At 43.6% G+C, this 57,671-nt stretch carries 53 protein-coding genes, 2 tRNA genes and 2 pseudogenes (1 of these 57 running past the window's edge); 28 read left to right on the forward strand and 29 right to left on the reverse strand.

Translation table 11 applies throughout. From position 1 onward, the window contains the following. Positions 1 to 35 precede the first annotated feature (35 nt). From TY03_RS17410 to TY03_RS17425, 4 genes are all read right to left on the reverse strand, one after another. Positions 36 to 290, reverse strand: coding sequence for a hypothetical protein (locus TY03_RS17410; protein ID WP_042372249.1), 255 nt, complete (start codon positions 288 to 290; stop codon positions 36 to 38). 3 nt (positions 291 to 293) lie between these two features. Then, the gene (locus TY03_RS17415; RefSeq protein WP_042372251.1) at positions 294 to 656 is read right to left on the reverse strand and encodes a phage holin family protein; all 363 of its coding nucleotides are present in this window, start codon (positions 654 to 656) and stop codon (positions 294 to 296) included. Between the two features lie 29 nt (positions 657 to 685). After that, positions 686 to 895, reverse strand: a complete 210-nt coding sequence (locus TY03_RS17420; protein ID WP_042372327.1) for a YtxH domain-containing protein — start codon at positions 893 to 895, stop codon at positions 686 to 688. A gap of 98 nt (positions 896 to 993) precedes the next feature. Next, positions 994 to 2,268, reverse strand: a complete 1,275-nt coding sequence (locus tag TY03_RS17425) for a DEAD/DEAH box helicase (protein ID WP_042372329.1) — start codon at positions 2,266 to 2,268, stop codon at positions 994 to 996. A 180-nt stretch (positions 2,269 to 2,448) separates the two neighbouring features. On the opposite strand from TY03_RS17425, the gene TY03_RS17430 reads away from it, so the two are divergent. The 13 genes from TY03_RS17430 to def all read left to right on the forward strand — a co-directional run bounded on the left by TY03_RS17430 (position 2,449) and on the right by def (position 15,655). Further along, positions 2,449 to 3,213 carry an SDR family NAD(P)-dependent oxidoreductase gene (locus TY03_RS17430; RefSeq protein ID WP_042372330.1) on the forward strand — a complete coding sequence of 255 codons (765 nt, stop codon included), beginning with the start codon at positions 2,449 to 2,451 and terminating at the stop codon, positions 3,211 to 3,213. 176 nt (positions 3,214 to 3,389) lie between these two features. Beyond that, the gene (locus TY03_RS17435; protein ID WP_042372332.1) at positions 3,390 to 3,887 is read left to right on the forward strand and encodes an SPOR domain-containing protein; all 498 of its coding nucleotides are present in this window, start codon (positions 3,390 to 3,392) and stop codon (positions 3,885 to 3,887) included. A gap of 1,139 nt (positions 3,888 to 5,026) precedes the next feature. Next, entirely contained in the window at positions 5,027 to 5,851 is an 825-nt protein-coding gene (cysQ, locus tag TY03_RS17440) for a 3'(2'),5'-bisphosphate nucleotidase CysQ (RefSeq protein WP_042372333.1), read from the forward strand. Positions 5,852 to 5,864: 13 nt separating this feature from the next. Then, on the forward strand, positions 5,865 to 7,418 hold the full coding sequence (locus TY03_RS17445; RefSeq protein WP_042372335.1) for an SLC13 family permease: 1,554 nt from the start codon (positions 5,865 to 5,867) through the stop codon (positions 7,416 to 7,418). Between the two features lie 23 nt (positions 7,419 to 7,441). Next, positions 7,442 to 8,044 (forward strand): adenylyl-sulfate kinase, encoded by a 603-nt coding sequence (gene cysC, locus TY03_RS17450; protein ID WP_042372337.1) that lies wholly within the window; start codon positions 7,442 to 7,444, stop codon positions 8,042 to 8,044. Between the two features lie 13 nt (positions 8,045 to 8,057). Continuing rightward, positions 8,058 to 8,969 carry a sulfate adenylyltransferase subunit CysD gene (gene cysD, locus TY03_RS17455; RefSeq protein ID WP_042372687.1) on the forward strand — a complete coding sequence of 304 codons (912 nt, stop codon included), beginning with the start codon at positions 8,058 to 8,060 and terminating at the stop codon, positions 8,967 to 8,969. Positions 8,970 to 8,998: 29 nt separating this feature from the next. Beyond that, on the forward strand, positions 8,999 to 10,456 hold the full coding sequence (gene cysN / locus TY03_RS17460; protein WP_042372339.1) for a sulfate adenylyltransferase subunit CysN: 1,458 nt from the start codon (positions 8,999 to 9,001) through the stop codon (positions 10,454 to 10,456). Positions 10,457 to 10,468: 12 nt separating this feature from the next. Further along, a complete protein-coding gene (locus TY03_RS17465; protein ID WP_042372341.1) occupies positions 10,469 to 11,575 on the forward strand; it encodes a sulfotransferase family protein in 1,107 nt (368 codons plus the stop codon). Positions 11,576 to 11,624: 49 nt separating this feature from the next. Then, the gene (locus TY03_RS17470; protein WP_394330899.1) at positions 11,625 to 12,560 is read left to right on the forward strand and encodes a PCMD domain-containing protein; all 936 of its coding nucleotides are present in this window, start codon (positions 11,625 to 11,627) and stop codon (positions 12,558 to 12,560) included. 236 nt (positions 12,561 to 12,796) lie between these two features. Further along, entirely contained in the window at positions 12,797 to 13,258 is a 462-nt protein-coding gene (locus tag TY03_RS17475) for a hypothetical protein (RefSeq protein ID WP_042372345.1), read from the forward strand. A gap of 206 nt (positions 13,259 to 13,464) precedes the next feature. Further along, positions 13,465 to 14,616 (forward strand): acyltransferase family protein, encoded by a 1,152-nt coding sequence (locus tag TY03_RS17480; RefSeq protein ID WP_042372347.1) that lies wholly within the window; start codon positions 13,465 to 13,467, stop codon positions 14,614 to 14,616. Between the two features lie 38 nt (positions 14,617 to 14,654). Next, the gene (ruvX, locus tag TY03_RS17485; RefSeq protein WP_042372348.1) at positions 14,655 to 15,071 is read left to right on the forward strand and encodes a Holliday junction resolvase RuvX; all 417 of its coding nucleotides are present in this window, start codon (positions 14,655 to 14,657) and stop codon (positions 15,069 to 15,071) included. A 29-nt stretch (positions 15,072 to 15,100) separates the two neighbouring features. Then, on the forward strand, positions 15,101 to 15,655 hold the full coding sequence (gene def, locus TY03_RS17490) for a peptide deformylase (RefSeq protein WP_042372349.1): 555 nt from the start codon (positions 15,101 to 15,103) through the stop codon (positions 15,653 to 15,655). Positions 15,656 to 15,737: 82 nt separating this feature from the next. Here the strand turns inward: def and bioD are convergent, their stop codons facing one another. The 20 genes and pseudogenes from bioD to TY03_RS17590 form a co-directional block, all read right to left on the reverse strand. Further along, positions 15,738 to 16,394: a dethiobiotin synthase gene (bioD, locus tag TY03_RS17495; RefSeq protein ID WP_042372350.1), complete on the reverse strand. Its 657-nt coding sequence runs from the start codon at positions 16,392 to 16,394 to the stop codon at positions 15,738 to 15,740. A gap of 4 nt (positions 16,395 to 16,398) precedes the next feature. Continuing rightward, positions 16,399 to 17,148 carry a malonyl-ACP O-methyltransferase BioC gene (gene bioC / locus TY03_RS17500; protein WP_042372352.1) on the reverse strand — a complete coding sequence of 250 codons (750 nt, stop codon included), beginning with the start codon at positions 17,146 to 17,148 and terminating at the stop codon, positions 16,399 to 16,401. Beyond that, positions 17,145 to 17,822, reverse strand: coding sequence for a DUF452 family protein (locus TY03_RS17505; RefSeq protein ID WP_042372354.1), 678 nt, complete (start codon positions 17,820 to 17,822; stop codon positions 17,145 to 17,147). The genes bioC and TY03_RS17505 overlap by 4 nt, the downstream gene beginning before the upstream one ends. After that, positions 17,819 to 18,973, reverse strand: a complete 1,155-nt coding sequence (locus tag TY03_RS17510; RefSeq protein WP_042372356.1) for an 8-amino-7-oxononanoate synthase — start codon at positions 18,971 to 18,973, stop codon at positions 17,819 to 17,821. The genes TY03_RS17505 and TY03_RS17510 overlap by 4 nt, the downstream gene beginning before the upstream one ends. Then, on the reverse strand, positions 18,970 to 21,195 hold the full coding sequence (bioA, locus tag TY03_RS17515; RefSeq protein WP_042372357.1) for an adenosylmethionine--8-amino-7-oxononanoate transaminase: 2,226 nt from the start codon (positions 21,193 to 21,195) through the stop codon (positions 18,970 to 18,972). The genes TY03_RS17510 and bioA overlap by 4 nt, the downstream gene beginning before the upstream one ends. Then, complete coding sequence (locus tag TY03_RS17520) at positions 21,192 to 21,623, reverse strand: hypothetical protein (RefSeq protein WP_042372359.1); 432 nt, start codon at positions 21,621 to 21,623, stop codon at positions 21,192 to 21,194. The genes bioA and TY03_RS17520 overlap by 4 nt, the downstream gene beginning before the upstream one ends. A 140-nt stretch (positions 21,624 to 21,763) precedes the next feature. Further along, entirely contained in the window at positions 21,764 to 22,687 is a 924-nt protein-coding gene (locus tag TY03_RS17525; protein ID WP_052332545.1) for a hypothetical protein, read from the reverse strand. Next, on the reverse strand, positions 22,684 to 23,715 hold the full coding sequence (locus TY03_RS17530; protein WP_230202001.1) for a carbohydrate binding domain-containing protein: 1,032 nt from the start codon (positions 23,713 to 23,715) through the stop codon (positions 22,684 to 22,686). The genes TY03_RS17525 and TY03_RS17530 overlap by 4 nt, the downstream gene beginning before the upstream one ends. A gap of 95 nt (positions 23,716 to 23,810) precedes the next feature. After that, positions 23,811 to 24,995, reverse strand: coding sequence for a DUF4856 domain-containing protein (locus tag TY03_RS17535; protein ID WP_042372363.1), 1,185 nt, complete (start codon positions 24,993 to 24,995; stop codon positions 23,811 to 23,813). A gap of 49 nt (positions 24,996 to 25,044) precedes the next feature. Then, a complete protein-coding gene (locus tag TY03_RS17540; RefSeq protein WP_042372366.1) occupies positions 25,045 to 25,674 on the reverse strand; it encodes a hypothetical protein in 630 nt (209 codons plus the stop codon). 73 nt (positions 25,675 to 25,747) lie between these two features. After that, the gene (locus TY03_RS17545) at positions 25,748 to 26,731 is read right to left on the reverse strand and encodes a DUF4302 domain-containing protein (RefSeq protein ID WP_042372367.1); all 984 of its coding nucleotides are present in this window, start codon (positions 26,729 to 26,731) and stop codon (positions 25,748 to 25,750) included. 6 nt (positions 26,732 to 26,737) lie between these two features. Then, positions 26,738 to 27,739: a putative zinc-binding metallopeptidase gene (locus TY03_RS17550; protein ID WP_042372370.1), complete on the reverse strand. Its 1,002-nt coding sequence runs from the start codon at positions 27,737 to 27,739 to the stop codon at positions 26,738 to 26,740. 36 nt (positions 27,740 to 27,775) lie between these two features. Beyond that, on the reverse strand, positions 27,776 to 29,281 hold the full coding sequence (locus TY03_RS17555; protein ID WP_042372691.1) for a RagB/SusD family nutrient uptake outer membrane protein: 1,506 nt from the start codon (positions 29,279 to 29,281) through the stop codon (positions 27,776 to 27,778). Between the two features lie 10 nt (positions 29,282 to 29,291). Continuing rightward, entirely contained in the window at positions 29,292 to 32,669 is a 3,378-nt protein-coding gene (locus TY03_RS17560; RefSeq protein WP_042372372.1) for a SusC/RagA family TonB-linked outer membrane protein, read from the reverse strand. 52 nt (positions 32,670 to 32,721) lie between these two features. Beyond that, positions 32,722 to 34,953: a TonB-dependent receptor family protein gene (locus TY03_RS17565; RefSeq protein ID WP_042372374.1), complete on the reverse strand. Its 2,232-nt coding sequence runs from the start codon at positions 34,951 to 34,953 to the stop codon at positions 32,722 to 32,724. A gap of 768 nt (positions 34,954 to 35,721) precedes the next feature. Beyond that, a pseudogene (locus TY03_RS22950) lies at positions 35,722 to 36,155 on the reverse strand (GNAT family N-acetyltransferase). A gap of 24 nt (positions 36,156 to 36,179) precedes the next feature. After that, entirely contained in the window at positions 36,180 to 36,788 is a 609-nt protein-coding gene (locus TY03_RS22955) for an NUDIX hydrolase N-terminal domain-containing protein (RefSeq protein WP_230202004.1), read from the reverse strand. Between the two features lie 126 nt (positions 36,789 to 36,914). Beyond that, positions 36,915 to 37,433 (reverse strand): annotated as a pseudogene (locus TY03_RS22960) (HAD family hydrolase); the annotation flags it as partial. Positions 37,434 to 37,516: 83 nt separating this feature from the next. Continuing rightward, positions 37,517 to 38,536: a 6-bladed beta-propeller gene (locus tag TY03_RS17585; protein ID WP_042372378.1), complete on the reverse strand. Its 1,020-nt coding sequence runs from the start codon at positions 38,534 to 38,536 to the stop codon at positions 37,517 to 37,519. A 28-nt stretch (positions 38,537 to 38,564) separates the two neighbouring features. Continuing rightward, positions 38,565 to 39,554, reverse strand: coding sequence for a 6-bladed beta-propeller (locus TY03_RS17590; protein WP_042372380.1), 990 nt, complete (start codon positions 39,552 to 39,554; stop codon positions 38,565 to 38,567). Positions 39,555 to 39,917: 363 nt separating this feature from the next. Here TY03_RS17590 and msrB point away from each other — a divergent pair, with 363 nt between their 5' ends. The 6 genes from msrB (at position 39,918) to TY03_RS17620 (ending at position 46,733) form a co-directional block, all read left to right on the forward strand. Beyond that, entirely contained in the window at positions 39,918 to 41,000 is a 1,083-nt protein-coding gene (msrB, locus tag TY03_RS17595; RefSeq protein WP_042372382.1) for a peptide-methionine (R)-S-oxide reductase MsrB, read from the forward strand. 229 nt (positions 41,001 to 41,229) lie between these two features. After that, positions 41,230 to 42,348: a lipid II:glycine glycyltransferase FemX gene (locus tag TY03_RS17600; protein WP_042372384.1), complete on the forward strand. Its 1,119-nt coding sequence runs from the start codon at positions 41,230 to 41,232 to the stop codon at positions 42,346 to 42,348. A 498-nt stretch (positions 42,349 to 42,846) separates the two neighbouring features. Then, complete coding sequence (locus tag TY03_RS17605; RefSeq protein WP_230202002.1) at positions 42,847 to 43,767, forward strand: hypothetical protein; 921 nt, start codon at positions 42,847 to 42,849, stop codon at positions 43,765 to 43,767. A 28-nt stretch (positions 43,768 to 43,795) separates the two neighbouring features. Further along, a complete protein-coding gene (locus TY03_RS17610) occupies positions 43,796 to 45,022 on the forward strand; it encodes a quaternary amine ABC transporter ATP-binding protein (RefSeq protein ID WP_042372388.1) in 1,227 nt (408 codons plus the stop codon). Beyond that, complete coding sequence (locus TY03_RS17615) at positions 45,019 to 45,834, forward strand: ABC transporter permease (RefSeq protein WP_042372390.1); 816 nt, start codon at positions 45,019 to 45,021, stop codon at positions 45,832 to 45,834. The genes TY03_RS17610 and TY03_RS17615 overlap by 4 nt, the downstream gene beginning before the upstream one ends. Before the next feature lie 38 nt (positions 45,835 to 45,872). Beyond that, a complete protein-coding gene (locus TY03_RS17620; protein ID WP_148335719.1) occupies positions 45,873 to 46,733 on the forward strand; it encodes a glycine betaine ABC transporter substrate-binding protein in 861 nt (286 codons plus the stop codon). 7 nt (positions 46,734 to 46,740) lie between these two features. On the opposite strand, the gene nuoE is transcribed toward TY03_RS17620, so the two are convergent. The 5 genes from nuoE to TY03_RS17645 all read right to left on the reverse strand — a co-directional run bounded on the left by nuoE (position 46,741) and on the right by TY03_RS17645 (position 51,324). After that, positions 46,741 to 47,217, reverse strand: a complete 477-nt coding sequence (gene nuoE, locus TY03_RS17625; protein WP_042372392.1) for an NADH-quinone oxidoreductase subunit NuoE — start codon at positions 47,215 to 47,217, stop codon at positions 46,741 to 46,743. 17 nt (positions 47,218 to 47,234) lie between these two features. Then, positions 47,235 to 49,001: an NADH-dependent [FeFe] hydrogenase, group A6 gene (locus TY03_RS17630; protein ID WP_042372394.1), complete on the reverse strand. Its 1,767-nt coding sequence runs from the start codon at positions 48,999 to 49,001 to the stop codon at positions 47,235 to 47,237. Between the two features lie 14 nt (positions 49,002 to 49,015). Next, entirely contained in the window at positions 49,016 to 50,923 is a 1,908-nt protein-coding gene (locus TY03_RS17635) for an NADH-ubiquinone oxidoreductase-F iron-sulfur binding region domain-containing protein (RefSeq protein ID WP_042372395.1), read from the reverse strand. A gap of 190 nt (positions 50,924 to 51,113) precedes the next feature. Further along, positions 51,114 to 51,187 (reverse strand) — tRNA-Asp (locus tag TY03_RS17640). A 63-nt stretch (positions 51,188 to 51,250) separates the two neighbouring features. Further along, positions 51,251 to 51,324, reverse strand: a tRNA-Asp gene (locus tag TY03_RS17645). A 194-nt stretch (positions 51,325 to 51,518) separates the two neighbouring features. Here TY03_RS17645 and TY03_RS23065 point away from each other — a divergent pair. The 9 genes from TY03_RS23065 to TY03_RS17690 form a co-directional block, all read left to right on the forward strand. Further along, complete coding sequence (locus tag TY03_RS23065; protein ID WP_262482532.1) at positions 51,519 to 51,644, forward strand: hypothetical protein; 126 nt, start codon at positions 51,519 to 51,521, stop codon at positions 51,642 to 51,644. A gap of 153 nt (positions 51,645 to 51,797) precedes the next feature. Further along, complete coding sequence (locus TY03_RS17655; protein ID WP_042372398.1) at positions 51,798 to 52,883, forward strand: NAD(P)H-dependent flavin oxidoreductase; 1,086 nt, start codon at positions 51,798 to 51,800, stop codon at positions 52,881 to 52,883. A gap of 152 nt (positions 52,884 to 53,035) precedes the next feature. Further along, positions 53,036 to 53,893: a formyltetrahydrofolate deformylase gene (purU, locus tag TY03_RS17660; protein WP_042372399.1), complete on the forward strand. Its 858-nt coding sequence runs from the start codon at positions 53,036 to 53,038 to the stop codon at positions 53,891 to 53,893. Positions 53,894 to 53,901: 8 nt separating this feature from the next. Then, positions 53,902 to 54,495 (forward strand): imidazole glycerol phosphate synthase subunit HisH, encoded by a 594-nt coding sequence (hisH, locus tag TY03_RS17665; RefSeq protein WP_042372401.1) that lies wholly within the window; start codon positions 53,902 to 53,904, stop codon positions 54,493 to 54,495. Then, the gene (hisA, locus tag TY03_RS17670) at positions 54,492 to 55,211 is read left to right on the forward strand and encodes a 1-(5-phosphoribosyl)-5-[(5-phosphoribosylamino)methylideneamino]imidazole-4-carboxamide isomerase (protein ID WP_042372402.1); all 720 of its coding nucleotides are present in this window, start codon (positions 54,492 to 54,494) and stop codon (positions 55,209 to 55,211) included. The genes hisH and hisA overlap by 4 nt, the downstream gene beginning before the upstream one ends. Before the next feature lie 40 nt (positions 55,212 to 55,251). Beyond that, complete coding sequence (gene hisF / locus TY03_RS17675; protein ID WP_042372404.1) at positions 55,252 to 56,007, forward strand: imidazole glycerol phosphate synthase subunit HisF; 756 nt, start codon at positions 55,252 to 55,254, stop codon at positions 56,005 to 56,007. A gap of 55 nt (positions 56,008 to 56,062) precedes the next feature. After that, complete coding sequence (gene hisIE / locus TY03_RS17680) at positions 56,063 to 56,674, forward strand: bifunctional phosphoribosyl-AMP cyclohydrolase/phosphoribosyl-ATP diphosphatase HisIE (RefSeq protein ID WP_042372405.1); 612 nt, start codon at positions 56,063 to 56,065, stop codon at positions 56,672 to 56,674. After that, positions 56,659 to 57,354, forward strand: a complete 696-nt coding sequence (locus tag TY03_RS17685; RefSeq protein WP_042372406.1) for a cell division ATP-binding protein FtsE — start codon at positions 56,659 to 56,661, stop codon at positions 57,352 to 57,354. Before hisIE ends, TY03_RS17685 begins: the two co-directional genes overlap by 16 nt. A gap of 32 nt (positions 57,355 to 57,386) precedes the next feature. Further along, a protein-coding gene (locus TY03_RS17690; protein WP_042372408.1) for an aspartate kinase crosses the window boundary here: on the forward strand, positions 57,387 to 57,671 show its beginning. 1,035 nt of this gene lie beyond the right edge of the window; only the first 285 of its 1,320 coding nucleotides appear in the window; the start codon lies at positions 57,387 to 57,389; its stop codon lies off the right edge, out of view.

A 57,671-nucleotide genomic window follows, 5' to 3' on the forward strand; every position in this document is an offset into this window, starting at 1 on the left:
ATGTAATCCATACATAGCCCCGCTTTTTTAGGTCTTTATCGCTTAATGAGCTTACGGAATTTTCTTATTATTTTTAGGCCTAGCATTACCCCGTCGAATATAGCCATTCCGGTACTGAAGGTTCTCATGATGGCATTGCCACCCGAAGCAACGGGCGCAAGCGGAGCAAGCAAGTCTCGGGCAGTATTTGTCATTTGCTGCTTCTGCTTTCGGATGTCACGCAGTACCTCCTCTTTGCGTAGAGCAATTTCTTCGAGCGTTATTTTAGATGATGTAGGTTGAGAATTCATGGCTTATTTCTTTTTGCTGTTTAGAAAAAGACCCGCAAGGAAGTTTACAATGGGGTTGATAATAAGCTGTCTGCGGAATAGATAAACAATTGCGATCAATACGATATTAATAGCTGCAATGATAGCAAAACTTACCATTAACCCTCCTACGATGGGTTCGAGAACGTAGGCGAAGGCAAGCAGTAAATAAAACAAAGTCATCATGGTTAGCGAGATCAGTATTAAAACCATGAGTAGTGTAGAGATCAGTATCGTTAGCTTCTCCGTTAGCTCCAGCTTGGTGTATTCTTTTTGAAGCTCAAGATACTTCTTGAATTCCAGAAAAAGTTGCTGCAAGTTATTTATGCTTTTATCGTCTGCAAACATGGTGACCTTGTTTTATTTTGTCTCTCAATTTATCCCTGAGTTTCTCCTTTTATTTCGGCAGCAATGTCATCGACCAAGCTTTCCATCTCGTTACGATTCAATTTGATACCTTTCTTGCGAAGAATTTCAGCAATTTTATGACGGGTGTCTTCTCCTTTTTCGGGAGCAAACAAAAGTCCAAGTGCTGCGCCTACGGCTGCACCACCTAGAAATGCGGCTAGTACATTAACTCCTTTCATAATTTTATTTTTATCTGTTAATAAAAAGATATATTACAAATATAACGTATTTAGCTCAGAACTTGTTCTTTAATTATCATTTTTTATCATAAAGAGTTTTATCCTCTCTTCTTGCTTTCTCCTGTTTGAGGTGCCTGTTTCTTGCGCCGCCAGAAGTCTCCATTGGCACGACTACCGCGGTATGCTTTGTTTTCTTTGGCTTTGACTTTGATCTCTTCCGTTTTCGCCTCGTGTGCCTTGATGCCTTCGGCGGTGATAAACGGATGCTCTTTGATTACCGGAATGTTCTTTCCGATCAGCTTCTGAATATCTTTCAGGTAAGGACGTTCCTCAGATTCGCAAAAAGAGATGGCAATGCCTTCATTTCCGGCACGACCGGTACGGCCAATGCGGTGTACGTATGTTTCGGGCACGTTGGGCAGCTCGTAGTTGACCACATGCGACAGGAGATCGACGTCAATACCACGTGCGGCAATATCGGTTGCGATCAGTACGCGCAGCGTGTGGTTCTTGAACTCGGTCAGTGCACGTTGGCGCGCATTCTGCGATTTGTTTCCGTGAATGGCTTCGGCACGTGTACCCGCTTTGGTAAGGATGCGGGCCAGTTTGTCTGCTCCATGTTTGGTTCGGGTAAAGACCAGCATCGATTCAATCGATTTGTCTTTCAATAAATGAATCAGCAGATCTTTCTTCTCCTGCTTCTCTACAAAATAGACCGATTGCTCGATCACGTCGACTGTCGATGAAACAGGGGTTACCTCTACCTTCGCGGGGTTGGTTAGCATCGAGTTGGCCAATTTCTCTATCTCGGGAGGCATGGTAGCCGAAAAGAATAAAGTCTGGCGTTTCTCGGGGATGAGCTTCAATATACGCTTGATGTCATGAATGAAACCCATGTCGAGCATGCGGTCGGCTTCGTCGAGAACGAAGAACTCCAGCGTTTTCAACGTTACGAATCCTTGTGTGATTAAGTCGAGCAAGCGTCCCGGTGTGGCGATCAATATCTGCACTCCGTTGCGCAGCGCATCGGTTTGCGGTTTTTGTCCTACACCACCGAAGATAACCGTATGCTTGAGTCCGGTATGTTTACCATACGCTTCGAAGCTTTCGCCTATTTGGATAGCCAACTCACGTGTAGGAGTCAAAATCAATGCTTTGATACCTTTGCGGTGATCTGTCTTATACAGCTTTTGCAGGATGGGGATAGAGAAAGCTGCCGTTTTTCCGGTACCGGTTTGTGCGCAACCTAATAAATCTTTTCCTTGAAGTAAAATGGGGATTGACTGTTCTTGTATGGGAGTGGGAGAGGTGTAACCCTCTTGTTGCAAAGCCTTTACTATAGGCTCTATTACGTTTAATTTTTCAAATGTCATGTAAAAAAGTTGAATGAACCTCGCGGCTCGTTATGTTATACAGCACAAAGATACGCTAACTAACGGGGTAAATACTTTTTTATCGAGCGGTTTAATCTTATTTAACTTAGGGTGAGGGCGAATGATCGAAGGTTAAAGCGTACTTTTGTTCCTTATTAAAGTCGAATTTAATTGAAAGACATGAAAGGTAAAATTGTTTTTATTACCGGAGCAAGTAGCGGTATCGGCGAAGGCTGTGCGCGTAAGTTTGCTTCACAAGGTTCGGACTTGATTCTTAACGCCCGAAATGAGACAAAACTGTTAGCACTGAAAGATGAGTTCGAATCGACATACGGTATTCGAGTGTGCGTGTTGCCCTTCGATGTGCGCGATAGACAAGCTGCTGTTGGAGCATTGGCTTCGCTGCCCGATGATTGGAAAAAGATAGATGTGCTGATTAATAATGCCGGATTGGTGATTGGGGTGGATAAGGAGCATGAAGGCAACCTCGATGAGTGGGACGTCATGATCGATACCAACATAAGAGCCTTGCTGGCTATGACCCGTCTGGTAGTTCCCGGTATGGTAGAGAGAGGATGCGGACACGTAATCAATATCGGCTCTATTGCCGGAGACGGAGCTTATCCGGGCGGAAGTGTATATTGTGCCACCAAAGCAGCCGTTAAAGCCCTTTCGGATGGTTTGCGCATCGATCTTGTCGATACGCCCCTTCGCGTAACGAATATTAAACCGGGGATGGTCGAGACGAATTTTAGTGTGGTGCGCTATCGGGGCGACCAACAGGCAGCGGACAACTTCTACAAAGGCATTCGTCCGCTCAGTGGAGACGATGTGGCCGAAACCGTCTATTTTGCTGCCTCGGCTCCTGCTCACATCCAGATAGCCGAAGTGCTGTTGATGCCGACTTACCAGGCTACCGCCACGATTGCCTGCAAAAAGCAGTAAAAGGTAGATCAAGTAGGCAAAAAACAACTGTCATGTCCGCTTCTTTGCGGCAAGATGACAGTCGAGGATCGTTTTTCCCGAATTATTCTTTGCAGAATGATAAATATTCTATTATTTTGCTGTCGGAATGTGAATAGACGATATGAAATAAATTTATTAACTAAAACAGTATAGATATGAAAAAATTAGTAGTGTTAGGAATGGGCGTATGCATGGTACTTGCATTTGCTTCTTGTAAGTCCAGCGAGAGTGCTTATAAAAAAGCTTATGAAAAGGCAAAACAACAAGAATTGGCCGAGCCGCAAGTAGAGGCTCCGGTAGAGGTGACTCCGGTTGCTACAGCTCCGGTATCAACAAAGAAGGCTACGGATAGTGCCAATGGTGTTCGTCAGGAGAAGGTAACTGTCGTTTCGGGTGTAGACGGACTGAAAGATTACAGCGTAGTGTGCGGTAGCTTTGGTTTGAAAGCCAATGCCGAAGGTCTGAAAGATTATCTCGATGGTCAGGGTTACAATGCTACCATCGCTTTCAATGCCGAGTCGGCCATGTATCGTGTAATTGTGAACACATTTAGCGATAGAAGTGCTGCTGCTCAGGCACGTGACGATTTCAAAGCAAAATATCCTAACCGCAAAGACTTCCAAGGTGCTTGGTTGTTGTATCGCGTATTTTAATCGAAAGAATTAAATAACTTCATCAAAGCCAATCGAAATACCATTCGGTTGGCTTTATTGTTTGTAGGTAGCTACTTCATGATCAGATTCATAAGTTATTCCGGAAAGAGATCAAGATCAAATACTCGATCAAAATTGAACACTTCGTCTTTTTAAATGGGCGTCAATTAACATATAAGTGTTTGGCTAGGAGAAGTTTAATTTCTTCCTTTGCATCAGCATAATGACGAGAGAGGGGTTTTATCGTTTAAAATTAAGTACATGACAAAATTTTAAATAGATCAAACCCGGCTTTATACCAAGTATTTAGCAATCTGTTTGCACTCTCCTCTAAACCATACCAAAGAAAAGCCCGGCGTCTTTTTAAAAAAGACGGTGGGAAAAATATAAAAGTTGGCGGCATTTTAATCAAACGCCGCCAACTTTTATTCAAACAGTAAGCAAGTATCTTGCTACATGCTATTTATCTCGTCGATGCTACAGTATGCTGTGAAGCACTTTTCATCCAAGTGTGAGGGAGGGTGAGGGAGAATATTAAGCTTTGTATTTTAAAAAAAAAGAAAATAAAAAGAAAATTAATTCAGAGAAATAAAGTTATATAACCTCCCTAGTCATCCCTCACCCTTCTACGTTTTTTTAATCAGAGCTATCTTACGATTTGAAAAATACATTTATTGATTCCCGAAGATAATCCTATTGTTATGGTTGCATATTTAAAGAAATGATTCCGAATTAGTGATTAAAAGCCCCTATAATAAATTCTCGAATACTGTATCGCAAATTCTTTTATTACTATTATAGCTCTTGGTGAATATGCAATAAAATGAGGTCGTTTTTGTGTAGCTGTTAAAGAATAAAATCAACTTTTCCGCAACCGGAATTCCGTAGGTAATCTATTTGTGTTACGACCATAGGCTAAAACAGCAGATAACTGTAGCCCGCATGAAATTTGCCTATTGGATTCTTCATATTATAATTAATATACAAAAGTTAACTTTTTAACGATCGGTTGTGTTTCCATTAAAAGAAGTTATAATTATACGGGTAAAAACTTTTTCGGTGTAGGAAGTTTTATCTTTGTAGTTCTTTAATTACACTTATTGCGCCTTGTTGGAAGTAAGGCTATAATTATATGATAAATGGAACAGAAAAATTTGTTTATTGCTATTGATGCAGCCCTGAGAGCAGGTGCTGAAATACTTTCTATCTACAATGATCCTGCATCGGATTTTGAAGTAGAACGGAAAGCCGATAATTCCCCATTGACCATTGCCGACCGTAAGGCACATGAGGTAATTGTAGCTATGCTGAGTCAAACTCCGATTCCCGTATTAAGCGAGGAAGGGAAACATCTGGACTATGCCGAGCGTAAGAGCTGGAGCGAACTATGGATTGTCGACCCGCTTGATGGGACGAAAGAATTTATTAAAAAGAACGGTGAGTTTACCGTCAATATCGCTCTGGTGCGCAATGGTATTCCTGTATTAGGGGTTATCTACCTGCCCGTAAAGCGTCAGTTATACATCGGTGCAGACGGAATGGGAGCCTATAAACTAGGAGATATAACAGCATTGAAAGATACCGATACCTTGGAACGATTGATTGCAAGAGCCGATAAATTGCCCCTGCAATCCTCTTCCGAACGTTTTGTCATTGTAGCCTCCCGCTCGCATCTCAGCCCCGAAACCGAGGAATATATCGAGCAGAAAAGAACGCAATACGGTGCGGTAGAGTTGATTTCGAGCGGAAGCTCTATCAAGATCTGCCTGGTAGCCGAAGGGGTTGCTCAGGTGTATCCTCGTTTTGCTCCTACCATGGAATGGGATACGGCTGCCGGACATGCCATTGCCCGAGCGGCGGGTATGGAAGTGTACCATGCCGACGGTACATGCCCGCTTCGGTACAACAAAGAAGATTTGTTGAACCCTTGGTTTATTGTGGAGAAAAAACGACAAAATAATTAATCCCCGCTGTTGTATGACTTTTGAAAGTATCTTTGTATTGCTTTCCTTGCTGGGCATGGTCATTGCTCTTATTTCAGATAAGATGCGCCCCGGTATGGTACTTTTCTCGGTAGTTGTGTTATTTCTTTGCGTCGGCATCCTTTCGCCAAAGGAGATGCTCGAGGGGTTCAGTAACAAAGGAATGATAACGGTTGCTATGTTGTTCTTGGTAAGCGAGGGTATACGCCAGTCCGGAGCCTTGGGGCAGGTAATCAAAAAACTCTTGCCGCAAGGGAAAACAACCGTTTTCAAGGCGCAGCTTCGTATGTTGCCCTCGATTGCCTTCATTTCGGCTTTCTTGAACAATACCCCGGTGGTGGTTATCTTTGCTCCGATCATTAAGCGCTGGGCCGACTCGGTTCATCTGCCTGCTACCAAATTCTTGATTCCCCTGTCGTATGTAACCATTCTGGGAGGTATCTGTACATTGATAGGTACTTCTACGAATCTGGTGGTGCACGGCATGATTCTCGAAGCCGGATATGAGGGATTCACGATGTTCGAACTTGGCAAGGTAGGCATCTTTATCGCCATTGCCGGTATTATTTACATCTTTCTTTTTTCGAAGAAATTACTACCCGATGTGCGGACAGACAATACCGTACCTACCGAAGAGATTGAAGATGGCGAAATGATGCATCGCGTAGAAGCTGTGTTGGGCTCGCGCTTTCCGGGTATCAATAAAACCCTGAGCGAATTCGATTTTAAACGTCACTACGGGGCGGATGTGAAAGAGATTAAACGAAGCGGACAACGTATTACGGGTGATCTGAGCCAGGTTGTGCTTCGTGACGGTGATACGTTGGTGGTGATGGCCGATGACTCCTTTGTTAAGACGTGGGGTGAATCGAGCGTGTTTGTCATGCTTGCCAACGGACAAGATACCGAACCGGTGCCCGGAAAGAAGACGCGCTGGTTTGCGCTGATGTTACTCATCTTAATGATTGTTGGTGCTACGGTGGGAGAACTGCCTGTGATGCAAGAGTTGCTGCCGGGTGTGAAGCTCGATATGTTCTTCTTTGTCTCCATAACGACCATCATCATGGCATGGACCAAAATCTTTCCGGCACGTAAGTACACCAAATACATTTCGTGGGATATTCTGATTACAATTGCCTGTGCTTTCGCTATCAGCAAAGCGATGGTCAATTCGGGAGTAGCCGATACGGTGGCGCATTACATCATTGCGATGAGCGACCAATACGGGCCTCACGTCTTATTGGCGATGCTCTTTATCATCACCAATATCTTTACCGAGCTTATCACCAACAATGCGGCGGCGGCCTTGGCCTTCCCGTTGGCTCTATCTATATCTGCGCAGTTAGGGGTGAGTCCGGTACCGTTTTTCGTGGTTATATGTATGGCGGCTTCTGCCAGCTTTTCTACCCCGATTGGGTATCAAACCAACCTGATTGTGCAAGGTATCGGTAACTATAAGTTCACCGATTTCGTTCGCATCGGTTTGCCTCTTAATATTATTACTTTTATTATTTCGGTCGTACTCATTCCTTTGATCTGGCCGTTCTAACAAAATAAATACTTTTTTTACGTATGGAACAAACTAACAATATATATCCTATCTTTGACCGCATGTTGACCCGGCAAGATAAAGAACAACTTCTGGGACAACGCAGCGTGATGATCTGGTTTACCGGACTGAGCGGTTCGGGCAAGAGCACCATTGCCATTGCCTTGGAGCGCGAGCTTCACAAGCGCGGGTTGTTGTGTCGCATTCTCGATGGAGACAACATCCGCAGCGGTATCAACAACAACTTGGGTTTCTCCGAAGCCGACCGGATTGAGAACATCCGTCGCATAGCCGAAGTATCCAAGCTATTTATCGATAGCGGCATCATTACCATTGCTGCCTTTATCAGTCCCAACAACGATATCCGAGAGATGGCCGCTCGTATCATCGGGCGCGACGATTTTCTTGAAGTGTTTGTCAGCACGCCGCTCGAAGAGTGCGAGAAGCGCGATGTAAAAGGCCTCTATGCCAAAGCACGCAAAGGCGAGATTCAGAACTTTACCGGCATATCGGCTCCGTTCGAAGCACCCGAACACCCGGCTTTGGCACTCGATACCTCGAAGATGGATCTCCGCGAGTCGGTAGAGCAGTTGCTGGCACTTATATTACCCATAGTTCAGAAATAATATCCAAATAATGATGAAAGAAGAGTATAAACTTAGTCACTTAAAAGAGCTTGAAGCAGAATCTATCCACATCATCCGCGAAGTGGCTGCGGAGTTCGAGAACCCTGTGATGCTTTACAGCATCGGAAAAGATTCGTCGGTCATGGCTCGTCTTGCCGAGAAAGCATTCTATCCCGGCAAGGTTCCGTTTCCATTGATGCATATCGATTCGAAGTGGAAGTTTAAAGAGATGATTCAGTTTCGCGATGAATATGCGAGCAAGCATGGTTGGGACCTCATTGTGGAGAGCAATATGGAAGCATTCAATGCCGGCGTAGGTCCTTTTAGCCATGGTAGTAAGGTACATACCGATGTCATGAAGACGCAAGCTCTGTTGCAGGCACTCGACAAATATAAGTTTGATGCCGCCTTTGGTGGCGCGCGCAGAGACGAAGAGAAGTCTCGTGCCAAGGAGCGTATCTTCTCCTTCCGCGATAAGTTTCACCAATGGGACCCGAAGAATCAGCGTCCCGAACTCTGGGACATCTACAATGCCCGTGTGCACAAAGGCGAGAGTATTCGCGTATTCCCCATCAGTAACTGGACGGAGCTGGACATCTGGCAATACATACGTCTGGAGAACATCCCCATCGTGCCCCTGTATTATGCCAAAGAGCGCCCGGTGATTAACCTCGACGGCAACATCATCATGGCCGACGACGAACGCCTGCCCGAAAAGTACCGCGATCAGATCGAGATGCGTATGGTACGCTTCCGTACCTTGGGATGCTGGCCGCTGACCGGTGCCGTAGAGAGCAAAGCCGATACCATCGAAGAGATTGTAGAGGAGATGATGACCACCACGAAGAGCGAACGCACCACCCGTGTGATCGACTTCGACCAAGAGGGCAGCATGGAGCAGAAAAAGCGTGAGGGATACTTCTAAATTAAAAACAGAAAATTAGACATAACATAATGGGAACAACATTAGATATAAAAGCATATCTGGATAAGGATGAACAAAAAGACTTATTGAGATTGCTCACAGCAGGATCGGTAGATGATGGCAAGTCGACCCTGATCGGACGCCTGTTGTTTGATAGTAAAAAGCTATACGAAGACCAACTCGATGCGCTCGAACGCGATAGCAAACGAATGGGAAATGCAGGCGAGCATATTGATTACGCCTTGCTGCTCGACGGTCTGAAGGCCGAACGCGAACAAGGCATTACCATCGACGTAGCCTATCGCTACTTCTCGACCAATAACCGCAAGTTCATCATTGCCGACACCCCGGGACACGAGCAGTACACCCGCAACATGATTACCGGCGGTTCTACGGCCAATCTGGCCATTATCTTGGTCGATGCCCGTACGGGGGTGATTACTCAAACACGTCGTCACTCGTTTCTGGTTTCGCTGTTGGGTATCAAACACGTAGTGCTGGCAGTCAATAAGATGGACTTGGTCGACTTCTCGGAAGCGCGCTTCAATGAGATTGTAACAGAATACAAGCAGTTTGTGGCTCCGCTGGGCATCCCCGATATCCAGTTTATCCCCCTTTCTGCACTCGACGGCGACAACGTGGTCGATAAGTCAGACCGTACGCCATGGTATGCCGGTACTTCGTTGCTCGACTTCCTCGAAACGGTTCCGCTCGACAGCGACAACAACTTCACCGACTTCCGCTTCCCGGTACAATACGTGCTGCGTCCGAACCTCGACTTCCGTGGTTTCTGCGGCAAGGTAGCTTCGGGTATTGTGCGCAAGGGCGATACGGTTATGGCACTTCCTTCGGGCAAAACCTCGAAGATCAAGAGCATCGTTACCTACGATGGCGAGTTGGATTATGCCTTTCCTCCCCAGTCGGTGACCCTAACCCTCGAAGATGAGATCGACGTTTCGCGTGGCGAGATGTTGGTACATCCCGATAACCAACCGTTGGTGGATCGTAATTTCGAAGCCATGATGGTATGGATGGACGAGGAGCCGATGGACATTCATAAGTCCTTCTTCATCAAGCAAACCACCAATATGAGTCGTACTCGTATTGATCGTGTGAAGTATAAGGTAGATGTCAATACGATGGAGCACCTCTCTATCGAGAACGGACAGTTGACCGCAGATACACTGCCCTTGCAACTCAACCAGATTGCCAATGTGGTGCTCACTACCGCCAAAGAACTGTTCTTCGACCCCTATACCAAAAACAAGGCTTGCGGATCGTTTATCCTGATCGACCCGATTACGAACAACACTGCTGCCGTGGGTATGATTATCGACCGTGTGGGAACCGACGGACTCAATGCCGGAGAAGAACTGCCCGTATTGAACCTGCCTAAACTGGGCATCGCCACCGAGCATTATGAAGCGATAGAAAAAGCAGTCAAAGCGCTCGAACGCCAAGGCATTGCCATACGAATAGAAAAATAATTAATTCAAAGAATGGGATTACTCGAATTTAATAAACTTCCAATCAATACCTTGGTAGGTGCCGATTGGAAAACCTTCAACGCCATCACCTCCGGTCGCCGGATTGATGATGCATATCGTAGCAAGTATCGGTTAACCAAGTCGGTTTGCCGGTTACTTTCTCTCTTGAAACCGTTGCAAGACAGTCGTTATACGAAACTGTTGGCCGACAAGCCGCTGGAACACGATCCGGTGTTTATTCTGGGTCACTGGCGTAGCGGTACTACGTTCGTACACAACGTGCTTTCGTGCGACAAGCATTTTGGCTATAACACCACCTACCAAACGGTGTTTCCTCATCTGATGATGTGGGGGCAGCCCTTCTTTAAGAAGAATATGAGCTGGTTGATGCCCGATAAGCGTCCGACCGATAATATGGAACTGGCCGTAGACCTTCCGCAAGAAGAAGAGTTTGCCTTGGCCAATATGATGCCCTATACCTATTATAACTTCTGGTTTCTGCCACAGTATCAACAAGAGTATGCCGATAAATACCTGCTCTTCAACGATATCTCCGAAGCCGAGTTGAAGGTGTTTCAAGATACATTCACCAAGCTCATCAAGATCTCTTTGTGGAATACCAAAGGCACACAGTTCCTGAGCAAGAATCCCCCTCATACAGGTCGTGTGAAGGAGTTGGTTAAGATGTTCCCGAATGCGAAATTCATCTACCTGATGCGTAATCCGTATACGGTATTCGAATCGACCCGCAGCTTCTTCACCAATACCATTCAGCCCTTGAAGCTGCAAGACATCGCTCCCGAAACCATTGAGAGCAACATTCTTTCGATCTATGCCAAGCTTTATCATCAATACGAAGCCGATAAAGCATTCATCCCCGAAGGCAATCTGATCGAAGTGAAGTTTGAAGACTTCGAGGCCGATGCCATGCAAATGACCGAAGACATCTACCGCAAGCTTTCCATCCCCGGGTTCGAAGAAGCGCGTCCGGCTATCGAGAAGTACGTAGGTGGCAAGAAAGGCTATAAGAAAAATAAATATACATACGATGAACGCACTGTTCAGTTGGTGCAAGACCATTGGGATTTTGCACTCAAACAGTGGGATTATAATTTGTAAAAACGAAACAATCATGATAACTCAGAAAACAACCCGTCGTTTCTTAGCGATGGGAGTGCTTCTGCTGTGTTGCACAGTCTTTGTGTCGGCGCAACACAAAGTCGAAGCCATTCCTTTTGGAAACATGGATCAGTGGGTGACCCGTGAAATCAAAGAATCGGCCATTATTGGCGGAGATACGAAAAAGGTCTATGCCGTAGGTCCTACGCAAACCATTGCCAACTCCGAAGCCTATACGAACTTAGGAGGATCGCCTTGGGCCACCTCAAACGTAATGGCCAAGGTGGCAGGGATTACCAAAACCAATACCTCCGTCTTCCCCGAAGCACGCGGTAACGGCTATTGCGCCCGTTTAGATACCCGCATGGAGAGCGTAAAGGTGTTCGGTATAGTCGATATCACTGTGCTTGCAGCCGGTTCGATGTTTCTCGGAACGGTACACGAACCCATCAAGAGTACAAAGAACCCGAACAAGATTCTGCAAATGGGTATTCCGTTTACTAAAAAACCCATTGCTTTGCAGTTTGACTATAAGGTAAAGATGTCCGACCGCGAAAACCGCATCCGTGCTACCGGCTTTAGTAAAATAACCGATGTGGCCGGCAAAGATTTTCCGGCTGCCATTCTATTCTTACAGAAGCGTTGGGAAGATGCTCAGGGCAATGTATATGCCAAACGCGTAGGAACGATGGTGGTGCACTACTACAATACCACCGACTGGCGCAACAATGCTACATACGAGATACTTTATGGCAATATTACCGGCAACCCTGCTTATAAAGCACATATGATGCGTTTGCAGGTAGACGAACGCTTTACGACCAATAGTAAGGGCGAAAGCGTGCCTATCCGTGAAGTAGCTTGGGCCGATGAGCATGAAACACCTACGCACCTGATACTTCAGTTTACCTCCAGTCACGGTGGAGCTTACGTGGGTTCTCCGGGCAATTCACTTTGGGTGGATGATGTAAAGCTGGTCTATTGATGAGAAAATTGCTTATAAGTAGCTAAGTCGCTTATAGGTAGTAAATTATAAGTTGATCCTGCATGTAGTATTACTGAAAAAGAGTATATTACATGCGGGATTTTTGTTTCATTGATCATATTGTTTTTGTTTGATTCTTATATATAAAAAAATACAAATTAACTGGGTGGTGTTTTGTTTTGTAAGATAAAACACTTATTTTACGTCAAATCATTATAAATACTCAAAGGTATAAGATGAAAGATAACTTGAAATATGGATTTGCGGCATTGATCGGTTGGAATATATTGATCGTACTTATGGCTATACTGGCTGTACATGTCCGAGGAATAGAGTATTCAGCCTTCTTTGATGATGGAATAAGTGGGATAGGTATGTGCTTGTTTCTTCTTCTATGGTCACTGATTTGGTTCTATATCGGTTACGATTCTCGTCGGAAGTTCGTATCCGAGAAGCAATTTTACAAGGAGTATGCACCATTATTAGATAAAAAAGAATTTGATAAGCTCTTCATCTCTCATTATGTTTCGAGAGTATCAAGAGTACTGGCTATTTTATCGATAACAGCTATACCTTGGTACATTATAGGTTATGTCAGGGGGGCTTTCGAGACAAAAGATTGGGCTATACTTGCGGTGTTGGCCCTGTTGAGTGTCGTTTTCTTTGGTGTTTATAAAATAAAGAACGTATCTGTTTAATATAAAGATGTTAATTCTTTTTTGAAACCAAGTAGCGTCTTTGTATCTGTAGATTATCTGATTTTCTAGTAATATATTAATTTCCTAAAGCTAGCAGAGTCAAGGTTCATGTCTGAATCCCTTGTAAAAAATAAAATTTATTTTTGTTTAGCTATTTCCTGTCAAAAATAATAATCGTATTTTTGTGCTTTAATTAAAATTATATTATGGAAAAAATCTCTTCTTGTTCTTCGTCTGCTGCCTTTGCAGATACCAAACCTCATTATAATATCTTGGATGGGTTGCGAGGTGTTGCCGCACTGATGGTGTTGGCGTACCATGTTTTCGAAGCCTTTGCTACCAGTCCTACCGATCAGTGGTGCAATCATGGTTATTTGGCTGTTCAGTTCTTTTTCATTCTCTCCGGATTTGTAGTAGGCTATGCGTATGATGACCGGTGGAAGCGGATGGGCACGAAGGAGTTTTTCAAGCGCAGGTTGATCCGACTGCATCCCATGGTTGTTGTGGGTGCGCTTTTAGGAGTCGCTGCTTTCTTTATTCAAGGCAGTGTGCAGTGGGACGGTACTAAAGTGGCTACCTCCATGGTTATGCTGGCTATGCTCTGTACCCTCTTTATGATTCCTGCTGTGCCGGGCACGGGAGTCGAAGTTCGTGGCAACGGTGAGTTATTTCCGCTCAACGGCCCTTATTGGTCCTTGTTTCTGGAGTACATTGGCAATATCTTATATGCTTTGATTATTCGTCGTCTGTCTACCCGGGCACTCTCTGTGCTGGTGGCTATCACGGGTATCGGAGTTGCCTGCTATGCCATAGGCAACGGTTCCGGATACGGTCATGTGGGAGTAGGCTGGACAATGGCCAACCACTATCTCGAGGCCGGCTTTCTTTGTATGATGTTTTGTTTTTCGGCAGGACTGTTGATGTCTCGCGTGTTCAAACCCGTTCGTATCCCCGGTGCTTTCTGGCTGTGTAGTTTGGGAGTGGTTGCACTGCTTGTTGTGCCTCATCTGGGTGGAAATGACACCATGTGGATAAATGGTCTTTATGATGCACTCTGTGTGATCGTCTTTTTCCCTCTGCTCATTTGGTTAGGTGCTTCGGGAAAGACTACCGACAAGAAATCTACGGCTATTTGCAAATTCTGCGGCGATATCTCTTATCCGGTCTACGTGGTGCACTACCCCTCAATGTATCTATTCTATGCTTGGGTGTGGGACAACGGTCTTACGTTCGAGCAGACCTGGTACGTTGGTTTGGCACTCATTATCGGTAATATTCTTTTAGCTTATTTCTTCTTGAAGTGCTATGATGAGCCTGTCCGGAAATGGTTAAGCAAACGATATCTGGCTAAAAAATAAGATATTTGAAATAATAATTGTACTTTTGTACCCCAATTATGAGTAGAATAGTAGCAATTGATTACGGAAGGAAACGTACCGGCATAGCCGTAAGCGATACCATGCAGATTATCGCCAACGGATTGACCACTGTACCCACACACGAGTTGTTGGCGTTTATCACCAACTACGTGCAGGTAGAACCGGTGGAACGTATCATTGTCGGCTTGCCCAAGCAGATGAATAACGAAGCTTCGGAAAGCATGAAGTACATCGATCCTTTTGTGCGTTCACTGAAAAAACGATTACCCGATATTCCCGTTGAGTTTGTAGACGAGCGTTTTACCTCGGTACTGGCTCACCGTACCATGCTTGAGGCAGGGTTGAAGAAGAAAGACCGTCAGAATAAGGCGTTGGTCGACGAAATCAGTGCAACCATCATTTTGCAGACCTATCTCGAAAGTAAGCGTTTTTAAGTACAAACCCATTAATTAAGATTGTAAAGATGATATTACCCATTTATGTATATGGTCAACCGGTATTGAGAAAAGAGGCGGAAGATATTGACGCCGACTACCCCAATTTGAAAGAGCTGATTGCCAATATGTTCGAAACAATGGAACGTGCCGATGGAGTAGGGTTGGCAGCTCCGCAGATAGGTTTGCCTATTCGCGTAGTAACCATTACACTCGACCCGTTGTCGGATGAATTCCCCGAATTTAAAGATTTCAATAAAGCCTATATCAATCCGCATATTCTCGAAGTAAGCGGCGAAGAGATAGCCATGGAAGAGGGGTGTCTCAGTCTGCCCGGTATTCATGAAACCGTAAAGCGTGGCGATAAGATTCTGGTGAAGTATATGGACGAAAACTTCGTGCAATACGAGGAAGAAGTAACCGGCTATCTGGCACGTGTGATGCAGCACGAGTTCGATCACTTGGATGGTAAGATGTTTATCGATCACATCTCCCCACTTCGTAAGCAGATGATTAAAGGAAAGCTCAACGCGATGCTCAATGGCAAAGCACGCAGCTCTTATAAGATGAAACAAGTCAAGTAAGAAACGTTCAGTTTCACTTTCAATAAGCGTTGTACACGACAAAGCAATGAGCCTGGCCGTGTACAACGCTTTTTTTCTAAGTTTATTCCTGTGTTATCGTTATTTCAGGCACTACGACAAACTCCGCCTGGGGGAAGTGTTGCGCCATATACTTACGGATAAAGGCTTGCGTGTCTTCCTGAATCGTTTTGTCTTCTACCGTTGGGTATAGGTTGTACATGACCGTATGCAACTCAATGCCCCGGCTCCGTATGGCCTCAAAGCTAAGCAAGGTATGATTGATGCTGCCCAGCTTTCCGGAGGTAACGAAGATAAGCGGATATCCTTGTTGTGCTACATAGTCGATGGTAAGCAACTCATCGGTAAGGGGAACCATCAGTCCGCCTGCACCTTCGAGCAATACGACCTCATAGCGTTGGCTTAGCTCGCGGGTTGCCTCGGCTATCTTATCAAAGTCGATGGGGCGATTGTCTAACCGCGAGGCCAGATGAGGCGAAGCAGGATAAGAGAATATTTCGGGCATGGTCAGTCCCGCCCGGTCTTCTTCGGTAAAGTCAATACCCATAATCTTCCGGTGTAGGTCGATGTCTTCCGAATGGCCTACATTACCTGTTTGAATCAGTTTCTGCGTGATGGTTCGTTTTCCGTTGGCATTTAGTTCGCGAGCCAGAAAGCCCGTTGCATAACTTTTTCCGGCATCGGTATCGATACCACTGATAAAAAACACATTCTTTTCCATTGGTTTATTTCTTTTTAGCGATGATATAAATAGGGTGATAGGTAAGCGTTACCGCTTCATTGTGGGTGAATCGGCTGACGTACTGTTGGCAGAACTCATTCAGGCTTTGCCTTGTCCAGGTATGTCCGCCTGTTCCGGTCACACCGGTTTGTTTCAAGTGATACAATACCTGCATGGGCGTGTCGAAATGCATCGGTACAATTTCTTCCTCGGCATGCACAATGTCATAAAGCGGGCTGAGCGATGTTTTGAGCTCGTTCAGCGAGCGGTAGGAAAGACCGTTGCTGGTTAGTTCTTTGATTTCGCGCATGTTCTCTTGTCCGAAGGTGGTAAAAGCAAAGTAGCCGCTGGCACTCAGCGACTCGTTGCAACGGCGGAAGAAAACATCGGGTGTATCGAACCATTGCAAGGTCGAACAGGAGGTAATCAACTCCGTCTCCTTTGGAAAAGGAAGTACCTCGGCATCGCCTTCTACGAACGATACTCCATGTCCCAGCAGATCGCTGCAACAATGCTTCATCTCGCTACAGATATCGTTCAGCAGCAACTGTTCGGGTTGTAGCATTTGCAGAATCAGGCGCGAGTAGATGCCTGTGCCGCAACCAAACTCAATGACCCGCTTGGGGTGTCGGTTGGGCAAATGTCGATGAAGCAATTGAATCATTTTTCCGGCTATCTTTTGCTGTACCACAGCCTCGCGCGTATAAGTATCGGTCGCTTTGCTAAAGCGGTGCGCTATTAATTGTTTGTTCATTCCGGCTTAGTCTTGTTTGTGGTGACGGGTGCTCCCAACGATTGAAATAGGGCGGTTGCGTAATGTGTGGCGGCTACTGTCTCTATCTCTGTTTCTTCTTCCTTCCAGGCACGGTATTGGTTTTCGGCAAGAAAGATACGGTCGGCTGTTCCGACAATTGCTTTGTTCCAACGAAAAGCAACCGGTGGCAGGGTAGTATAGTGTCGCTCAATAGCCGATAACTCCTCTTTCAGCTCTTCGACAGATCGCTGGGGTGCTATTGTCAGGAACTCCTGACAGGCCGTAGCCGAACCACACATACGGCGCTGAAACTTACGTAGTGACTCTTCGTTCAGCCCTTGCAGGGTTCCTTCAAATACTGCCTGCGCAATGCCCCGCCTATCGTCTATCGGGTAGGGAGTGCCATTGATGGCTATGCTTTGCGCAATGGGTAACTTCTCTTTGTGGAGCGCCTGCATGGCAGCCCAAACGCCCATCGACCAAGCCACTACGGTAATCTCTTCGTAGCCTGTACAGAGCGATGCGTCAAAATCGAGCGTACGGTAATCGTAGCAAATAAGCAGATCGCTGCCTGCTGTTTCGATCGACTGAAAAGGTGTTGCGTCCATGCCCCATCCGGCAAAGAAGATAACGAGGTGTGGTGAATGTTGTTGGTGTATAAAAATCTGTTTCATGCTATTATCTCTATCAATTGATCTATTTCGCTCGCTTCAATGGCGGCAGTGAGCGAGAAGCGTAGGCGTGATGTACCTTCGGGCACGGTAGGTGGCCTAACCGGTAGCACGTAAAATCCCTTGCGCTGAAATACATCTGCCAGAGCGATTGTGCTGCTGCTTGTTCCGGCAATCAGCGGGATGATGTGGCTCGTTGATGGGCAAGCATATCCTTTCTGTTTCAAGGCTTCTCGCAGCCGATCGCTTATCTGTGACAACTGTTGGCGAAGCGTACCCCATGCGGGTAGTCTCTTCAGTAAGAAAAGCGTCCATTCTATATTGATGGGGGGCAGGGCAGTGGTAAAGATGAAAGGACGCATCTTGTTGATAAGGTACTCGCGTATCACTTGGCTGCATACGATATATGCTCCCGAAGAAGCAAGCGCTTTGCCAAACGTACCTACAAGGAAGTCAATATCGGCTATGCAACCTTGCTCTTCGGCACAACCCAATCCCCGCAATCCCCGCACACCGAAAGCATGGGCTTCGTCCACATAGAGCAGTACCGAGGCATACGTTCGTTTCAGGCGTACCAATGTGGCAAGGTCGGCTTCGTCTCCATCCATACTGAAAATACTTTCGGTCACTATGATAATTCGCTCGTACTTCTCGTGGTTCTCTTGTATCAATCGCTCCAGTTGTGCATAATCATTGTGTCGGTACCGAATGGCTTTTGCCACAGACAGTTTGATGCCGTCGATGAGACTGGCATGTATCAGTTTATCTGCCAGAATCAAGGTCTGTGCATTGCTTACTACGGGCAGAATACCTGTGTTGGCATGGTAGCCGCAATTGAAGGTTAATGCTGCTTCGGTACCGAATAAGTCTGCCAGTTCGTTTTCGAGTCGGCTATAAGCGGTAAAGTTGCCCGTTAACAAGCGAGACGAAGATGAGGCAGGTAGAAAGTTTTCGGGAGTAAGCGTTTGCAGAAACTCCCGGCGCAGCTCTTCGTTGCTAGCCAGTCCCAGATAATCATTCGAAGAGAGATTGAGCATTCTTCGATGATCGATCAGCACCTCTCTGCCCTCGTGAACGAGGGCAGGCAAGGAGCGAAGATTATTTTGTTGTTGCAGAAGCGTAAGCTCCTGTCTCATCTGTTCGATGGCACTCATAGCTCAGATACGATTTTTACGACACCCTCGGTTAGCTTCGTCAGTTGTTCGGGTTTGATTATAAATGGAGGCATCAGGTATACCAGTTTGCCGAATGGGCGTACCCAGATACCCTCTTCTACAAACCGTTTCTGCATATAGGCCATGTCTACCGGTTTGCACATCTCTATCACACCAATGGCACCAAGTACACGAACATCGGCTACCCCCGGCAGTTTGCGGGCAGGAGCCAGTTCGCTGATGAGTTGCGACTCGATGCGTTGCACCTTCTCTTGCCATCCCGATTCGAGTAGTAAACGAATCGAGGCGCAGGCTACCGCACACGCCAAAGGGTTGCCCATGAAGGTGGGGCCATGCATGAATGCACCCGGTGCATGGTTGGAGATCATATCGGCTATCCGGTTGCTGGTCAGCACGGCCGAAAGCGTCATGTATCCACCGGTCAGTGCTTTGCCTATACACATGATATCGGGTTCTACATTGGCATGCTCCCAAGCAAATAGCTTTCCGGTACGTCCGAACCCTGTTGCTATCTCATCAAAAATAAGCAGCAAGTGATGCTCTTTACACAGACGGGCGGCTTCGCGTACGTATTCGGGGTGATAGAATCGCATTCCTCCCGCTCCTTGTACAATGGGTTCAAGTATCAGTGCGGCCAGCTCATCGGCATGGTTCTCGATGACTTGACGTAGTGGCTCTATATCTGCCGGGTTCCATGTATCTCCAAAGCGCGACGAGGGGGCAGGTACAAAGTGACGTATCGGTAAGGCCGAACCGAACAGCGAATGCATGCCCGTATCGGGATCACACACCGACATGGCGTTCCACGTATCGCCGTGGTAGCCGTTGCGGATGGTTACGAAATTATTTTTCTTTGCCTGTCCTGCCGCATACCAGTACTGTACCGCCATCTTCAAGGCTACCTCTACTGCCACCGATCCCGAATCGGCATAGAATATCTTTTGCATAGACGGCGGAACGAGCGGAAGCAGGAGCTGCCCCAACTCAATGGCCGGATCGTGTGTAAGTCCACCAAACATGACGTGCGACATCTTTTCGATTTGCTTCTGCACAGCCTTGTTCAGCACCGGATGGTTGTATCCGTGTACGGCACACCACCATGACGACATACCTTCGATCAATACCTTCCCATCATCGAGCGTAATGGTTGCCCCGTCTGCCCGTTTCACCTTGTACACCGGTAGCGGATGGGAGGTTGAAGTGTAGGGATGCCATAGATGCTCGCGGTCAAACTGTGATGCTTCGAATTCGTAGCCGGCCTCTTCAATGAGCTGTTTATCATCCGATACCTTCGAGCCAAGCGTTGTGAGCAGATCGCCTACGATGGCGGAGTTAACGCCTATATACAAGGCCTTTTTCATCGCTTCGTTGGATAGTTGGGCACGTCCTCCGGCAAAACGCAGGTAAGCGGTAGGGTTGATGAAGCGGAACAAGGCGATAGTGGTCAGTACCTCCTCTTCACTCAAGGGTGCCTGTTTTTCGAGTGGTGTGCCGGGTATGGGGCTCAGCAGGTTGATCGGAATGGATTGAATATCGAATGATTTGAGTGTAAAGGCAAACTCAATGCGTTGTTCCATGGTTTCGCCCATACCGATAATACCCCCGCTACAAATATCCATGCCTACGCTTCGAGCAGCCAGTAAGGTATCTATCTTGTCGGCTTGTGTGTGTGTGCTGCACAAACTCGGGAAGAAAGAAGGAGCTGTTTCGAGGTTGCAGTGATAACGGGTGACCCCTGCCTCGTAGAGGTTTTGCAGTCCTTCTTTATCGAGCAGCCCCAGCGATGCACACACTCTTATTGACGAATGGCGGCGCATATAGCGCACAGTGTGGCAAAGTTCCTTCATCTGGTTTTTCGAAGGGCGGCGTCCGCTGGTTACCAGCGAGAACCTACCTACACCCTGTTCTTCATTGTATTGTGCCTGTCGCAAACATTCTTCTTTCGATACGAGATCGTATGCATCGGATTTCGTTTGGTAGTGAGCCGACTGTGCACACCATTTGCAATTCTCGGGGCAGCGTCCCGACTTGGCATTGATGATGGAACACATATCGAACGATTGAGAAGCCAGTTTGATACTAATCTCGTGCGCAGCCTCATAGAGTGCCTCTTTGGGAGCCGATGAGCCCAACCATTCTGCTTGTTCGGGGCTGATAATCATGCCTTGTAGCACTTGCTTTTTGATCTCTTCTATACTCATAACAAATAAGGGGAATAGGAGTACAGATACGCCGAATGCGTTTTGCTTCTCTTCGTTCCAACAGGAAACAAAGAGCGGCAAAACGCATTCGATGCATTTATACTACGGTTTATACTATGTACTAATAGCGGATTGGCAGGGTAGGCCGAAGTGGTTTCGACTTGCTTGCAAAGCACAGCAAGCAACAGCGCTTCATTGAGAGCCGGTAACGTGTCGGGTTCTTTGTCGTTTGTTTGTTCATCGCCCTCCGCCCTGTCTGTAGGCAGCAATAAGCTCAATCCGTTCTGTTTCTTCAAGGATCGTTCGGTTACGTTCTTTCGTAACTGCCCGATGGTTACACAAAGCCCCAGACTAGAGAATGCAGCATACCCCTTCCGAGTCCAATACCGGAAGCGTGCTGTTTTTCTTTGTTGAAAGTCTCTTTTCATGTGGCAACTTTATGTTTGATAGCGGTGGGCAAATGTACGATGTTTTTTTTAATTCTCCATAAGTGAATTATATAAAATAGAAATAAGCCGTTGAACAAAATCCAAATTACAGCCTCTTCTAATATTTATCAGGAATATTTTTATTTTTCATAAGGAAGTAGAAACTTGAACCCTCTACCTCTTAACATCACTTCTGACTTGCGTACTTCTTCGACATAAAGCCGATGTGTTCCTATTTTTATGTCAGGTTTTTTAGAGACATAATGAAGAATATTTAGATCAATCGAATCTCCTTGTACAGGACTCAGAACGGGAGCTATTTTTATATTAGAGTTATCATAGGTAGCTCTCTCCTCTCCATTAGGACGAGCAGTGTTTGAAATCCACGTCCCTACACCTTTTCTTTTGACTACCATTTTATTGTTGAATATCATATAATATGAACTTGAACTGGTGCTATACCAACCATAATTTATTAATTCTCCTTCCGGCCTTACTTTAATATGAATAACTTGTTTTTCTTTTCCATCTTGAGAAATAGCCGTAACCTCAGCTTCTCCTTCATATTTAGGGTTTATCTCAAGCATTCCGGTAGAACCGTCCCATTTAATATCTATGATATCTGCCGGGTCGTTCTCTTCCAGTTTGCTCCGTTCTCCGCCTCCAGAAATACTTACGAATTTGCTCCTAAATCCGGGACGTAGTTCAACCGTTGAATGACTTATCCCTAATTCGGGAAAGGTTACATTGATTTTCAGTTTCATACGCTTGTCATGAGAAATGATGGTAACGAATGTTTCACCCTCCAACATACCTTTTATTTTAAGCGTGTCCAGACTCATAGCAGCAGTGGCTATTTGTGCATTTTCTACGTTAGCTATATATTTTCCGTTTCCACCCGAAACAAGGATTCTTTTTTCCGTTTGCTTATTCAATGACAACTCATGAATAGCCTTTTCTTTTCCTATCCGAATATCGGGATATTCTTCTTTTTGTGTTTCACATGCTGAAAGGCAAATGAGGTAAAAAGCGATAGCTAGTTTGATTATTATATTTTTCATCATATATTTTTATTTTTTCTTACACTTAACTGAGGATACAAAATTTCCCATTCATATCCTTCTTCCTCCTTAATATAGATTTCAAGATGGAATTGTTGGTGAGGTCCCTCAAAGTCGGGAAACTCTAAAGTATTATCTTTAGGCTCAATTGTGATTCCGTTCAACTTATAATAAATTTGCGCATTGGGAGTAGCTAGTTCATTATAATACAGTTTCAAAAAACGACCTTCAATGTATCCCTCAGGAACGATAGAACGCAAATAAGGTACCCTGTCTTCGGACTCTTTCGTATGTTTCATAGCTTTCGTTCTCACTGTTTGTTCGGTATATGGAGAAAAGATGTTCTCTTTTACGGCTCTCACTTTAATTATATGTTCACTTCCGGGGAATAGGCTAGTCTTTATAAAGGAATTTTTAGACGTAGTTGTTTCTACTTTGTCGTCAAATGTTACTTCCCACTTGACTTCATTATTCGCTGCTTTGTCCCATGAAATTTCCATCTCGCCTTGGTATGCTTTTGACTTCAAGTTCTTGGGAGCTTCCAAACCGGGTGCCGAACCAGACTCATTACTGCTATCTTCGGGAACCATTGCGAAGTCATCGAATACTACGTTACCCATATAAGCCGATTTCATTCTCACTTGCATTTTAATCTTATTGACGTTATTCGGAGCAGTAGTAATTACTTTAGCTTGTTTCCACTCGCCTTCTTCTGTTTTTACTACAAGTACATCATACATTCTTTGTGTTATGCTTTCGTCAGTGTACCAGAGAAGGGTTACTCTTATTCTGTTGTAGTCTATATTTCCCTTATACCAGAAAGATAATACGTATTTTGTTCCTGCTTTGATGGGGATAGGTTTACTCAACTCAAAATAACTATCGTTGAGATGTACTTTAAGTGCATAGTTTCCATTCCCTCCGGGGCGACTTTCGTTCACCCGTTCGGGAAAAAGTTGTTCATTTACAAACCAGTTGACTGGCCGTTCGTTTTCCCATTTTTCAAACCCTCCATTAGGAAATATATTCATATTTTCCGTTTTCTGAGCTTTAAGCTGTATTGCTGTTGACATACAGGCGATTGTCACTAAAAAAAGTAGTTTATGTATCTTTCTCATTTTTCCTCTTATTTTTTGATATCTTCTGGTGATATACCAAATTTTTCTCCTATGCGTGCTGCGAGATTACGTAACGAGCCTTCTTTCCGCTCTTCTCCCAGTAAGCGTTCTTTATCCCACAGTCCGCCTTCTTTTTCCAACTCTTGGAGTAGTTGACGGGTTTCCTCTTTTGTCATGATAGGTTTCCCCTGTGCATTGCAGGCAAACTGTGAGGCATAAAGCAGTCCATATGCCTGAGAAATCTGGCGGAATGCGCTTTGAGCACTCTCTTTCAGATTAACAAGCGTATTGTCGCCGATAAGCAGTTGCATGGCTCTTGAGGCAACTACTTTTGAAAGTTCTTGCTTAATGGTATCTGCCTGCAGTCTCATCTCATCGTAGCGAGCACTTGCCATGTATGTGCGTCCTCTGACAAAGGAACGGTAAATACGTCGATGAGAACCTTTCAGAGCAGGTAATCCTTCTGGTTGGGCAAGCGCTTTCCAAAAACCGTAATAGCCATAAGCCAGATCCCAATGATGCTCCAATTCTGTGTAATTATGCCCAGGTAGGAGCTGCGTTTGGTCGTGCCGAATAATTATATCATTGTTTTTCAGCACCTGCTCGTTCAGGTGTTTATTTACTACCTTGTCAAGATATACCGCTCCCATCATAGCATACTTATATACTTCGGCGACGGCAATTCCTTTTTCATCTACAAAATATATATCATAATCGGCTATGCTGTTTCCCACATATCCTGAGGAGCCTTTCACTGCTTCCCTTTCCCGATACTCGCGGGGGGAACTAGCTCCCAGGCCTGAAAGACGTGCCGAAATCTGCAATAAATTGTCGATGTCTTTCACTATTTTTTCTCTACTGGATAGGTGTGTAGGAGAAGTAGCAATTTCCTCCTTCGGTTTTAGTCCGAATCCTCCCTCTAAGTATAGCTTGAGAGCCTCGTCATAATTTGTTTTTGTTCCCATCTCTGCCTTAGCCATATACTCTGAGAAAATTCTGTCGATAGGAGTTTTTAAAAACTGACATTCTTGTATGTTTACAGAACTTTCTCCATTTCTGGAAAATTTGTAAGAAGGTTCGGGATATACCGGAAGCAGGTAAGCACTCTCCACGGTTTCATTTGTTCCTTCGTTACAGGCTGCCATACTCGCCAATAGCCAGTATAAGGTTGTATATTTGAGTAAGTTATTCATATTTCTTTCATTTTTGTAAATTATGGAAATGTAAAATGTATTCTGGTAGTTAAGGTAAAATCATATATTCGCAATAGGGATATCTTAATCCGATAATCCCTTCCTTATTCTGGTATTGCTCTGTTTCCAAATTGGGAACTTCAATTAGCCCATCACTGGAAACGGCTTTGATACTTGCTTTTATATTGGAACCTCTGGGACCTGCACCTGAAACGGCCAGATATAAAGGAAATCCGGAGTGGACGGTATAAGTAATTACCAACGGCTCTCCGTTATACATTTTGTTAGGAGAGGGTTGCCCGGAAAGCATATTTCTTTCACTTTTCTTTCCACAACTAATTATTACCAATTCTTCTCTTTCGTTGATGTATCTCACTTCGTACACGGAGTTTATGTCTTCTATGAGACTGTTATCTGATCCTTTTTCTTGGAATGTACAAGTTAAGGTTACTTTATATTGTTCGGCATCGTTGGGTGTTTCCATGCCGGGGTATTTGTAATCTTTCAATGCTTGGCTCGGGTCGCATAATTGTACGTTTAGTTCTCCCCGTTTATTTTCGGGTTTCTCTATCTCTTTTAATGGAAATAGTTTCTCGTAATTTTCGTCAACTATTAGATCATCTTTTACAGTATTGCAGCTGCATATCGCCATCAGGCAAATTATCCATACATATTTCATCTTAATTTTTGTTTTTAATTTTTCATCTTAATTTTAGCTTTTATAGTCTTGGGAAGTGGTTGGCTGGCTGTATTTATATAGCGGGATCATTCCATATTTCGGCAACCACGCCTGTTTCTTCTCCATCGGGGAAGAGATGTTTGCTTACCCAGTGCTCTGCTTTGCTGTAAGGGTCGAAGCGCTTGACCAGTTCGCAAACAAACTTATTGCCTTCCCTTTTAAAGTCGTAAAACGTATAGTTCTTGCTATACCGGATGCCGGGTCTGAAAGTCAGTCCTTCGGCTGTTCCGACGTACCCCGATCCCAGTCCTGATACTACTTCTTTAGTCCATCCCCTTGGGGCAAAATAGGCTATTGAAAGAAATAGATGGTATCGTTGGGATGACTCCATTGGCATATCGCTAAGAAAATAAACGTGTCCTGCCTTACGGATTACCAGTCGTGGTTTGCTCATTGACTTAAAGAACGATTTATTATCATAGGCTTCTAAGATGCTCTCAGGCCAACCTTTTTCCTCCTTTAATTTCGTGAAAACAATATATTCTCGTGCTGGTTCTACGTATGAGGTTGTTTTAAAGACGAGATTTCCGTCAATGTCTTTTCCTGTATAAAGGAAATCCGAAGAGCCCGCGAAGCGGTTATTTACTAAAGAGTGCAGATAATTGTATGTGGTAAAGCTAAGCTGCGTAAACCTGTTTTGCTTTACCTCGAACTCACTTTGCTGGACTGTCGTTAGGCTTTGTTTGCTGTAGTCAGCCAAAGCTTCTACTGTTCCGTTGCTTGAAAACTTCATTAAGAAACAATGACCTCCGTATCCGTATTCTCGTTGGAATCCAAATTGTGGGATAGTAATCAATTCGTTTACATTAGAAAATAATAACGAATCCATACGAGGGAAGTAGGTTACAGACCATCCGTATGGTGCGTTTATCAGTTCTGCTCTCAACTCATGGATTCTTTTTGCGGTTCGTTCGGTAGGAGAGAGGTCGAAAATTTTGTCATCCTTGCAGGAGCAGCAAACCCCTATCAGAAGAACTATTTGAAATATTCGTTTCATTTTTATTTATTCTTGTTTTATAAATGCTTTCATTTGTTTTATACTTATCAATTGAAGGTAGTTAAGCGAGAGTTTAATTTCTTTGCTGAAGTATTCTTCTACAAATGCTTGCTTTTCTACCAGCTCTTTATATGCCTGACGGGCGTTTTCGTTATAAACTAGTTGAAGGTCAGAATCAGGCCCGGCATTGTAAGGGGTTTTTGCTTCAATTAAAGCGGTAAGTATTTCCTTTGGCGTATGGGTAAGTTTTGCGCTGATGATTTCTGCAAAATCCTTTTCGGCAGAGAGAAGCGAATGGAAGGTGAAAAAGCCTCTCCTGTTGGCATAGCTTGCTAAACCGAATGCCTGACGTCCCTGCATTGCTCCGACTGCCCCTGCAATGGGCTTAGTCGATTCGAGATATTTGTTTCTGCTGATACTTAAGAATTTATTTCTGTTATAAGGGAAAAGCACCATCAAGTGTTTGGCAAACTGATGATGTACACTTCGCATCAGGACAAAGACTTTATCTTCGTTTCGAGGGTCGAACTCGTTTACATTGTAGAGAAATATCTCATTGGTAGTTGCCTCCGGATTATCTAATAATTCCATACCGCTCCCATCCAGATTTTCCCCCCCATACATATATATTTTAATTGGATTTTTTCCTAGTAAGAATTTCTCCCCTCCTATTTCAGGAGAGGTGTAGAGGGCAATCCATAATGTTTTGATAGTTTTGAGCACACTTTTTACATTGGCTATTTTGGGCGGATAGATCCAACTTCCATTTTGTGCTACGTTCCTATCCCATCGATATTCTACTTCGATACCATACGGTAGGGTGAATGTTTCTAATATCCATTTGTCCAGTTCTGTTTGCTCACGCTTTACTGCACCCAAATCCACTATACTTTGGTCAGAGAGAGGGGCTTCTTTTTCACAACCTGCCAATAGCAGAGAAGCAGCGAATATACACAGGTTTTTCAGGATAAAAGATCTGAATTTTGCTTTTTTGATTATTGTCTTCATATGATTGTTTATCTTGGTCGTTATTTTCAGACTACTTTAGCGGGGATTTGGTTCTAAGCCCCTATTAATAGCTTCGGCAGGAATCTGCAAAAGTTTTCTGGGATCTTCTTTCTCCAAGGGCATATAAAATTTGTTTTTCGAAGTACGTTTCACCGGTATGTAAAAACGGCGGATATCAAACCATCTCAACCCTTCGTGAAGGAACTCCTGTCTTCTAAAGCCTAAAATAATTTTCACCAGTGCCAACTGGTTGATATTCATTCCATAGAATGGAGTATAAATCTGATAATTCTCGCTGCTTGTCTGCATATATGCTGTGCGGGGACAAGAGAGGCGTTCCTCATATTGGGCAGCAAGGTAAACCAGCAGGTTGTCTATTGCTCTCTCATACTCCCCAAGCATTGCATAAGCTTCGATCCGATTAAGCATCACCTCAGTGGTAGAGAATAGCACATTGGTAACGTAGATCCCTTTGGGGCGTATGCCAATGTAACCAGATAGTGCTATCTCGTCAAATTTGGCAATATATTGTGCATCGTCTATATGCCCGTCGTTATAATTGAACAGGAAATGTGGTTGCATTCTCATTTTCTTGTGCTCATAGCATCCGTCTATTCCGTGCTGGTTATATATTTTATCGGCAGTTTCGGATGTTACTCCGTACTTCTCAGAGGGGATGTTACGCGCTATTCTCGACTCTGTTGTAGCAAGTAACAAGTTGGCAGGTTCTTCGGTGCTAACATAACGGATGTACAGATACTTATTGTTAGATTGAAACTCTTTTTTATAGTTTCTCCAATTTCTCAGAATAGGCTTTGGGTCTATGCCGAGTACATAATCTGAGTATGAAACGACTAAATCCCACTCCCCCTTCATTAGGTAAAAGCGCGAAGCGAAGGCATAAGCTGCCTTTTTATTGAAGTGGAATTTTGGTTTGGCATAATAATCGTCATCTACTAACGATAGGCCAAGTTTTAGGTCGCTTTCAATTCTCTCATACACTTCTTTCACTGTTCCCCGCTTATAGTCTACCAGTGCATTTTTTTCCGGTTTTGTCAAATAAGGAATACCGGGAGCCGTTGCCGACCCACTCTTTCCATAAGGTTCAGCCCAGATGTTTACCAACATGAAGTGCAGGTAAGCACGTAGCAAGAAGGCTTCTCCATACAACGCTTTTATTCGTCCGCTCTTAGGGTATTTGCTTAATAATTCTAACGCTTGGTTAGCTTGTGCAATTCCGGCATAGCAGGCATTCCAATAGTTCAGTGGAGTATCCAGATCTTCCTGATCATAATCTTCCCAATAATACATGGCTTCATTCAGTCGCGAATGGATACCGTTCAGCCTTTCTCCTACATTGTCTGTCCTCACTTCCAAAAAAGTAAAGTAACTTGCTTCGGGATAAGCACCTGTGAGCAACTCCGCTATTTTATCCTCGCTATCTATCTGCATGTCAAGGTTGGAGTCCGGAGCTTTTTCCAGATATCCCTGACACGCTGTGAGTAAAAAGAGTATGATGATAAAAAATACTGTTTTTTTCATTTCTGTAATATTAAAATTCAACATTCAATGTCATAGTATATTGCTTGGGAGTGGGTAATGAGACCCCTCCTGATTGATAAAACTCTGGATCTTGTCCGTTTAGCTTCTTGTCTGAATAGATTAGAAATGGATTGGTCACATTTAATTTCAGGCTCATTTGTCTGATTTTAAGATGCGAAAGAACTTTTTTGGGTAAATGATATCCCAGCGAAATGTTTTTCATCCGTACAAAGCTACCATCAGCGACTCTATTCTGCGAATAGTTGTAAGTATTGTAAGCCTTTTCTATGTTTTCTTTTCCGTAATTCTGCACCATATCTTGCGAAGGTATGACAGGAATATTGGTTTTCAACTCATCACCTGGGTTTAACCAACGATTGTAGTACTCCTTGGAGAATACATTCAGGTCGGCGAATGCTGGATCGAACGATGGATTCAGTCGTATCTTATTGCCGGCCTGCATGGTAACAAAAAATGAAAAATCCCAGTTTTTATATATAAAACTGTTTGAAATACCTCCTACGTAGCTCGGTTCAATAGCTCCGTGATAAATAAGATATGATTTAGAGTATTGAGCGTCAAGAAAATCCGCTCCCGAAATCTCGTTGTTAGAGCCTTTATTGGAGGGATAGAGCCCAAAGTCGAATGTCGGTAACCCTTCGTTGCTTAGTCCTTGGTAATTGAAAGAGAAAAGAGAACCGCGAGGGAAGCCCTCGATATTTCCCCGGCCGGTACCTGACACCATATCAAAAGTGTTGGGTGTATTCAGTAATCGGGTGATTTTTTGTTTCATACCACTAATGGTGAAATTGCTTGTCCAACTGAATTCTTCTGTGGATATGTTTTTAGTGTGTATGACCAGCTCCACTCCATTCGTTCTCATATCGCCAAAATTGGCATATTTATAATACTGCCCGCCTATACCTGAGGTACGGATGATATCTATTAAATCAAAGGAATTTCGTTGATACACATCAATTGTAGTGCTTATACGGTTATTGAACAGTCCTATTTCCAATCCGAAGTTCATTTCATACATTTTTTCCCATGTTAAATCGCGATTTTCCAAATGTAGTATCCGCAAAGCATTCTCCCGGTCCTCCCGTTGAGTGCGGTTGATAATCTGATGATTGAATATCGTTGTCGAGTTAATTGCCTGCTCGTTCATTTTAGCCGTTAATCCATAACTTGCCCGTAAGGCTAGTTTTGAGACTATCGGATACTTTTTCATGAACGTTTCTCTGTCTATATTCCATTTAGCTCCAACGTTCCATGTCGGAAGCCAACGTGAGCGGCTGTATTTACCTGAACTATTGGAACCTTCGTAGTTGAGAACTCCGTTGAAAATATATTTTCCTGCATATCCATAGGTAGTGCTTCCTGAAAGAGTTACTCCTCTTTCGTAGCGTTCTGTAAGGGAGAAATAAGAGCTTCCTTCATTGCTTAGTTTATTGAAAATTAATGGATTTGTAAAAACCTGATTTCCTCTGTCGTACTGTATCCCATAACCTTGAAAGGGAGTGATACTACGATCGGCATATCGTATCTCGGTAAATCCGAAAGCTCGTATGTTATGTTCGCCTGTTTGTTTGATGTAGTCCAAAGCAAAACGTGCCAGGTAACTCTGTAAGGAAGTTTCTGTTTTATTGAATATGCCTCCGTGTGTCAGTGCCACTTGAGGCAGTTGCATGGGATCCTCTTTATTCTTTAGCAGATAAATATTCTCTTGAGCTACATAGGGAGTTTCGTCTGCACGGAAAGCTCCTATTACGTTCGAACGTTCGGTGATGAGATGCGAGTTTTTTGTTACTGCATGGCGTATGGTGGCCAATCCTTTTGCTTCGATGTTATCGTTGAGTTTGTATGAAATTTCACCTTGTAGCTTAAAGTCTAGTACTTCTGTTTTCAAGTAATTGTTTTCAAATTCATTCAAAATATTGAACGGAGCCCAGTTGTTTCGGTAATACTCCCGTTCGCCGTCTGTATTTCGGGGGCGTAAAGTACGGCTTGTGCTCAAGGCGTATGCAAAGGGATTGGTGTCGAAATCACGCTCGAATGTTCCGATTACGGTGTTTTTACGTTGCGGAATTGTTCCAGGTGAATGCTGATTACGCATATTTCCTTGTGCGGATATGGTAACTCTTATTTTATCTTCGTTCCAGTAAAAGGAGTTCTTTATATTGGCTGTGACCCTTTTTACGTTATCGGTAAGTGTCCATCCCTTGTCATCATAGAATCCGATAGAGGCATACATGGTCGAGTTTTCTCCCCCTCCGGAAAAAGATAGTGTATGCATCTGAATGGGTTTATATGTAAACAACTCTTTAAACCAGTCGGTGTTAGCGTACTCTCTTTCGCGCATAAAGGTCCGTTTTGCCTGATCCGTATTTGCCAAATAATATCGTCCGCTAGCTGGGTCTACCGTACTGAGGGCCTTATACATCTGATAGTAAACTCCGCTTCGGCGGCCGTATAGTGTGTTTTGTAAAGAGAAGTATCCCTTTCTGTCCATTTCCTGATAGATAGACATGCTCTCTTGTGAGTTGAGCAGATCGAAGTCCGTATAAGAAGGAATGGAGCGCATGCTCAACTCGTATGTATAAGAAAGTCTGTTCGGTGTATTTCTTCTACCAGAGCGCGTCGTGATTACAATTACTCCGTTCAACGCTCTGGCACCATAGATGGAAGTTGCAGAGGCATCCTTCAGTACTTGTATATCTTCTATGTCAGATGCATTCAGTCCGGCAACAGCCGAACTGATTAAGGTTACGGCATCGCCCGAAGCCAGTTGATCCAGTGTAAGCGAAACAAGGTCCTCGTATACTGCGCCGTCTATGACCCACAGTGGTTGTACGTTTCCCATAATAGATGCTCCACCTCGGATATTGATTCGTGGTGCCGCACCGAAGCTCCCTGTTACGTTTTGTATGGAAAGCCCTGCTATACGCCCTTCGAGCATACGAGACACATCCGACACACCGTTTAGTTTGATTTCGTCGAGTTTTACCGAAGCTGCCGCCCCCGTAAATACTCTGTTTTTAATCTGCTGATAACCGGTGACTACCACACCCTCCATTTCTTGTACATTATCTTGAAGTGTTATATTCATTATCCCGGATGAGGTTTTGACTCTTTGGGTTTTCATTCCCACAAAACTCACTTTCAGTACTTCTCCCTTCCGAGCTTTAAGGACGAACCTTCCTTCCATATCTGTAACAGTCCCTCGTGCTGCTCCCTCCACTTTCACAGTAGCTCCCGGTAAAAGCTCTCCAGTTGCAGAGCGTACTCTGCCTTTTACCTCTGCCAGTTCTTGTGCCAGACAAGTCTGAGAAATAAACGCAACTAGCAAGTTGCTTATTACAATTTTTATAATCGATGATGCATTCATTGTCTTATTTACTATATTTCTTCTTTTTGTTTATTACCATTGAATTTTAATATCAGAACTGTACGTTAGCTCCTGCATAGATTCCAAAAGGGTGTCCTGCTCTCAGACCTGCAGGATGGCGGGATGTAAGGTAAACCTTATTGGTCAGATTGATCGCATTTAATTTTACTGTCAGGTATTTATTAACAGATACATTGACTGAGGCATCAAGTATAAGGCTTGCTGGAATTTTTTCTCTCTCTGCAATTCTTCCCTGTCCGGGTGAAGTACGCATGTCACTGTTATAACGCGCACCAATGTTTGCGTAGAACCATTTAGATTCTATACCTAATTGCATATTTAGCGCGTGCTTAAAAATGTAAGGAATCTCGTCACCTGCAACGACGTTACCCCATGAGTGGCTTTCGAATGAATTTCTCATTTCAGTATCTGTATAAGTATATGATACCTGTAATGGCAACTTTACCTTACAGGCATTTGGTAAAGGCTGATATTGTACAAGAAACTCTGCACCTTTTACTCGAGCTGCTCCTACATTAAACTGTTCGAGTGTTCCTGAACCGCCCGAGGCAGCCAGATCACTTCCCAGCATATTACTGTAATTGTTATAGAAACCGATTAGTTCTGTCCTGAAATTTCCGATGGAAATACGCGTGCCTAGTTCCATGTTCACGCTACTTTCGGGCTTTTGATATAATTCTGCGCTCGGAGGAGCAAAGCCTTTGTGAACCCCGAAGAAAAAAGAAGCTTCTTTAACTAATTGATAGTGAATTCCTAAGCTGGGAATTAGTACACGGGTATGGTTCGGGGTTTCAATGCGTATTTTACCCGAACGCGCCAAATCTTCTTTCGTATAGTCTTTCTTCAGTAAGTCTATATCTTCGTATCGTATTCCGGTAGTGATAGTCCATGCGTTATACCTTAATTTGGCAAGCAGATAACTGGCTAAAGCGTTGGCGGAAGTAACACGGTTGGCATTTGTGCCGTGGATACCTTCCATAAATAGTATCATCTTTTTATTTTTCATGGAGTAAGAGTCATCCCATTGAAAGCGATCCTCCTCATCGGCATGATAACGAAGTCCGAACTCCAGATCGAAGAAAAACTCGTTCACGTTGAAACGGTATTCGGTTTTGGTCTGTATGCCTCTGGAGCGATAAGTTCTGTTATTTGCCCTTACCAACAATGCCTCACCCTCCCGGTCTGTTTTTCCTGTCAGGATATCAAAATAGCGATTATTTGTTTCCGGATCTATAAGGATATCGGCGATGGATATTTTCTCCTTCGAAGTAATTCCTGCACGTACGTCGTTGAGCTTATACCAATTTCGGTGAAAATAGCTGTAGTAGGCGTTGGTCGTAACTTTTAACTTGTTGGAAAAAGTCAAAAGGTAGGTTGTTATCCATTGCTGGTGATTGGTTTTAAGTTTATCCATTTGCGAACCAGCATATCGTAGAAAAGGAGTTTTCTTAAAATCATCAGCGGAAAGTCCTACATATGTTTCGTCCGAATTTTCGCCCGCATATCCGAATTTTAGCTCCAAAGCATGATTCACCCCCTCGGTCTTATCCGTTTTTACCATCACTTTGGCTATGATGTCGTTTCTTTTAAATCCTTGAGCTGTATGATCTTCATATTGCTTGAAACCATCTGACTGATAGCGCAGATATTCCACTATGTATCCAAAGTGTTTCCAGCTACTTCCGATAGATGTATGCGCTTTAAACGTATTTTTGCTTCCGTAAGAGATTTTTGCTTTACCGGATAAGTTATTGGGGATAGGAGTTGATACTAAATTAATCGCTCCTCCCGTTGTGAATGGACCGTATTGTACCTGGCTACTCCCCTTTAATACCTCAACGGCTTCCATTCGGGCAACATTGGGGAAATAATAAGCCGCCGGAGCAGAATAGGGCGCTGGAGCTGCAAGTATACCGTCTTCCATAATAGAGACACGTTCACTTCGCTCGGCTTTCGTTCCTCGTAAACTAATGTTAGGGCGAAGACCGTAACCATCTTCTTCATACATACTAACTCCCGGAACAGCTTTTAGCATGCGGTTAATATCTGTATATCCGAGTTTGCGAATTTCTTCGGGTGAGATATAATATGCCGAACCTGTGCGATTTCTTGCTTTAAACTTGCTTCCGAGTATTTGCTGGGATGATACTATTACTTCTTGTAATTGATAGGTGGAATCAACTTTTATCTGCTGCTCTTGTGCATAAATACTTGAATAGACAAAAGGTGAGAGAATAATAAATAAAGCTTTTCTATTTGCCATGTTTGTATAATTATATGTTTTTGAGATTTAGTATAATACGAACGGTGCTTTAGGAATATATATAGTAAAATGTGACTTTTAATTTCTGGTAGCAAAATTACGGGTATTGAACTACTACCACAATCGCCATGTTTAGGTATTTATAACATATAGAAATAAAGCTTAATGGTATGTGCCTTTTTCTTGACATGAAAAAGTGAGTTGAATGTTGAGTAAAATTGATGGAACTGTTATAAATATAAAGAGCTACAGTTATACAGGTAATCACCTCTTTTTAGTTAGATATATAGGGATTATATCATACTTTTAGTTTTACCCGATTAACATTTGCTACGATACCTATTACCTACGATTGGGTATTCAATCTTTTTGTATAATCAATAGTTAGTTAAGCATTCAACTAACACTAATGCAGCAATAGCCGCAAATTTGATATCCTCTTTCCACAGCCTTCGATTTATTTCCTCGTTAGGTTGGATGCCTAATATGGAAATAAATCATTGCATTAGAAATAGATTGTGGCAGAGTACTTTTACCGAATCTATCGATAAAACAGTTGCTTCCTCCAAAGCTTTCACTTTAGCTATATTCACACTCGTCAGTGAGGCATTAGAATGAAAGTTTAGCTTATCTAAATCTCGGCTTTGATAGTCAGTAAGTCTAGTAAATTGCTTACTGTTGCGATAATAAAATTCGATTTGAAAACGAGTTCTGTAAAAATCCAAGACGTCCATTGTTTTCATCTCTATGTTGGTCGAGAAATACAACTTACTTTAAATAAATCATATCTTCAAGCAACACTCCATCCTCAATCATCTGATGGTCGTAATTGTTGGTGAAAAAGTTTTCAATCCGATGTGAGTATTCGAACCCACAGCTTTTGTAGAAGATAACTGCATTTGTCACATCACCTGTTTAAACTATCATTTGGCAATATTTTCCGGCATAATGAGTAATTAAGTATTTTATCAAGTTTTGCCATAACCTTTCCGTTGAACATCCGGTTTTACGGCAATATTTTTGAGCTCACAAATACCATCCCCCTCATCTGTAACCACACAAACTGCCTTAACACCATTATACTCAAGCACAAGCATTTCGCCACGATTCAGGTAATGATCTATCACAGATTACTGATAATCAGCAAGTAATAAGAGGTCTATATGCTGTTTCTTAGCATTAAAGAGTTGATATATGCTCATCTTTGCATTATTAGATTTATTGCTTTAGTCGAATAGGCAATCCCAAGAATCCGAATTATAGGCTTCAAAGCAAAGGCTAATTTGAGCTTTATTATTTTTCTCTTCTGCTAATGTCGGCAATTCTTCTGGGGAGAAAAAAGCCGCATCTGTCGTTTCAATATTTGGCTTAAATTCTCCTCCTATAATTTGACACTGAACAAATGCTTTGCATACACCGTAAGGGTATGGAGGTAAATTGTGCTTATTTCTATCTTGCAAAGCTATCAATTTCACTGCTACTACATCCAATCCAGACTCCTCTTTTACCTCTTTTACCGTATTCGATTTAATAGATTGGTTTACATCCACCCAGCCGCCCGGCAAAGACCATCTTTCATCACGTTCTTTTACAAGTAGTATCTTCCCACTCTCAAATATAGCTGCGCGAGTATCTAATTTGGGGGTTTGAAAGCCCGTTTCATTGCAAAATAGTCCTCGTACAATGTCTGGCGACAATCCTGATTTTAAACTCATAATCTCTGCTGAAAGCTCCCGGATACGTTCAAACCGTTCTCTGTCAAAGCAATTCTCCGAATAGGTTAGTCCTCCTTGTCCAATAAATTGCAGCTCCATGGCCCATTTCAGCCAAGGCATGTTTTTATATGCATCTTTCGTTTGGGAAAGTATATATAAAACATCCTTGGGATTCGCAAAATAATATGTCGCATAAATGTGTTTGATAGAGTGGCATCCCCACATTGCCAATCCAAAATCGACGCCTGCTTTCTCTGCGCAAACTCTGTCGTAAAGTGTATCACCTATATAAAGAACCTCTTGTCTGTTTGCTCCTGTTTTCTTTAAGTAAGCTAACATTGGTTCGGCAGAAGGTTTTGGTGCAGCACTATCTTCTACGGTAATAATTGTGTCAAAAAATGTATCAAGTCCGAACGGTGTAAAATCATTGTGATATTCATTTTTGTTTTTTGAAGTGATAATACCCAGTTGTACCCCTTTTCCTTTCAGCTCAATAATAAGTTCACGAATGCCGTCGAATATGCGCATCGTATGAGCAGCTTCTTTCATATAGTCATTCCAGAGCAGATTAGCTTTCACTACATTTTTTATACCTAATTGCGCCAAAGTGATTTCTCCTGGAATACCCAATGCGAAGTGTAATTCATGAGGCTCATACTTCTTTCCTTGTAATTCGTGAATAACTCTTTGCAATGCTGTAATATCTGCGTATGCAGAATCAAGCATCGTTCCATCAATATCAAAAATAATATGTTTGTATCTCATCTTTATAAAATTAGCTATATTGTTTTCGTTGAAAATATCTACCACAGTTTGTTTTAGAATAAATCGATTGTATCATGTCATGACTACTCCAATTCTAGGAGACCATCTAAATCAAGATAAGCAAACTGTAACTTTTCGTCGTTCAAGCTCATGATTATCCGATTATATTCAGGGTCGTAGCAGAATGCATTCATATTGTAGCCCACATTTAATGTTTTTATGTAGTTACCATCCAAATCATACACCAATAGGTGAGTCACATTTATTGGCCCTGTATTAGGGTTGCTTTCTCCAGAATATCCCACTATGATTCGATCATTGCAGATAATGATACCTTTGTAATAATAGATCATAGCATTACTTATCGCATTGTCCCAATTAGAACCATAAATATAATGTTTCAGGTTTCCTTTGAGGTCATAGATCGCTAATAAGTCGTGATGATTGTAACTTACAGCTATTAAATCTTTTTCCAAGGAGACTGTATATCTGATTCTTTTTCTTTCAATCTCGGGATGTCCGCTGATCAATGGGTGGATATCTCCGGTTTTCATATTCCATGTAACCAAGGATTCTTGGAAAGGCTTACCCGACTCTACCGTCATACAACAGGCATAACAAAGAGTATCATTCACATAAATGAGCCTCGTAGGTATTATTGAATTATTCATGTCAATCTTAGATTCCGGCAAGCAATCAGGATTTAAAAGAATACTATCAAGGCTATAACTCATTATTTTCATCTTTCCATAATCAGCAACAAAGAGACGGTGATGTACCTCATCGGGTATAAGTTCTCCTAACATTGTTATTTCGTCAGGGCCTTCTCCCGGGTGTACTGCTCCTGCAATGTATGAAAAATCCTTTTTATCAAAGACAAATACGAGGTTCTCTTTTGATTGCTGGTCGGATAATATAAGGTATTTTCCTAAAATATAAGGTGTTGTCATTCCACTCAGCAGAGGAGTATCTATTACAATTTTAGTAACCAATTCTTTTACATCCATTACATTACCGGAATAGTTCAAATGTTTATCAACACTTGAATGATGAGAACATCCCCACGCAAGAACAACTAATATAAAAGATAAAAGGAATTTCATAAAACGTTTTTTATATTACCAAAACTAACTAGAGTTCTGCATCAAGATAAGCAAATTGATATTCACTATCCAAATTCATAATAATTCGTTTATTGTCTGCATCGTAACAAAAGTAATTAATTTTGCGACCTACATCTAATGTTTTCAAATAATCTCCTGTGATTGTAAAGACATGAAATATAGTCGCTCCATTATTATTATTCCAATCTTCACCTATATACGAAGCGACTATTTTATCATCGCAGATAACTGCATCTTTAAAATGCTCCTTTCTGTCACCTTTTTGATCCCAATTAGGGCCATACACGTTATATTGCAATTCTCCATCCATATTGTACAAGCTTATTAAATCAAAGCGTCTATTAGACTCTATGAGTGTATGGTGTTTTATCGATAGGTTAAAAGCAATTCGTTTCTTGTCGTCTGCAGGGTGAGCATACGCTATTAATTCTATTTTCCCTGTACGCATATTCCATTTGCCGCTGGTTTGTGTAAAAGAAGAGGCGGTGGGTTGTATGAATGAACCGTATGACAGCGTATCATTGATATAGTAATAATCGTTCGGAAAAGCGACATCGCTAAAGTTTAATTTCACTTGTGGAGAATAGAGAGAGTTATTCAAAAGACTATCCAGATTATAACTAAGTATTCTGCGTTGCCCGTGATCCGTCACATATAAACTATGCTCTTTTTCGTTCCATGCAATGGCTCCAAGACTGGATATTTCCTTTGGTCCTTGCCCTACATCTCCAAGACTCAGTAGATGTTTAAAGGTTTTTTTGTCAAATATTTGTATGAGCTTATCATTCGATTTGTAATCGGCAATAACTAAATATTCCCCAAAAATATATGGTTGTGCTAAAGAACCGATTAAGACATCTTCCATATCTATTGCTTTTATATCGTCTTTCACACTAACGATATTCGTCCTTTGGTTATGCCATTTCTCATTTTGCACCTTCGAGGTACATGCACCACACAGAAAAATAATCAGTACTAGCTTTATATTATCTCTCATAATATCAGTTGTTTGTCTATTGCAAAAGTAATGGAAATCATTCAATTACAATCAAATATAAATGTAAATTGTGCAATTACATTCAATTCGTGCTTTTTTAATCACATCGGTCAATATCGGTATTGGGAATGCTTACTTCGTTGTTTTTTTGATGTAATTCATTCTATATTATTGATATATAGGTTATTAACTTGTTGTTAGTTAAATTTTATCATTTGTCGGAGCTAGGATGTAGATCTCATTTTTTATACATACATTTGTCACATAAATCTAATGATCGATAAATTCTATTATTTCCTACGTATCAATTGCCTCTTTTATTTGTTATATATTACATAACAATAGGAATGAAAGGATAGAGATATGAAGAAAATAGTCGTTTTTATGATGCTGATAGTGAGCTATGCGTGTACAGGTAATGCGCAAGATGCGAAGAGTAATCACCTTAATATAAAGGAGAACAAAACAATGAAGAATCAAAGTGAAATTTACTTTGCCGGAGGATGTTTCTGGGGAACCGAACACTTTCTGAAACAAATTCGCGGTGTAGAGCAAACTCAGGTGGGCTATGCAAACGGTCACGTGAAGAACCCCACCTACGAACAGGTATGTCAGGACAATACAGGCTTTGCCGAAACAGTCAAGGTGGTTTATGATCCACAGGTGGTAAAGCTCAATTTGCTGATCGATCTTTTCTTTAAAACGATAGATCCTACCAGTATGAACCGTCAGGGCAACGATCGCGGCTCGCAATACCGCACCGGAATTTATTATACCGATCCGGCTCTTCTGCCTACCATTAAGGCGGATGTAGCGGCACAGGCAGTTAACTACGCCAAGCCACTGGTAGTCGAAATAGAACCCTTGACCAGCTTCTATCCAGCCGAAGCCTATCACCAAGACTATCTGGACAAGAATCCCGGTGGTTATTGCCATATCAATCCCGCCTTGTTCGATTTGGCGAAGAAAGCCAATGCGCCTTCGGCTGCTACCACCGATAAGACCTATCAAAAACCCGATGATGCTACGCTTCGCTCCAAACTCTCGGCCGAGCAGTATGCTGTGACGCAAAAGAGTGCTACCGAACCGGCTTTCCATAATGAATACTGGAATGAGAAGCGAGAAGGTATTTATGTTGATGTAACGACCGGCGAACCATTGTTCATCTCCACCGATAAGTTCGATTCGGGATGTGGATGGCCCAGCTTCTCAAAGCCGATAGAGAAGTCCTTGGTGAAAGAAAAGCGAGATACATCACACGGCATGGAGCGTATCGAAATACGCAGCACCACAGGTGATGCTCATTTAGGACATGTATTCAATGACGGTCCTACCGACAAAGGTGGGTTGCGTTATTGTATCAACAGCGCCTCTCTACGTTTTATTCCGAAAGAGCAAATGAAAGAGGCTGGATATGGCGATTATTTGAAACTTTTGAACAAATAACAGGCTGTCGAAAACAGGCTGTGACCATAAACGGTTACCTTGTATAGAAAAGTACGTATTCTTGGTATCAAAGAGTACGTATTTAACATAGCATAAAGTACGTACTCTTATACCCTAAGAATACGTACTTTTTTAATTGCTGATAATTAGGGTGTTGCTTATTTTGTTTGGCTAAATTATGCATAGGATATAATATTGCGTACCTTTGCAAAAAATTACAAATAAAATTATGACTGTTCATTTAGAAAGAAAGGAGATTATAGACATTTGCACAACTCCAATCATTCAACAAACTTCGTTTTGGTCAAAAGTGAAAAAATATCAAGGAGTTGATTCTCATGCTTTTGATTTTAAAGTACCCAATCGAGATATGTATGTCAATGTCGGCGGATATTCATATACACAAGCCGATTTCGTGATGTTTCTTCAGTATTTAAACTCCGAAGACTGTATTGCCTATCTTCCTTATGGTCCCGAGGTAGAGCCCTCGGAGGAGAAGCAGGGACTCTTTCTGGAAGAGCTCTCCGAGGTACTGCGATCGCACATCCCTCGCAGTTGTATCGCTATTCGATACGATCTCAACTGGCAGTCGCACTGGAGCAAGGAGTGCGAGGAGGGGGAGGATGAGCCTTGGTGTGGAGCTCCCGAAAAGAAGTATCAGGAGTTTAAGCTCAACTTCAATACGGTAAACTGGAACCTGGTGAAGTCAAATACCGACATTCTCCCTACCAATACGGTGATACTGGATTTGCAGCGTACGGAAAGTGAGATTCTGGCACAGATGAAACCTAAAACCCGCTACAACATCGGGCTGGCACTACGTAAAGGAGTGAGGGTGGAGTCGATGACCGTTAAAGATCTGGATATTTGGTATCAGCTCTATCTGGAAACTGCTTGTCGCAACAAGCTCAATATAAATGATATAAAATATTTCGATTCTATCTTTGCTGCAAAGATGGAAGATGTAGAGTCTCCGGTTCAGGTCAAGCTCCTGACTGCCTATGTCGACGATCAGCCGCTTGCTGCCATGTTCTTGATTCTCTCTAGTCATCGGGCAACGTATCTTTATGGTGCTTCGTCGTCAGAAAAACGGAATTATATGTCGACTTATGCTTTGCAATGGAAAGCGATACAAATAGCCAAAGCCAACGGGTGTACCGAATACGATATGTTTGGCATTGCTCCCAGTGCAGATCCGTCACATCCGATGTACGGGCTTTATAAATTTAAGCAAGGTTTTGGTGGAAATATCTTTCATCAAATGGGCTGTTGGGATTATCCGCTGATTGAAGATAAGTATTCAATGTTTCAAGCCTCTGAGATGAGGAATCGAGGCTATTATTCCTAACGAGTTTCTTTCGTTTATTTAGCTGTTTTAGCCCCTTTTGCTTTGCCGCATTTACATAAAAAGTCACTCTAAATTTGTTTGGTGTGGCTTTTTTTCTTACCTTTGTAAAAATGAGCCATAAAAGCAGTCTGTTTCTATCCCTGTTTGTGGATATTCTAAGCGCTCATTCGGTTTGATTTAATCGTGTTAAAAGTATTACTCCCTTTACGTTTTTCAGTCTGCTTTATTTACTTTTTTATTTACTTATCAGTCTCTTTTGGACGACTGTGTTAAAACTATAACTTTATGAATTATAAAGATAGATTTACATGAACTTTTATATCTGCTTTTCTGCTATTTGCTCCTCAATTATTCGCTCAGGAAAAGCCTCAGTATCAGCTGGGAGGAGCACTACGTTTTAATTACAACTACTCTTCGTGGAAAACCGGAAGTAAAAATAGAGGCGGCGACTTTGGCTTTGATGTTTTTCGACTCAATGCAAAGGCCTCTTATAAACAATTGTCATTAGATGCCGAGTATCGGTTTTATCCGGAGTCATCGGGGGGAGGCATGCTAAAGCACGGATGGTTGGGATACCGTTTCAACGACTACAATCAGTTGCAAGTAGGGCTTACTACAGTGCCCTTTGGTATTCAACCCTATACATCGAATAGTTACTTTTTCAATATCAACTACTATGTGGGGCTCGAAGACGATGCTGATATGGGGATAAAATATATCTATCGACGAAATGCTTGGGAGTTTGCCGCTGCCTTTTTTAAGAATTCGGATGAATTCCAATTTGGTTCTGACTCTGAATCCTCTCCGAGCCGCTATGCATACGACATAGGAGGGAGAAATAAAGAGGTAAATCAAGGAAATGCACAATTGATTTATCATTTCGGGCAGCTTACTAACCAGCAGATCGGTGCCTCGACTATGCTGGGGGGATTGTATAACCTCGATACCGAGAAAATGGGAAAGCACGCTGCATTTGCCATTCACTATATGGGAGAGTATAAGGGCTGGAATCTTAAACTTCAATACATCTATCGAAATATCTCGCCCAACACTAAAGAGATGGAAGCCCCTACAGACGTAGAGATGTGTGCTTATGGCGGATCTTACTATACAGCCTCTCGCTTCATGGTTTATTCGGCATCTTTGGCTTATACCTTTCGACTCGATAAAGGTGTCTTGAAGTCTATACAACTCTACAACGACTTTAGCTTGATGGACAAGCAGCAGGCAGGGTATGTCAATAGTGCTCAAAACATAACAGGGTGTTTGCTGGATATCAAACCGGTATATATTTATGTGGATTATGCGATGGGTAAAAACCATGCATGGCTAGGCGGTAATTGGGAACGAAGTTTCTCCGATGCTACCTCCAATGCTTGGAACGCGCGCTTCAATATCAATCTAGGATATTATTTTTAACGATCAAACAATTATCAATCAATTATATATGAGTAAAATAACAATAAAAGACTTGTACCTCATCTTTGGCAATGAGAAGCGAAAAGCACTTCGAATGATTAAGGAAGGTAAGAGCAAAAGTGCTATTTTGAAAGAAACCCACTGTACGATTGCCGTACAGAATGCGAATTTAACCATCAATGAAGGAGAGATATTTGTGATCATGGGCTTATCGGGAAGTGGTAAATCGACTTTGCTTCGCTGCATTAATCGCCTTATTAAACCTACGCAGGGCGAGGTGATTATTAATGGTCGCGATATAGCCTTAGCTTCTGACAAAGAACTTTTAGATATACGTAGAAAAGAGTTGGCAATGGTTTTCCAGCATTTTGGGCTCTTGCCTCATCGTTCGGTATTGCAAAATATTGCATTTGGATTAGAGCTGCAAGGTGTTCGCAAGGAAGAACGTGAGAAGAAAGCACTCGAAAGTATGGAACTGGTCGGTTTAAAGGGCTACGAGGAACAAATGGTAGGCGAACTATCGGGAGGAATGCAACAGCGGGTTGGTTTGGCCAGAGCGTTGGCGAACAATCCCGAAGTATTGCTTATGGATGAGGCTTTCTCTGCTCTCGATCCATTGATAAGGGTGCAGATGCAGGATGAATTGTTGGCACTTCAGGCTAAAATGAAAAAGACTATTGTATTCATCACCCACGATTTGAACGAGGCTATTAAACTGGGCGATCGTATTGCCATCATGAAAGATGGTGAGATTGTACAAATAGGCAGTTCGGAAGAGATACTGACCGAACCGGCCAATGCCTACGTGGAAAGATTTGTCGAAAACGTAGACCGCAGTAAAATTATCACTGCTTCATCGGTCATGATTGATAAACCATTGGTGGTTCGTCTTTGGAAAGAGGGTCCCGAGGGAGTAATACGTAAGATGAAGCAGAGAAACCTGACAGTGCTTCCTGTCGTCGATGCAAACAATGTGTTGCTGGGCGAGGTAAGGCTAAACGATTTGCTTCAGCTTAGAAAAGAACAAACGAAATCAATCGACTCTGTTGTGCGCCATGAGGTACATTCCGTACTGGCCGAAACGGTAATTGAAGATATTCTGCCTTTGATGACCAAGACTAATTCGCCCATTTGGGTGGTCAATGAAGAGCGAGAATTTCAAGGAACCGTTCCGCTCTCATCGCTGATTATCGAGGTAACAGGTAAGGACAAAACAGAAATTAATGAAATTATTAAAAACGCAATAGATTTATGATGATAGGACAATATATAGAGACATTTATTACGTGGTTAACCGAACATTTTGCACCTTTTTTTGATGCATTGAGTTACGGAATCGGAGGGTTTATCGAAGGCTTTCAACAATTATTATACGGAATACCATTTTATATAACCATTGTGCTGCTGGCTGTCTTGTCGTGGTTCAAGGCCGGCAAATGGACGGCTTTGTTTACCGTGCTGGGGTTACTACTTATTTATGGTATGGGTTTTTGGTTCGAAACGATGCAAACGCTGGCTTTGGTGTTGTCTTCCACCGCCATCGCTTTACTGCTTGGCATTCCGCTTGGTATCTGGACGGCACGAAGCGCAAGATGCAATAAAATAGCCCGCCCGATTCTCGATTTCATGCAAACCATGCCGGCTTTCGTTTACCTGATACCGGCTGTGCTGTTCTTTGGTTTGGGAACCGTTCCGGGAGCTTTTGCTACGATTATCTTTGCGATGCCTCCGGTGGTGCGTCTTACGAGTTTGGGTATTAGTCAGGTTCCCGAAGCGATTATTGAGGCTTCCCGGTCGTTTGGTGCTACTCCCCGGCAGTTGCTATTCAAGGTTCAGCTTCCGTTGGCGTTGCCCACTATTCTGACGGGAATTAATCAAACCATTATGATGTCGCTTTCGATGGTGGTTATTGCTGCCATGATTTCGGCAGGAGGATTGGGCGAAATTGTGCTGAAAGGTATTACACAAATGAAGATCGGTTTGGGTTTCGAAGGTGGTATTGCTGTTGTGGTGCTGGCTATCATCCTCGACCGGATAACCCAAGGATTGGCAAAAAGAAAGAGATGAATAAACAAATAGAAAACAGAACTAAATGGAAAGATATGATGACTAAATTGAAAAATATCGCATTAGCAGCTTTATCGCTGCTGTTACTTGTCTCGTGTGGCAATAGCCCGGCAGAAAAGAAAATTAAAATAGGTTACACCAACTGGGCCGATTGCATCGCCATTACCTACCTGACAAAAGAGGTACTGACAGAGCAGGGTTACGATGTCGAACTACTCAATGCCGATGTAGCCCCGATCTTTGCTTCTATTTCAACTAAAAAGATTGATGTGTTTATGGATGCATGGCTTCCGGTTACGCACAAAGATTATATGGATCGCTATGGAGATAAACTCAATGTCTTGGGTGAGGTGTATAGCGAAGCACGCATAGGTTTGGTAGTGCCAGATTACGTTCCGATTAGTAGGATCGAAGAACTCAACGCAGACAAAGAGCGTTTCGGAGCGAAGATTGTAGGTATTGATGCCGGATCGGGTATCATGAAAGTAACCAACGACGCCATATCCGCCTATCAGTTGGATTTTAACTTGCTCACCTCGAGTGGACCCGGCATGACTGCTTCATTGAAACGAGCCATTGACGATGGAGAGTGGGTGGTGGTAACCGGCTGGACTCCCCATTGGATGTTTGAGCGATTTAAGTTGAAAGTGCTCGAAGACCCCAAAGGAGTGTACGGCAATGCCGAATCAATCCGCTCCATCGCATGGAAGGGTTTTAGAGAGAAAGATCCGTTTGCTGCTCAATTAATTAGCAATATACGATTGAGCGACGAAGAGATTGCTTCGCTAATGGCTGCACTCGAAGGCTCGAAAACAACCGAGGAGGCAACTGTTAAAGCGTGGATGAAGGATCATGCCGCGTTGATAGAAAGTTGGATACCCGTTTCTGTGCAGGAATAGAAAGGACTCACTCCAACTCATCGATGATTCTCTTCACATCGACCGGCTGCAAGCGCCCGTATACCTTTTCTCCGATCATCACAACCGGAGCTAATCCACAGGCGCCTACACAACGCAGGCAGTCTAAAGAGTATTTGCCATCCGGAGTTGTTTCGCCAACTTCGATGCCCAATATCCGTTTGAACTCTTCCAATAGTTTTTCGGAACCACGTACGTAGCAGGCTGTACCCATGCATACCGAGATGGGATGCCTGCCCTTCGGGGTCATGGTAAAGAAGGTGTAGAAGGTCACTACTCCATATACTTTCGATACGGGGATGTTTAGTTGCCGGGCGATGATACGCTGCATCTCTTCGGGCAGATAGCCTTGCAGATGTTGCGCTTCGTGCAGGATATTGATTAGTTCTCCCGGTTGGTTCTCATATTTATCGCAGATAGCTTTCACTTGTTCGGCAATGTTGCACGCCAATTTAATATCTGACATAGGTTGCTTTTTTAAAGTTAATCTTGAGACTTGTTGAAATAGTGAGTGTGTAGCAGATGTTCCGCTTTCTCGCTCAGTGGTTTGCCGAGAAACTCTTCGTACAGAGTCTTTATGTAGGTGTTTTCGTGTGCTTTTCGCAGGGGTTTGTTTGCATCTTCGCGGTACAGAGCGTTGGCACGGGCATAGAGCACCTCCGAATTGCCATGATGCAGTGGTTGACCGCCACCACCGATGCAACCTCCCGGACAAGCCATGATCTCAATCACGTGGTATTCGTTGCTCCCGTTGCGTATATCTTCGAGCAACTGCCGGGCATTGCCTAACCCGTGGGCGATGCCTACTTTCAGCTTGAAACCATTGAGGTTGATTGTAGCACGGCGCACACCGGCGAGTCCGCGTACCTGTTCGAAGTTTACGTTTTGTAGCGTTTCTCCGGTATAGATTTCATAGACCGAGCGTAGAGCAGCTTCCATCACTCCACCGGTAGTGCCGAAGATTACTCCGGCTCCGGTCGATTCACCCATCGGATTATCGAAAGGACTATCGGGCACTAAGGTGAACCCGATATTGGCACGTTTGATGAGGCGCGCCAGTTCGCGTGTCGATAGGGAGTAATCGACATCGGGGTTGCCATTTACTTTAAATTCATTGCGGTCGCATTCATACTTCTTGGCAAGGCAAGGCATGATGGAGACGACTACTAATTTCTCTCTTGGTATACCCACTTTCTCCGCCCAGTAACTCTTGGCAATAGAACCGAATATCTGCTGGGGCGAACGGGCAGTGGATGGAACATCGAGCATGTCGGAGAAGTGGTGTTCAAAGAAGTTCACCCATGCAGGGCAACAGGATGTTAGAATAGGGAGGCGTACCGACTTATCGCCATTGAGATGGCGGTTTAGTCGGCTTAGAATCTCCGAACCCTCTTCCATGATGGTGAGGTCGGCGGCAAAGTCGGTATCGAATACATAATCAAAACCAAGTTCGCGAAGTGCATAAACCATCTTTCCGGTAACCAATGTACCGGGTTGCAGTCCGAACTCTTCGCCCAGGGCAGCACGTACGGCTGGAGCAGTTTGGACGATGACTACTTTATTCGGATTCTCCAAGTCTTTCAGTAAACGGTTGGTATGATCGCGTTCGGTTAGTGCACCCACCGGGCAAACAGCTACGCACTGACCACAGTAGGTACATTCGCTTTCCGTCATCATGCGGTCGAACGCAGGAGCGATGGTGGTATTAAATCCTCTTCGGATAGCTCCGAGTGCGCCGACAGTCTGCACATCGTTGCATACACTTTCGCACCGACGGCAGAAGATGCATTTGTCCATGTTGCGGACAATGGAGGTCGTTATCTCCCGTTTGCGGGGAGAGAGTTCGCCACCATTGAAAGGCATTTCGCGGATGTTGAACCGCAGAGCCAGTGTTTGAAGTTCGCAGTTACCGCATTTGGGGCAGGTGAGACAATCGTTCGGGTGGTCGGACAGAATGAGTTCGGCTACTATTTTACGCGCATTCATTACCCGCAAGGTACTTGTTTTTACTACCATTCCTTCTGTGCAACGAGTAGCGCAGGAGGGAGCGAGATTCTTTCTGCCTATCACTTCGACTACGCAGATGCGACACGAAGCGGGATTGTTTTTAATACAAGTACCCTTCAGGTCGATATGGCAGAGAGTGGGGATGTCGATACCGATTTTGCAAGCAGCTTCGAGGATGGTACTTCCTTCGGGCACGGTAATGTAGTGACCGTCTATTTGGAGTGTAATCTGTTTTTCTTCCATAATGTTCTTCTATTTTAGCAAACAAGGATCGCTTTGAATTTGCAACGTGCCATACACATTCCGCATTTGATGCAGGTGTCGGGATTAATGGCATGGGGCTTGCGCACCGTACCGTTAATGGCATCTACCGGACAGTTCTTGGCACAAAGATGGCAACCGATGCAGAGCTCGGGGTTGATGGTGTAAGTCAGCAATGATTTGCACTGTTTGGCACGGCAGGTCTTGTCTTTGACGTGCTCCAGGTATTCATCATAAAAATTGTCGAGCGTTGAGAGCACCGGGTTGGGCGAAGTTTGTCCCAATCCGCAGAGAGCCGTATCTTTAATGACTCGCCCCAATGTAGAAAGGGTGTCGAGATCCTTTTCCGTTCCGCGCCCGTCTGTAATCTTGTTGAGCAACTCCAACAGCCGCTTGTTGCCTATGCGGCAGGGAGTGCACTTGCCACAGGATTCTTCTACGGTAAAATCGAGGTAGAATCGAGATACGGATACCATACAGTCATCCTCGTCCATGACAATCATTCCGCCCGATCCCATCATAGAGCCTACTGCCAGCAGGTTGTCGAAATCAATTGGGGTATCGAGATGCTTTTCCGTTAGGCATCCTCCCGAAGGTCCTCCGGTTTGTACGGCTTTGAATTTCTTTCCTCCTTTTATTCCTCCGCCTATCTCATAGATGACCTCCCGAAGCGTAGTTCCCATGGGTACTTCGATCAGTCCTACATTATTAATCTTTCCTGCCAGTGCAAACACCTTCGTACCTTTGGAGCGTTCGGTTCCGATGGACGCGTACCAGTCTGCACCTTTCGTTAATATAATAGGTATATTGGCAAGGGTTTCCACATTATTCACATTGGTTGGTTTTCCCAGATAACCGGATTCGGCAGGGAAGGGAGGTTTGAGAGTTGGTTCACCCCGTTTCCCTTCCATGGAGTGAATCAGTGCGGTTTCTTCTCCACAAACAAAAGCTCCTGCACCGTAACGAATCTCGATGTCGAAGCCGAAGGGGGTACCTAATATATTATTCCCCAACAGACCATATTCACGGGCTTGTGCTATGGCTTTCTTTAGTCGCTGAATGGCAAGCGGATATTCGGCACGGATATAGACCAGTCCTTTGGAAGCCCCGATGGAATAACCGCAGATGGCCATTGCCTCTACGATGGAGTGAGGGTCGCCTTCCATGATAGAGCGGTCCATGAATGCACCGGGATCGCCTTCATCGGCATTACAAACCACGTATTTTGTGTCGGCCTCTTGTTTGTGGGTCAACTCCCATTTGATACCTGTTGGGAATCCGCCGCCACCACGTCCGCGCAGACCGGAGCGTTTGATACTCTCGATCACCTCTGTCGGTTGCTTCTGCAATAAGCAGTCTGCCAATGCAAAGTAACCGTTGCGGGCAATATATTCTTCTATATTTTCCGGGTCTATAAAACCACAGTTGCGCAGGGCAACGCGTAGTTGTTTTCGGTAGAAATCCATGTGCTTGGAGTCGCTGACGGCTTTTTCTGTTTTTGGGTCTTCGTAGAGTAAGCGTTCAATTTTTCGGCCACCTATGATGTGTTCGGTGATGATCTCTTCGGCATCTTCGGGGGTAACTTGCGTGTAAAACGTGTTATCGGGGATAATCTTCACAATCGGGCCTTTCTCGCAGAATCCGAAGCAACCTACGGTAATCACTTCCACTTGGTTGGAGATGCCGTTTGCTTCGAGCTTTTTTTGCAGATGGTCGGTGATGGTATGACTGGAAGAGGCTTTGCAGCCCGTTCCTCCGCAAACCAAGATTTGCAGGTGCTTTGTTCCGACTGCCAGTCCGCAGCTTTTTTCGGCTACTATCTCATTGCTTTCTTCTCGCAACGAGAGTGCTTGTCCTGCTTTCTTCCTGATTGACTGCAAGTCATGGATAGATAGGATTTTCATACGTCTCAGATTTTGGTAGTTTTCGCAAATATAATTCTTTGTCTGAAAATAAATAGATTTTTCAGAAAATAGTTGCGTAAATAACTCACTATCTCGTATGTAGGTGCGTATGAGGGCTGAGGATAAAACGAAAAAAGCTCTGTAATCCTAAGATTACAGAGCTTTTTCTTCATTTTGCTTTCTTTGAAAGCGGTCCGGACGGGACTCGAACCCGCGACCCCCTGCGTGACAGGCAGGTATTCTAACCAACTGAACTACCGAACCAATATGTGTTTTCTAATTAATCGTCGTTTCGTTGTATCGTTTCGCTTTCTTTCATTTTGAAAGCGGTCCGGACGGGACTCGAACCCGCGACCCCCTGCGTGACAGGCAGGTATTCTAACCAACTGAACTACCGAACCAATATTTCTTTAACTCTTAATTAGCATTCTCTCTCGATTGCGGGTGCAAAGGTAGTTGTTTTTGTTAAACCTGCAATAGTTTTAGCCCTTTTTTTACTGTAAAAATGAAAGAAAAAAGATAAGACGTTGGTTCTCAATAGAAGAAAGAAATGCTTATTTTCCTCTTCAGACAGAGTAAAAGTGTTGTTTAGTGTATGAATAGAATGAAAAAAGAGAAAACGGATAGAAAAAAAGAAAAAAATACCATTCTTCGCATCTATGCTGGAATAAATGTTCTTACCTTTGCCTCATTAATTGCCAGAATGCGTGGCAAGGTGTGACATCTATTTCCTCTATTATAATATATAGAGAGGTAACAGCGATGTTCGTTCTAGTGTTTATGAATCGGGAACTATTCGAGTTCGTGGCTGATAATTGCAAGAGTGAGAAGTTTCATCAGTACAATTTAATTCAGCATTATTATAAACAACAGAATGAAAACATTACAGATTGGTAATCTGACTGCTATTTTACCTATTATTCAGGGCGGCATGGGCGTAGGCGTATCGTTATCCGGTTTAGCTGCTGCTGTAGCAAACGAAGGTGGTATTGGAGTTATCTCCGCTACGGGCCTTAGTCTATTATATACAAAACTATCGAGCGACTATCGGGAGGCCGGCAAATTGGGTCTGATCGAAGAGATACGCAAGGCGCGTGCAAAAACAAGCGGTATCATCGGGGTGAACGTGATGGTAGCCCTTACTAATTTTGCCGAATTAGTGAAAACCTGTATTACAGAGAAAGTAGACGTCTTGTTTTGCGGAGCAGGACTTCCGCTCGATTTGCCTTCTTTCCTGACGAAGGATAGTGTGACCGAGTTAGTGCCTATCGTCTCTTCGGCACGTGCAGCCAAAATCATTTGCCAGAAATGGGAGAGTTCTTATCAATATCTGCCTGCCGCCATTGTGCTCGAAGGACCGCAAGCGGGTGGACATTTAGGCTTCAAAGAGTCTCAGATCGATGATGTGAACTATTCGCTCGAAGAACTATTGCCTCAGGTAGTGGCAGAAGTTGTTCCTTTTGAAACGAAACACAACATCAAGATTCCTGTTATTGTGGCAGGTGGTCTCTTCTCGGGTGGAGATATCTGTCGTATGATGGCACTGGGAGCCTCAGGGGTGCAAATGGGTACTCGCTTTGTGACCACTACCGAATGTGATGCTTCCGATGCTTTTAAGCAGCAGTACATCAATGCTACCGATGCCGATATAGAAATTATAAAAAGCCCCGTAGGGATGCCCGGACGAGCTATTCGCAGTAACTTTCTCCAAAAAGTAAAGGCGGGTTTGCGCCAGCCCAAGAGCTGTCCTTATAGCTGTATTCATACGTGCGATGTCGAAAAAACACCTTACTGTATATCCGTGGCTCTTTATCAAGCCTATAAAGGCAACTTCGAGCATGGGTTTGCTTTTGCCGGTTCGTGTGTGTCGAAAGCTCATCGCATTATGTCGGTGAAAGAGACATTTGCCGAACTGGTGCAGGAGTTTGATGAGATGTGTTTGTCTAGAGAGCGTTGTTAGCGATTAAAATTCTTTCTATCTGTTAGATTTTGATGTTTTAATCTAAACTTTTTGCTTTTATATTTCGTGATTTTGCAATAAATCGTTATTTTTGCGAGCTAAAATCATGGAGTAGCAGAGTGACGCTACTCGATATAGAAAAGTAAAATAGAATGATGACGATAGCCAAACTGTTATTGCACTGTCCCGACAAACCGGGTATTCTGGCAGAAGTGACGGACTTTATTACGGTAAACAAAGGAAATATTATCTACCTCGATCAATACGTTGATCGGGTAGAAAACATCTTCTTCATGCGTATAGAATGGGAACTGAAAGACTTTTTGGTTCCGCAGGAGAAAGTGGAAGATTATTTCGATACGCTGTATGCGCAGAAGTATGACATGAGTTTCCGCCTTTACTTCTCGGATGTAAAACCTCGCATGGCGATCTTTGTATCGAAAATGTCTCACTGCTTGTTTGATATGCTGGCCCGCTATACGGCAGGCGAATGGAATGTGGAGATACCGTTGATTATCAGCAATCATCCCGATTTGCAACACGTAGCCGAACGTTTCGGTATTCCTTTTCACTTGTTTCCCATTACCAAAGAAACCAAAGAAGAGCAAGAACGCAAAGAGATGGAGCTGTTGGCGCAACATAATATTACCTTTATTGTGTTAGCTCGCTATATGCAAGTTATTTCGGAGCAAATGATTAATGTTTATCCCAATAAAATTATTAATATTCACCACTCGTTTCTTCCTGCTTTTGTAGGGGCGAAGCCCTATCATGCTGCTTTTGAAAGAGGAGTGAAGATTATTGGTGCTACCAGTCATTATGTTACGACCGAACTTGATGCAGGCCCTATTCTTGAACAAGATGTGGTGCGTATCACACATAAAGATTCGGTTGGCGATCTGGTCAATAAAGGAAAAGACTTGGAGAAGATTGTACTTTCGCGTGCGGTGCAGAAACACATCGAACGCAAGGTGCTTGCTTATAAAAACAAAACCGTCATCTTTAATTAATCAACGAAATGAAGGTCGCCATTATAAAATACAATGCAGGTAATATCCACTCGGTCGACTGTGCGCTTAGACGTCTGGGAGTAGAGGCTGTTATCACGGCGGATAAAGAGTTGTTGCGTACGGCCGATAAGGTGATATTTCCCGGAGTAGGCGAAGCCGAAACAACGATGAACCATTTGAAAGCAACCGGTATGGATGAGCTGATTAAGAGTCTGCGCCAGCCGGTATTAGGAATTTGTCTAGGTATGCAACTTATGTGCCGCTATTCGGAAGAGGGCGAGGCCGATTGCTTGGGTATCTTCGATGTGTCGGTGAAGCGATTCGTGTCGCAAAGACAGGAAGATAAAGTTCCCCACATGGGCTGGAATACGATTGAACAAACAAATAGCGAATTATTTAAAGGCTTTACACACGAAGAGTTTGTCTATTTTGTACATAGCTTCTACGTGCCGGTTTGCGAGTTTACTTCCGCCCAAACCAATTATATACAACCATTTAGCGCAGCATTGCACAAAGATAATTTCTATGCCACTCAGTTTCATCCGGAGAAGAGCGGAGAAGCAGGCGAACGAATAATAAAGAACTTTTTGGAACTAAGATGATAGAACTGATTCCCGCTATTGATATTATCGATGGAAAGTGCGTACGCCTTTCGCAGGGCGATTACAATAGCAAAAAGATATACAATGAGAGCCCCTTGGAGGTGGCCAAAGAGTTTGAGGCGAACGGTATCCGCCGGTTGCACGTGGTCGATCTGGATGGTGCTGCTTCGCATCATGTGGTGAACTATCGTGTGCTCGAACAGATAGCCGTGCGAACCTCGCTTGTCATTGATTTCGGGGGTGGGGTCAAGAGTGACGAAGACCTCATTATCGCTTTTGAAAATGGGGCGCAGATGGTAACTGGAGGAAGCATTGCTGTGAAGAATCCTGAACTGTTTGCCGGTTGGATAGCTCGCTATGGTAGCGAGAAAATCATTCTGGGAGCCGATGTCAAGGATCGTAAGATTGCTGTAAACGGATGGAAGGACGGTAGCGATTGTGAACTCTTTCCTTTTCTAAACGAGTATGTAGCCAAAGGAATAAAGAAAGTAATCTGTACCGATATCAGTTGCGACGGAATGCTTGAGGGTCCTTCATTGGCACTTTATCAGGAAATATTGCAGCATCATCCCGAACTTTACCTGATAGCCAGTGGGGGAGTGAGCAGCATAGGCGATATTGAAGCATTGTGTGAGGCCGGTGTGCCTGCCGTTATCTTCGGCAAGGCACTCTATGAAGGACGAATCACGCTCAAAGAGCTGCGCCGTTACCTATAATATAAGAGTTTACGATTACAAATTCATAATTAATATTGCCGTGTTAGCAAAAAGAATTATCCCTTGTCTCGATATCAAAGACGGGCAAACCGTAAAAGGAACCAATTTTGTCAATCTTCGCCAGGCCGGTGATCCGGTCGAACTGGCTCGTGCGTATAGTGAGCAAGGAGCCGATGAGTTGACTTTTTTGGATATCACTGCCAGTCACGAAGGACGTAAAACCTTTACGGAGCTGGTTAAACGTATTGCCGACAATATTAACATACCCTTTACCGTAGGGGGAGGTATCAATGAGTTGGCCGATGTAGACCGGTTGCTTCATGCCGGTGCCGATAAAATTTCGATTAACTCATCTGCCATCCGGCGGCCGGAGCTGATTGAAGAGATAGCCAAGCATTTTGGTTCGCAGGTGTGTGTCTTGGCAGTAGATGCCCGACAAACAGAAACCGGATGGAAATGTTTCTTGAATGGCGGACGTGTTGAAACAGATAAAACCCTGTTCGACTGGACTTTCGAGGCGCAGGAACGAGGCGCAGGCGAAATCTTGTTTACCAGCATGAATCACGACGGTGTGAAGGCCGGTTATGCCAATGAAGCGCTTGCCGAACTCTCGGTTCGCCTCTCGATACCGATCATCGCATCGGGTGGGGCGGGTACGATGGAGCATTTTCGCGATACATTTATAGAAGGAAAGGCCGATGCTGCGTTGGCAGCCAGTGTTTTTCACTTCGGAGAGATTCGGATTCCCGATTTAAAATCGTATCTTTGCGCACAAGGAATCCCGGTAAGGCGTTGAGTGTCTTATCAATTGTCATTCGTAAATTAGTCATTCGTAATTAATTAAATAGAACATGGATTTAGATTTCGATAAAATGGATGGACTCGTTCCGGCTATCATACAAGATAATTGCACCCGCAAGGTGCTGATGTTGGGCTTTATGAACAAAGAAGCTTATGACAAAACGGTGGAAACCGGAAAGGTAACCTTTTATAGCCGTACCAAGAATCGTCTATGGACGAAAGGCGAAGAGAGCGGAAATTTCCTGAATGTTGTTTCCATCAAGGAAGACTGCGATAAGGATACGCTACTCATTGAGGTTCATCCTGTTGGGCCGGTTTGCCATACGGGAACCGATACTTGCTGGGGCGAGAAGAACGAAGAACCGGTGATGTTTCTTAAACTATTGCAGGACTTTATCGACAAACGCCACCAAGAGATGCCCGAAGGCTCATACACCACCAGTTTATTTCAGTCGGGCGTTAATAAGATGGCTCAGAAAGTAGGCGAGGAGGCTGTGGAGGCTGTTATCGAAGCAACCAATGGTACGGATGACAGACTGATTTATGAGAGTTCCGATTTGATTTATCACCTGATCGTGTTGCTGACCTCTAAGGGATATCGTCTCGAAGATCTGGCACGCGAGTTACAGGTTAGACATAGCGCTTCATGGACGAAACACTAATCAATTATCAAGGCGTAGAGGTTCACCAACAGGAGCTTCAGGTACTTTGTGACGTTGATCTTCAACTACACAAAGGGGAGTTTGTTTACCTCATTGGTAAGGTAGGGACGGGAAAATCGACTCTGCTCAAAACAATCTATGCCGAACTGGGTATACAAGATGGCGAAGCCGAGGTGTTGGGATACAATATGCGAACCATCAAGCGTAAAACGATTCCCCAATTAAGACGCAAGCTCGGTATTGTATTTCAGGATTTTCAGCTGTTAACAGACCGCACGGTTTATAATAACCTCGAGTTTGTGCTTCGTGCCACAGGCTGGAAGAACAAGCAGGAAATGAAAGACCGCATCGATGAGGTGTTGCAGTTGGTAGGGATGAGTAATAAGGGGTATAAACTACCCAACGAACTCTCGGGTGGAGAGCAGCAGCGCATTGTTATTGCGCGGGCAGTGCTCAATTCGCCTGCTCTTATTCTGGCAGATGAACCTACCGGAAACCTCGATGCAGAGACTGGAAGAGCGATTGTAGAACTATTGCGCGATATTTGCAGATCGGGATCATCGGTTTTGATGACTACCCACAATCTGCACCTGCTAAAAGAGTATCCTGGTAGGGTATATCGGTGTGCCGAACATCGAATCACCGATGTGACTGCCGAGTTTATGACAGAAAATAATTAAAATAGATACTAATTTTTAACACAGTAACAAAAATGAAAGTTTTAAAGTTTGGAGGTACTTCTGTAGGTTCTGCTCAGCGAATGAAAGAAGTAGCCAAATTGATTACCGATGGTGAAAGAAAGATTGTTGTTCTCTCGGCTATGTCGGGTACAACGAATACATTGGTGGAGATTTCGGACTATCTGTACAAGAAAAATCCCGAGGGTGCCAACGAGATGATCAATAAGCTGGAAAGTAAATATAAACAGCATGTTGACGAGCTTTACGCTACTCCCGAGTATAAACAGAAAGGCTTAGAAGTCATAAAATCTCATTTT

It is taken from the genome of Bacteroides neonati (assembly GCF_000499785.1).
Lineage (GTDB): Bacteria > Bacteroidota > Bacteroidia > Bacteroidales > Bacteroidaceae > Bacteroides > Bacteroides neonati.

Coding starts and splice junctions, on each gene's coding strand:
- TY03_RS17410 (WP_042372249.1), bottom strand. CDS start 290: ATGAATTCTCAACCTACATCATCTAAAATAACGCTCGAAGAAATTGCT.
- TY03_RS17415 (WP_042372251.1), bottom strand. CDS start 656: ATGTTTGCAGACGATAAAAGCATAAATAACTTGCAGCAACTTTTTCTG.
- TY03_RS17420 (WP_042372327.1), bottom strand. CDS start 895: ATGAAAGGAGTTAATGTACTAGCCGCATTTCTAGGTGGTGCAGCCGTA.
- TY03_RS17425 (WP_042372329.1), bottom strand. CDS start 2,268: ATGACATTTGAAAAATTAAACGTAATAGAGCCTATAGTAAAGGCTTTG.
- TY03_RS17430 (WP_042372330.1), top strand. CDS start 2,449: ATGAAAGGTAAAATTGTTTTTATTACCGGAGCAAGTAGCGGTATCGGC.
- TY03_RS17435 (WP_042372332.1), top strand. CDS start 3,390: ATGAAAAAATTAGTAGTGTTAGGAATGGGCGTATGCATGGTACTTGCA.
- cysQ (WP_042372333.1), top strand. CDS start 5,027: ATGGAACAGAAAAATTTGTTTATTGCTATTGATGCAGCCCTGAGAGCA.
- TY03_RS17445 (WP_042372335.1), top strand. CDS start 5,865: ATGACTTTTGAAAGTATCTTTGTATTGCTTTCCTTGCTGGGCATGGTC.
- cysC (WP_042372337.1), top strand. CDS start 7,442: ATGGAACAAACTAACAATATATATCCTATCTTTGACCGCATGTTGACC.
- cysD (WP_042372687.1), top strand. CDS start 8,058: ATGAAAGAAGAGTATAAACTTAGTCACTTAAAAGAGCTTGAAGCAGAA.
- cysN (WP_042372339.1), top strand. CDS start 8,999: ATGGGAACAACATTAGATATAAAAGCATATCTGGATAAGGATGAACAA.
- TY03_RS17465 (WP_042372341.1), top strand. CDS start 10,469: ATGGGATTACTCGAATTTAATAAACTTCCAATCAATACCTTGGTAGGT.
- TY03_RS17470 (WP_394330899.1), top strand. CDS start 11,625: ATGGGAGTGCTTCTGCTGTGTTGCACAGTCTTTGTGTCGGCGCAACAC.
- TY03_RS17475 (WP_042372345.1), top strand. CDS start 12,797: ATGAAAGATAACTTGAAATATGGATTTGCGGCATTGATCGGTTGGAAT.
- TY03_RS17480 (WP_042372347.1), top strand. CDS start 13,465: ATGGAAAAAATCTCTTCTTGTTCTTCGTCTGCTGCCTTTGCAGATACC.
- ruvX (WP_042372348.1), top strand. CDS start 14,655: ATGAGTAGAATAGTAGCAATTGATTACGGAAGGAAACGTACCGGCATA.
- def (WP_042372349.1), top strand. CDS start 15,101: ATGATATTACCCATTTATGTATATGGTCAACCGGTATTGAGAAAAGAG.
- bioD (WP_042372350.1), bottom strand. CDS start 16,394: ATGGAAAAGAATGTGTTTTTTATCAGTGGTATCGATACCGATGCCGGA.
- bioC (WP_042372352.1), bottom strand. CDS start 17,148: ATGAACAAACAATTAATAGCGCACCGCTTTAGCAAAGCGACCGATACT.
- TY03_RS17505 (WP_042372354.1), bottom strand. CDS start 17,822: ATGAAACAGATTTTTATACACCAACAACATTCACCACACCTCGTTATC.
- TY03_RS17510 (WP_042372356.1), bottom strand. CDS start 18,973: ATGAGTGCCATCGAACAGATGAGACAGGAGCTTACGCTTCTGCAACAA.
- bioA (WP_042372357.1), bottom strand. CDS start 21,195: ATGAGTATAGAAGAGATCAAAAAGCAAGTGCTACAAGGCATGATTATC.
- TY03_RS17520 (WP_042372359.1), bottom strand. CDS start 21,623: ATGAAAAGAGACTTTCAACAAAGAAAAACAGCACGCTTCCGGTATTGG.
- TY03_RS17525 (WP_052332545.1), bottom strand. CDS start 22,687: ATGATGAAAAATATAATAATCAAACTAGCTATCGCTTTTTACCTCATT.
- TY03_RS17530 (WP_230202001.1), bottom strand. CDS start 23,715: ATGAATATATTTCCTAATGGAGGGTTTGAAAAATGGGAAAACGAACGG.
- TY03_RS17535 (WP_042372363.1), bottom strand. CDS start 24,995: ATGAATAACTTACTCAAATATACAACCTTATACTGGCTATTGGCGAGT.
- TY03_RS17540 (WP_042372366.1), bottom strand. CDS start 25,674: ATGAAATATGTATGGATAATTTGCCTGATGGCGATATGCAGCTGCAAT.
- TY03_RS17545 (WP_042372367.1), bottom strand. CDS start 26,731: ATGAAACGAATATTTCAAATAGTTCTTCTGATAGGGGTTTGCTGCTCC.
- TY03_RS17550 (WP_042372370.1), bottom strand. CDS start 27,739: ATGAAGACAATAATCAAAAAAGCAAAATTCAGATCTTTTATCCTGAAA.
- TY03_RS17555 (WP_042372691.1), bottom strand. CDS start 29,281: ATGAAAAAAACAGTATTTTTTATCATCATACTCTTTTTACTCACAGCG.
- TY03_RS17560 (WP_042372372.1), bottom strand. CDS start 32,669: ATGAATGCATCATCGATTATAAAAATTGTAATAAGCAACTTGCTAGTT.
- TY03_RS17565 (WP_042372374.1), bottom strand. CDS start 34,953: ATGGCAAATAGAAAAGCTTTATTTATTATTCTCTCACCTTTTGTCTAT.
- TY03_RS22955 (WP_230202004.1), bottom strand. CDS start 36,788: ATGCCTTGGCTGAAATGGGCCATGGAGCTGCAATTTATTGGACAAGGA.
- TY03_RS17585 (WP_042372378.1), bottom strand. CDS start 38,536: ATGAAATTCCTTTTATCTTTTATATTAGTTGTTCTTGCGTGGGGATGT.
- TY03_RS17590 (WP_042372380.1), bottom strand. CDS start 39,554: ATGAGAGATAATATAAAGCTAGTACTGATTATTTTTCTGTGTGGTGCA.
- msrB (WP_042372382.1), top strand. CDS start 39,918: ATGAAGAAAATAGTCGTTTTTATGATGCTGATAGTGAGCTATGCGTGT.
- TY03_RS17600 (WP_042372384.1), top strand. CDS start 41,230: ATGACTGTTCATTTAGAAAGAAAGGAGATTATAGACATTTGCACAACT.
- TY03_RS17610 (WP_042372388.1), top strand. CDS start 43,796: ATGAGTAAAATAACAATAAAAGACTTGTACCTCATCTTTGGCAATGAG.
- TY03_RS17615 (WP_042372390.1), top strand. CDS start 45,019: ATGATGATAGGACAATATATAGAGACATTTATTACGTGGTTAACCGAA.
- TY03_RS17620 (WP_148335719.1), top strand. CDS start 45,873: ATGACTAAATTGAAAAATATCGCATTAGCAGCTTTATCGCTGCTGTTA.
- nuoE (WP_042372392.1), bottom strand. CDS start 47,217: ATGTCAGATATTAAATTGGCGTGCAACATTGCCGAACAAGTGAAAGCT.
- TY03_RS17630 (WP_042372394.1), bottom strand. CDS start 49,001: ATGGAAGAAAAACAGATTACACTCCAAATAGACGGTCACTACATTACC.
- TY03_RS17635 (WP_042372395.1), bottom strand. CDS start 50,923: ATGAAAATCCTATCTATCCATGACTTGCAGTCAATCAGGAAGAAAGCA.
- TY03_RS23065 (WP_262482532.1), top strand. CDS start 51,519: ATGAATAGAATGAAAAAAGAGAAAACGGATAGAAAAAAAGAAAAAAAT.
- TY03_RS17655 (WP_042372398.1), top strand. CDS start 51,798: ATGAAAACATTACAGATTGGTAATCTGACTGCTATTTTACCTATTATT.
- purU (WP_042372399.1), top strand. CDS start 53,036: ATGATGACGATAGCCAAACTGTTATTGCACTGTCCCGACAAACCGGGT.
- hisH (WP_042372401.1), top strand. CDS start 53,902: ATGAAGGTCGCCATTATAAAATACAATGCAGGTAATATCCACTCGGTC.
- hisA (WP_042372402.1), top strand. CDS start 54,492: ATGATAGAACTGATTCCCGCTATTGATATTATCGATGGAAAGTGCGTA.
- hisIE (WP_042372405.1), top strand. CDS start 56,063: ATGGATTTAGATTTCGATAAAATGGATGGACTCGTTCCGGCTATCATA.
- TY03_RS17685 (WP_042372406.1), top strand. CDS start 56,659: ATGGACGAAACACTAATCAATTATCAAGGCGTAGAGGTTCACCAACAG.